The sequence below is a fragment of the Bacteroides sp. 224 genome, assembly GCF_010500995.1.
GTDB lineage: Bacteria > Bacteroidota > Bacteroidia > Bacteroidales > Bacteroidaceae > Bacteroides.
In genome coordinates this window covers 1-52992 of record NZ_QVMK01000038.1, presented here as the reverse complement: position 1 = coordinate 52992, position 52992 = coordinate 1, and the positions used below count along the sequence as shown (strand labels likewise).

At 39.5% G+C, this 52992-nt stretch carries 44 protein-coding genes and 2 pseudogenes; 28 read left to right on the top strand and 18 right to left on the bottom strand.

The window, feature by feature from the left end:
• Window positions 1-194, bottom strand: a pseudogene (locus D0T60_RS15275) (DNA-binding protein); the annotation flags it as partial.
• Window positions 195-444: 250 nt separating this feature from the next.
• On the opposite strand from D0T60_RS15275, the gene D0T60_RS15270 reads away from it, so the two are divergent.
• Window positions 445-672, top strand: coding sequence for a DUF4248 domain-containing protein (locus D0T60_RS15270; protein WP_203558278.1), 228 nt, complete (start codon window positions 445-447; stop codon window positions 670-672).
• A gap of 345 nt (window positions 673-1017) precedes the next feature.
• On the opposite strand, the gene D0T60_RS15265 is transcribed toward D0T60_RS15270, so the two are convergent.
• A complete protein-coding gene (locus D0T60_RS15265; RefSeq protein WP_163218998.1) occupies window positions 1018-2028 on the bottom strand; it encodes a site-specific integrase in 1011 nt (336 codons plus the stop codon).
• A 417-nt stretch (window positions 2029-2445) separates the two neighbouring features.
• Here D0T60_RS15265 and D0T60_RS15260 point away from each other — a divergent pair, with 417 nt between their 5' ends.
• Together D0T60_RS15260 and dnaB are read left to right on the top strand one after the other, a co-directional pair.
• Window positions 2446-3132: a hypothetical protein gene (locus D0T60_RS15260; RefSeq protein ID WP_163218997.1), complete on the top strand. Its 687-nt coding sequence runs from the start codon at window positions 2446-2448 to the stop codon at window positions 3130-3132.
• Between the two features lie 178 nt (window positions 3133-3310).
• A complete protein-coding gene (gene dnaB, locus D0T60_RS15255) occupies window positions 3311-4675 on the top strand; it encodes a replicative DNA helicase (protein ID WP_163218996.1) in 1365 nt (454 codons plus the stop codon).
• 6 nt (window positions 4676-4681) lie between these two features.
• Here dnaB and rlmH read toward each other — a convergent pair whose 3' ends face one another.
• Entirely contained in the window at window positions 4682-5155 is a 474-nt protein-coding gene (rlmH, locus tag D0T60_RS15250) for a 23S rRNA (pseudouridine(1915)-N(3))-methyltransferase RlmH (RefSeq protein ID WP_163218995.1), read from the bottom strand.
• A 151-nt stretch (window positions 5156-5306) separates the two neighbouring features.
• On the opposite strand from rlmH, the gene D0T60_RS15245 reads away from it, so the two are divergent.
• The 15 genes and pseudogenes from D0T60_RS15245 to hydF all read left to right on the top strand — a co-directional run bounded on the left by D0T60_RS15245 (window position 5307) and on the right by hydF (window position 21899).
• Window positions 5307-5699, top strand: a complete 393-nt coding sequence (locus D0T60_RS15245) for a DUF4783 domain-containing protein (RefSeq protein WP_163218994.1) — start codon at window positions 5307-5309, stop codon at window positions 5697-5699.
• On the top strand, window positions 5692-6531 hold the full coding sequence (nadC, locus tag D0T60_RS15240; RefSeq protein ID WP_163218993.1) for a carboxylating nicotinate-nucleotide diphosphorylase: 840 nt from the start codon (window positions 5692-5694) through the stop codon (window positions 6529-6531). Before D0T60_RS15245 ends, nadC begins: the two co-directional genes overlap by 8 nt.
• Window positions 6532-6696: 165 nt before the next feature.
• A complete protein-coding gene (locus tag D0T60_RS15235; protein WP_163219000.1) occupies window positions 6697-7248 on the top strand; it encodes an RNA polymerase sigma factor in 552 nt (183 codons plus the stop codon).
• The gene (locus tag D0T60_RS15230) at window positions 7232-8290 is read left to right on the top strand and encodes a porin family protein (protein WP_163218992.1); all 1059 of its coding nucleotides are present in this window, start codon (window positions 7232-7234) and stop codon (window positions 8288-8290) included. Before D0T60_RS15235 ends, D0T60_RS15230 begins: the two co-directional genes overlap by 17 nt.
• Window positions 8291-8323: 33 nt before the next feature.
• Window positions 8324-8851, top strand: coding sequence for a DUF4943 family protein (locus D0T60_RS15225; RefSeq protein ID WP_163218991.1), 528 nt, complete (start codon window positions 8324-8326; stop codon window positions 8849-8851).
• A gap of 13 nt (window positions 8852-8864) precedes the next feature.
• Window positions 8865-9497, top strand: coding sequence for a DUF4858 domain-containing protein (locus D0T60_RS15220; RefSeq protein ID WP_163218990.1), 633 nt, complete (start codon window positions 8865-8867; stop codon window positions 9495-9497).
• A gap of 117 nt (window positions 9498-9614) precedes the next feature.
• On the top strand, window positions 9615-11264 hold the full coding sequence (locus tag D0T60_RS15215) for a M23 family metallopeptidase (protein ID WP_163218989.1): 1650 nt from the start codon (window positions 9615-9617) through the stop codon (window positions 11262-11264).
• 35 nt (window positions 11265-11299) lie between these two features.
• Window positions 11300-12934 (top strand): C69 family dipeptidase, encoded by a 1635-nt coding sequence (locus D0T60_RS15210; protein WP_163218988.1) that lies wholly within the window; start codon window positions 11300-11302, stop codon window positions 12932-12934.
• Window positions 12935-12970: 36 nt separating this feature from the next.
• Window positions 12971-13648, top strand: a complete 678-nt coding sequence (locus tag D0T60_RS15205) for a GDSL-type esterase/lipase family protein (RefSeq protein ID WP_163218987.1) — start codon at window positions 12971-12973, stop codon at window positions 13646-13648.
• A 110-nt stretch (window positions 13649-13758) separates the two neighbouring features.
• On the top strand, window positions 13759-15504 hold the full coding sequence (locus D0T60_RS15200; protein ID WP_163218986.1) for a phospho-sugar mutase: 1746 nt from the start codon (window positions 13759-13761) through the stop codon (window positions 15502-15504).
• 222 nt (window positions 15505-15726) lie between these two features.
• Window positions 15727-17016: an AAA family ATPase gene (locus tag D0T60_RS15195; RefSeq protein ID WP_163218985.1), complete on the top strand. Its 1290-nt coding sequence runs from the start codon at window positions 15727-15729 to the stop codon at window positions 17014-17016.
• Window positions 17003-17632: a hypothetical protein gene (locus D0T60_RS15190; protein ID WP_163218984.1), complete on the top strand. Its 630-nt coding sequence runs from the start codon at window positions 17003-17005 to the stop codon at window positions 17630-17632. The genes D0T60_RS15195 and D0T60_RS15190 overlap by 14 nt, the downstream gene beginning before the upstream one ends.
• A gap of 696 nt (window positions 17633-18328) precedes the next feature.
• Window positions 18329-19366 carry a [FeFe] hydrogenase H-cluster radical SAM maturase HydE gene (gene hydE, locus D0T60_RS15185; RefSeq protein ID WP_163218983.1) on the top strand — a complete coding sequence of 346 codons (1038 nt, stop codon included), beginning with the start codon at window positions 18329-18331 and terminating at the stop codon, window positions 19364-19366.
• A 14-nt stretch (window positions 19367-19380) separates the two neighbouring features.
• Window positions 19381-20694, top strand: a pseudogene (gene hydG, locus D0T60_RS15180) ([FeFe] hydrogenase H-cluster radical SAM maturase HydG); the annotation flags it as partial.
• Between the two features lie 14 nt (window positions 20695-20708).
• On the top strand, window positions 20709-21899 hold the full coding sequence (gene hydF / locus D0T60_RS15175) for a [FeFe] hydrogenase H-cluster maturation GTPase HydF (RefSeq protein WP_163218981.1): 1191 nt from the start codon (window positions 20709-20711) through the stop codon (window positions 21897-21899).
• Here the strand turns inward: hydF and nudC are convergent.
• Together nudC and abc-f are read right to left on the bottom strand one after the other, a co-directional pair.
• The gene (gene nudC, locus D0T60_RS15170) at window positions 21896-22672 is read right to left on the bottom strand and encodes an NAD(+) diphosphatase (protein WP_163218980.1); all 777 of its coding nucleotides are present in this window, start codon (window positions 22670-22672) and stop codon (window positions 21896-21898) included. The two genes, hydF and nudC, sit on opposite strands and share 4 nt — an antisense overlap.
• A gap of 44 nt (window positions 22673-22716) precedes the next feature.
• A complete protein-coding gene (gene abc-f, locus D0T60_RS15165) occupies window positions 22717-24315 on the bottom strand; it encodes a ribosomal protection-like ABC-F family protein (protein ID WP_163218979.1) in 1599 nt (532 codons plus the stop codon).
• 238 nt (window positions 24316-24553) lie between these two features.
• Between abc-f and D0T60_RS15160 the strand changes: the two genes are divergently transcribed.
• Complete coding sequence (locus D0T60_RS15160) at window positions 24554-25705, top strand: iron-containing alcohol dehydrogenase (protein ID WP_163218978.1); 1152 nt, start codon at window positions 24554-24556, stop codon at window positions 25703-25705.
• A 69-nt stretch (window positions 25706-25774) separates the two neighbouring features.
• On the opposite strand, the gene cdd is transcribed toward D0T60_RS15160, so the two are convergent.
• Window positions 25775-26254, bottom strand: a complete 480-nt coding sequence (gene cdd / locus D0T60_RS15155; RefSeq protein WP_163218977.1) for a cytidine deaminase — start codon at window positions 26252-26254, stop codon at window positions 25775-25777.
• A 194-nt stretch (window positions 26255-26448) separates the two neighbouring features.
• Between cdd and D0T60_RS15150 the strand changes: the two genes are divergently transcribed.
• Window positions 26449-27345, top strand: a complete 897-nt coding sequence (locus D0T60_RS15150; protein ID WP_163218976.1) for a glucosaminidase domain-containing protein — start codon at window positions 26449-26451, stop codon at window positions 27343-27345.
• Window positions 27346-27416: 71 nt separating this feature from the next.
• Here the strand turns inward: D0T60_RS15150 and D0T60_RS15145 are convergent, their stop codons facing one another.
• The 6 genes from D0T60_RS15145 to D0T60_RS15120 all read right to left on the bottom strand — a co-directional run bounded on the left by D0T60_RS15145 (window position 27417) and on the right by D0T60_RS15120 (window position 34613).
• Window positions 27417-28004 carry an STM3941 family protein gene (locus tag D0T60_RS15145; RefSeq protein ID WP_163218975.1) on the bottom strand — a complete coding sequence of 196 codons (588 nt, stop codon included), beginning with the start codon at window positions 28002-28004 and terminating at the stop codon, window positions 27417-27419.
• A gap of 13 nt (window positions 28005-28017) precedes the next feature.
• On the bottom strand, window positions 28018-28311 hold the full coding sequence (locus D0T60_RS15140; protein ID WP_163218974.1) for a PG0541 family transporter-associated protein: 294 nt from the start codon (window positions 28309-28311) through the stop codon (window positions 28018-28020).
• Between the two features lie 56 nt (window positions 28312-28367).
• Window positions 28368-31496, bottom strand: coding sequence for an efflux RND transporter permease subunit (locus D0T60_RS15135; protein WP_163218973.1), 3129 nt, complete (start codon window positions 31494-31496; stop codon window positions 28368-28370).
• Window positions 31497-31582: 86 nt separating this feature from the next.
• Complete coding sequence (locus tag D0T60_RS15130) at window positions 31583-32605, bottom strand: efflux RND transporter periplasmic adaptor subunit (RefSeq protein ID WP_163218972.1); 1023 nt, start codon at window positions 32603-32605, stop codon at window positions 31583-31585.
• Between the two features lie 29 nt (window positions 32606-32634).
• On the bottom strand, window positions 32635-33984 hold the full coding sequence (locus D0T60_RS15125) for a TolC family protein (protein WP_239059577.1): 1350 nt from the start codon (window positions 33982-33984) through the stop codon (window positions 32635-32637).
• A gap of 41 nt (window positions 33985-34025) precedes the next feature.
• Entirely contained in the window at window positions 34026-34613 is a 588-nt protein-coding gene (locus D0T60_RS15120; RefSeq protein WP_163218971.1) for a TetR/AcrR family transcriptional regulator, read from the bottom strand.
• Window positions 34614-34827: 214 nt separating this feature from the next.
• Between D0T60_RS15120 and D0T60_RS15115 the strand changes: the two genes are divergently transcribed.
• Entirely contained in the window at window positions 34828-35727 is a 900-nt protein-coding gene (locus D0T60_RS15115; RefSeq protein WP_163218970.1) for an AraC family transcriptional regulator, read from the top strand.
• 103 nt (window positions 35728-35830) lie between these two features.
• Window positions 35831-36463, top strand: coding sequence for a hypothetical protein (locus D0T60_RS15110; RefSeq protein ID WP_163218969.1), 633 nt, complete (start codon window positions 35831-35833; stop codon window positions 36461-36463).
• A gap of 98 nt (window positions 36464-36561) precedes the next feature.
• Here the strand turns inward: D0T60_RS15110 and D0T60_RS15105 are convergent, their stop codons facing one another.
• From D0T60_RS15105 to D0T60_RS15080, 6 genes are all read right to left on the bottom strand, one after another.
• Window positions 36562-37896: an NADP-specific glutamate dehydrogenase gene (locus tag D0T60_RS15105; RefSeq protein WP_163218968.1), complete on the bottom strand. Its 1335-nt coding sequence runs from the start codon at window positions 37894-37896 to the stop codon at window positions 36562-36564.
• Window positions 37897-38704: 808 nt separating this feature from the next.
• Window positions 38705-40987: an NADP-dependent malic enzyme gene (locus D0T60_RS15100; RefSeq protein ID WP_163218967.1), complete on the bottom strand. Its 2283-nt coding sequence runs from the start codon at window positions 40985-40987 to the stop codon at window positions 38705-38707.
• A gap of 119 nt (window positions 40988-41106) precedes the next feature.
• Window positions 41107-42387 (bottom strand): O-acetylhomoserine aminocarboxypropyltransferase/cysteine synthase family protein, encoded by a 1281-nt coding sequence (locus tag D0T60_RS15095; protein ID WP_163218966.1) that lies wholly within the window; start codon window positions 42385-42387, stop codon window positions 41107-41109.
• A 66-nt stretch (window positions 42388-42453) separates the two neighbouring features.
• Window positions 42454-43647 (bottom strand): acyloxyacyl hydrolase, encoded by a 1194-nt coding sequence (locus D0T60_RS15090; RefSeq protein ID WP_163218965.1) that lies wholly within the window; start codon window positions 43645-43647, stop codon window positions 42454-42456.
• 109 nt (window positions 43648-43756) lie between these two features.
• Window positions 43757-44659: a radical SAM protein gene (locus D0T60_RS15085; protein ID WP_163218964.1), complete on the bottom strand. Its 903-nt coding sequence runs from the start codon at window positions 44657-44659 to the stop codon at window positions 43757-43759.
• Between the two features lie 26 nt (window positions 44660-44685).
• Window positions 44686-45726, bottom strand: coding sequence for a toxin-antitoxin system YwqK family antitoxin (locus D0T60_RS15080; RefSeq protein ID WP_163218963.1), 1041 nt, complete (start codon window positions 45724-45726; stop codon window positions 44686-44688).
• A gap of 301 nt (window positions 45727-46027) precedes the next feature.
• On the opposite strand from D0T60_RS15080, the gene D0T60_RS15075 reads away from it, so the two are divergent.
• The 6 genes from D0T60_RS15075 (at window position 46028) to D0T60_RS15050 (ending at window position 52843) form a co-directional block, all read left to right on the top strand.
• A complete protein-coding gene (locus D0T60_RS15075) occupies window positions 46028-49327 on the top strand; it encodes a glycoside hydrolase family 2 TIM barrel-domain containing protein (protein ID WP_163218962.1) in 3300 nt (1099 codons plus the stop codon).
• 248 nt (window positions 49328-49575) lie between these two features.
• The gene (locus tag D0T60_RS15070) at window positions 49576-50097 is read left to right on the top strand and encodes an RNA polymerase sigma factor (protein ID WP_163218961.1); all 522 of its coding nucleotides are present in this window, start codon (window positions 49576-49578) and stop codon (window positions 50095-50097) included.
• An 11-nt stretch (window positions 50098-50108) separates the two neighbouring features.
• Window positions 50109-50588 (top strand): pyruvate ferredoxin oxidoreductase, encoded by a 480-nt coding sequence (locus D0T60_RS15065; RefSeq protein ID WP_163218960.1) that lies wholly within the window; start codon window positions 50109-50111, stop codon window positions 50586-50588.
• A gap of 31 nt (window positions 50589-50619) precedes the next feature.
• Window positions 50620-51123 carry a DUF4252 domain-containing protein gene (locus D0T60_RS15060; RefSeq protein WP_163218959.1) on the top strand — a complete coding sequence of 168 codons (504 nt, stop codon included), beginning with the start codon at window positions 50620-50622 and terminating at the stop codon, window positions 51121-51123.
• A 5-nt stretch (window positions 51124-51128) separates the two neighbouring features.
• Complete coding sequence (locus D0T60_RS15055) at window positions 51129-52223, top strand: DUF4252 domain-containing protein (protein ID WP_163218958.1); 1095 nt, start codon at window positions 51129-51131, stop codon at window positions 52221-52223.
• Window positions 52220-52843, top strand: a complete 624-nt coding sequence (locus D0T60_RS15050; RefSeq protein WP_163218957.1) for a hypothetical protein — start codon at window positions 52220-52222, stop codon at window positions 52841-52843. The genes D0T60_RS15055 and D0T60_RS15050 overlap by 4 nt, the downstream gene beginning before the upstream one ends.
• Window positions 52844-52992 lie beyond the last annotated feature (149 nt).

The window sequence follows — 52992 nt, the reverse complement described above, 5'->3', positions numbered from 1 at the left end:
CTCATGGCTTCTACGAAGTTGGACAACACACTTAGTATATCCCCTTTGGATAACGAACTCTTCTCTTTGATCTCGTAAGCAATGGCATCCAGATCCGTGTTCTTCCCCATGCTTAATAACTCCGGATAGAACTTCTTTTCTGCATCCGGCTTTCCCGGTATGGCACGTAGTGCCTTCTTATACACAATAGACATAAAATAAAGAATTAGATGAATAAATATTGATTGTAGTTAATCGTAACCTACCTCCCGGTTACTAATACAAAGATACAATATGCAACCACCGGGTTGTCCATTAAGTGATATTGTAGTATATTGATATATAATCTTTTACGAAGTTTTTTAGCTAAATATTTTCACGCATTATTTGTTCTGTTTTCTTTGAATACAGCCTGCAAATGATTATATTTGTGTAGTAATAATAGTAATCAAAATGAGATGATAAATGGAAACCGAATCATGTTTTAAAATTGCCGCTTATGGCAAAGCAGAACTTGCCCGCCTCTATAATCCGGGCATGTCTTACCAATCTTCTATTAAAACGCTTAAAGTCTGGATTCGCGAAGCTAATGGCTTATATGACGCTCTTCTGGCTACAGGTATGAACCCTCGTGCCCATTATTTTACTCCCCGGCAGGTTCAACTCATAGTAGAGGCTTTGGGAGAGCCTTGATTTGCAGGCTTACACTTTACATTTTATTCTCATCCTCATTCTCATCCTTTTATCTCGGACTAAACAAAGTATTAAGTCGGACTTAACGGGACTTTAGGTCGGACTTAATCATTCATTAAGTCCGACCTTGTTTTAATCCCTCTTTTCCTTTCCATTCGTGTTAATTAGTGTTAAGTTTTGATTTTATCGAATTTCTTCTTTGTGTTTGATAATATTACCTTAAATGTATCTCCATATAATACATAATATATCCTTTTCGATTTCTTTTGTAAATCAAAATAAATTAATTCTAAGAAGAATATTCTATCTTTCTTGTTTTCTGTTCTCTCTCTCGGTTTGCGTATTTCAGTCAAATACTTTATGTTTGCATTGGATTTGTCCGTCACTCGTACAGTGACGGACAAATTCTTTCCCGTTTTCCTTTCTTTGCATTTTTCTTTTTTCCTTTCTGTTTGTGGCTTTGGGAAGAATGGTGCTCAAAACAGCCTGTTGTGCTTTGCTCATTTCTTCCATGTTGAATGAAGCTAAGTATATTCTTGTTATCTCTTCTGTCTTATGACCCATTGCCTGACTTATAATTGATACGGGTACCCCCTGATGAAATGCGGTGGTGGCCCATGTGTGTCTTGCTACATAAGTAGTTAGGTTGATGGTTATTCCAAGCATTTTTGCCAGCTCTTTTAGTTTTCTGTTGTATGTTCTTAAAGCTGTTTCGTACTGTGTTCTTTCTTTCTTTTTATTATCTATAATGAAAGGAAGTAAGTAAGAGAGAGTGGCTTCCTGGCTGTATTTTTCCAGTATGGCTCTTGCCGGTGTGCTTAAGGGTATGGATATCTGTGTGCCTGTTTTCTTTCGCTCATAAATAATGGTTCCTTCTTGTTTATCTTCCTTTTTTAGGTATACCATATCTACAAAAGAAATGCCCTGCAAGTAAAAGCTAAGCATAAATATGTCTCTCCAGAAAGCCAGTTTCGGGTTTTTAGATAAGTCCAGCTCTTTTAGCTTTCTTATCACATCCGGAGATACCGCTCTTTTTTTGGTTCGTACATATCCGGTAAATACTACAGAGAATAATCCGGGTATTCGTTGGATGGCACCTTCTTTTACTGCCTGATTGTATAGCGATCTTAATCTTCGCATATAAAAGGAAATGGTGTTTCTCGAAGTTCCCCTCCGTAGCAGGTATTGCTGGTACATTATTAAGTTGTTGCAAGTGAAAAACTTAGCCAGGGTAATTGTTTGCCCGGCAAAGGAACATGCACTTCGCATTGCGCTCATATTAGCACTTGCTGTTCTTTCCATCCCTCTTTGAGATAGCTTTTTAGAATTTTTGGAGATAAATCTGAATAATAACATGATGTATAAGTTTTTATATGGATATATAATAAATAACAAATAATGAGAATTAAGTTTGTTTATTTATAAATAATTATGATTGATTTTATTCTAAGTGATAATTATTCAATATATTTCTTTCGAATGATTTGAATGTTTGATAATAATACTTATATTTGTCGGGCAAAGCTGGAATTAAAAGATTAATAGCGGTAAAATAGTGATTTTGCAATGTTGGAAAGATATCTATTCTTTTTGGGAAATGTTACTCAATAAATAGTTTTTTAATCTTTTATTTTTTTTATAGGTGTCGGCAGTTGTGCGAAAACCATTTATTAATTTCTTGTAAAGTGCTGAAAAACAGTATATAAAATACTTTTAAGATGTGTGCAGTTTGTGCACCATCAATCAATACAGAAACAAAAAATAAATAAGAAAATGAAATCAAGCGGAAAATTATTAGAGAGTGCTTTTAGTCAGGGTTATATATTCCTTCCCCGCGAATTTGTCAGGTTGCTGTTGCGCAGTGTCCCTTGTACTTCTTCTTCGGAGGAAGCGCTGTTTTTTGCCCATCTGTTGTTGGGCGTTAACTACAAGGATTGTCCGTATCGGGTGGGTAATCGGGAGTTTATCTGTGCTCGCGGCGAATCTTACCGTAGCCTTGAAGAGTGGGCGCGGTGTATGAATTGCAGCAAGGGTCATGTTCGTACCTTAATAAAGAAACTGATAGCCAAAGGTTATATTGAACGATTGTCGGAAGAGGGGTGCCATCGTGTTACGCGTCTTCGCGTTATAGAGTATGATTGCTGGACGGGTAGGGCTTTGAAGAAAGATAAGCCGGATAATTCTCAAACTCCCGAAGAGGTTGATCGTCTTTTTGAGGAATTCTGGGAGCATTACCATTCTGTAACCCGCATGGATAAAGTCAATAAATATGAAGCACGAAAAGGGTGGGTGAGGCTTACTCCCGAAGAACGCTCTCTTGCCATAGGGCGCGCCTCTGTTTATTATGGGCATCTGAGGAATACGCGTTTCTGCCGCCAGGCTTCAGGGTATATTTCCGGTAAATGCTTTCTGAATGAGTATGAGGAAGAGTTTGGCGAAGATTTATTGGATTTTAGTTGATTTGATGGAGCTTGATATATATGATTCGAAAAGGAAAACTTTTCACCACAGATTCACGCAGATTTCCACAGATTAAATCATTTCACTATAAACAAAAGCAAAGAAGACAGAACTTTTAATTAATAATCTGTGAAAATCTGTGTGAATCTGTGGTGAATTAACTCAAAACGGACAAACAATGAAAAAACTAACCCCATCCCCACCCACCGACCTTTCCCTTCTTTTGAACCCTTTCTCTGTGGAATTGGAAGAAGTGGTTTTAGGCGCTTTGCTCATTGAAACCCATGCCATGAGCCGTATAGACAGCATGCTTCATAAAGAAGTATTCTATAAGGCAGAGCACCAACTTATTTATGAAGCATTGGAAGATATGTACTCCCGTGCTGCTCCTATTGATATAATAACCGTGGTTGAAGAGCTCCGCTCTCGCGGTACGCTCGAAGAGGTAGGCGGTGCTTACTACATCTCCCGGCTTTCCGGACAGGTGGCCAGTAGTGCCCACTTGGAAACGCATGTGCATATTCTTCGTGAAAAATATATGCGTCGTAGCCTGATGATTGGCGGACAACTGCTTCATATTCATGCTGCGGACGAAACTCTGGATATCCAGGATACCCTGATGGAAACCCACCGTATGTTGGACGGAGTAGAGGGAACTTATGTCTGGAAACAGAACCGCCGTGACTTTGCTACGCTTTTGCAGGATGCTGACGCTCAACGCAAGCAACGCATGAAGGAGAGCCGCAACGGACTGACGGGTATCCCCACCGGGCTTTCTACGTTAGATAAAATGACTTCCGGCTTTCAGCGGGGCGATCTGGTGGTGCTTGCTGCCCGTCCTTCGGTGGGTAAAACGGCTATGGGTTTGCATATAGCTCTTTCTGCTTCACGTGCCGGGCATAAGGTTGTAGTTTATAGTATTGAAATGCAGGGAGAACGCTTGGCGGACCGTATGATTACCGGGCAGGCGGATATTGACCCTTCCAAGTGGCGGAGCGGTCAGCTAACCAAAGAAGAGTTGAAAAAGGCGCGAAAGGCGATTGCTACGTTAAAGAAACTCTCTATTTTGGTAGACGATTCTCCCTCCATGAGTATAGATCATATCCGGGCAGGTGCCCGTATGCTTTGTAAGAAAAAGCAGTGCGATATGATTATTCTGGATTATCTCCAGTTGTTGGATACCCGTTCGGCTTCTTCGCGTATGAACCGCGAGCAGGTGGTGGCGCAAACTACCCGTCAGGCTAAGTTATTGGCAAAGGAGTTGAATATTCCGGTGTTACTTTTATGCCAGTTAAATCGTGAACCGGAGAATCAACCTGGCAAGATTCCTGCTTTGGAGCATTTACGTGAGAGTGGTGCTATTGAGCAGGATGCCGATGTGGTGTTATTGCTTTATCGCCCGCTATTGGCAGGGTTTAAGCAAGATAAAAATGGCAAATCTACCGAGGGGGTGGGCTATGTAATTGTGGCTAAGCACCGGAATGGAGAAACGGGAAGGGTGAAGTTTACACATAATAAGGGGATGAATGTGTTTGAGGGGTGAGATGGCTTATTCATGATGATAAGGCCCTCCGTTCAGGATAGTCATCGCCCTGTACAACTGTTCAACAAAGATAAGCCTGATCATTTGGTGGGAGAATGTCATTTTAGAAAGCGATATCTTTTCGTGGGCCTCCTGATATACTTTTTGCGAGAATCCGTAAGGTCCTCCAATTACAAAGACTAAGCGTTTATTTACGTTGGCTAGTTTTTTTTCCATCCATCCGGCAAATTCAACGGAACGAAACTCTTTTCCATGTTCGTCGAGCAGTACAATAACATCTCCGGGACGGAAGGCGTTACAAATTAATTCTCCTTCTTTCTCTTTTTGTTGTTCCGGCGAAAGGTTTTTGGTGTTTTTAAGTTCCGGAATAACTTCCATATCGAAAGAAATAAAATGCTTGGTACGCTGTGTATAATCGTCGATGGCAGTTATATAATGCTTCTCTACGGTTCGGCCTACTACCAGTAAAGTGGTTTTCATTCGGGGTTGTTTAAGTGAGTAATTGTTGCAAAAATACATCTTTTTTTCTATCGAAGTGTAACTGTTGCCGGAGTGTTTCCGTCATATTTAGGGGAAACCCTTGTTTATTAAAAGAAAATAATAGTTAACTTTGCATATATAACTTGTGGTTATGAGAAAAAAAACATTATTGTGGCTGTCAGGTATTTTGCTTTCTACATGTATGGCATTTGCGCAAGAGATACCTGTAGAGCTGATTACAGCCTTTAGAAAAGGAAGTTCCACGGAACTGAGCCGCTTTTTAAATGATAAGGTCGATTTAGTAATCCAAAATCGCAAACAAAACGCAGACAAGAAAACGGCAACAGCAACATTGGCTACTTTTTTTGAACAAAACAAAGTAAGCAATTTTAGTATAAACCATCAGGGAAAGCGCGATGAGTCGAGCTTTATCATCGGTACACTGAATACTGCCAATGGAAACTACCGGGTGAACTGCTTCTTTAAGAAGCTCCCTCAAGGAACTTTAATACATCAAATAAGAATTGATAAAACAAATGAATGAACTAATAGACAGACTCATAGATCTGGCTTTTGCTGAAGATATAGGTGATGGCGATCATACCACATTATCTTGTATCCCTGCCGATGCTATGGGAAAATCGAAACTGCTGATTAAAGAGGCAGGTGTATTGGCCGGGGTAGAGATAGCTAAAGAAATCTTTCATCGCTTCGACCCTGAAATGAAAGTTGAAGTATTTATAAATGATGGCACCGAAGTAAAACCGGGTGATGTAGCCATGCTGGTGGAAGGGAAAGTGCAATCGTTGCTCCAAACAGAACGCTTAATGCTCAACGTAATGCAGCGCATGAGTGGTATTGCTACCATGACCCGCAACTATGTGAAGCAACTGGAAGGTACTAAGACCCGTGTACTGGATACCCGCAAAACAACCCCGGGGATGCGTATGCTCGAAAAAGCAGCCGTGAAAATAGGAGGAGGAGTAAACCATCGCATCGGTCTGTTCGATATGATTCTGCTGAAAGATAATCATGTGGATTTTGCCGGAGGAATAGACAAAGCCATCCATCGTGCCAAAGAGTATCTGAAAGAGAAAGGAAAAGATCTTAAAATAGAAATAGAGGTTCGTAACTTCGATGAACTGAACCAAGTTCTTGCCATTGGCGGAGTAGACCGCATTATGCTGGATAACTTTACCCCTGCCGATACCCAAAAAGCAGTCGACCTGATTGGCGGACGCTACGAAACCGAATCCTCAGGAGGCATCACCTTTGATACCTTGAGAGAATATGCTAAAACCGGCGTTGATTTTATCTCGGTAGGCGCATTGACTCATTCCGTAAAAGGACTTGATATGAGTTTTAAGGCGGTTTAGTAGGTAGAAGTCAGTAGTTAGGAGTTAGTAGATAGAATATGGTAGCTCCTAACTCCTATCCCCTCGTTTAATATTCTTTAACTACTCCCATTGCAGCATTCCCTTAAAAGCTGCGTCTAATGAATGAACGAAGCAAACATACGTTCGAATAAAATAGCATTTCAGTTGGAAAATGAGATAGAATTAATTAGAGGCTGCCGGGAGGGAAATAATTCTGCCCGAAAGAAACTCTATACCCTCTATTCCAAACAAATGCTGGCGGTATGTTACCGTTATATCGGCGATATGGATGCTGCTCATGATGTGTTGCATGACGGGTTCATCAAGATCTTTACCAAGTTTTCGTTTCGTGGAGAGTCCTCGCTGGACACATGGATTACCCGGGTGATGGTGACTCAATCACTGGATTATCTTCGGAAACAAAAGCGGATGGATCAGCTTTTGGTAAGCGATGAACAATGGCCCGACGTTCCGGATTTATCCGATGCGGGCGAATACCGTAAAATCACCGAAGAGCAATTGTTGGCTTTTGTGGCAGAGCTTCCGGCCGGTTGTCGTACGGTTTTCAACTTATATGTGTTTGAAAACAGGTCGCACAAAGAAATCGGAGAGTTAATCGGCATCAAAGAACACTCTTCTACTTCGCAACTACATCGGGCAAAGTGTTTATTGGCAAAAAGAATTAAAGAATATATGAATCATGAAGAAGGAAAATGATGAAATTATTGACTTATTCCGTTCGCGTTTAGAATATGCAGAACTACCTGTAGAAGATGCCCTTTGGGATTCTTTGGAAAAAGAAATTCCGGTGATTATGCATCATCGTCGCAGACTAATGTTGCATCGTTTCACCGCAGCGGCATCTGTACTTCTTATTTTGGCTGTTTCTTCGGCGGCTTTTTGGTATCTTTCTCCTAAAGAAGAAATAGCAGATGCATTTACGCAAGTTACCCTTCCTACTCCTCAGGCAACTTTGGGAACTGATGGCGTGAAGATAGAGATACCTCCTATAGCAGAAGCCACATTTACGCCAAAGCCAGCTTCTAACTCTTCCGCTTTAACCCTTTATAAGGAAGAAGAGGAGGAAGAAACCATTTCTTTTTCTTTCTCCATGTCCTTTTCTTTCTCTACTTCTTCGGAGAATGTTCAGGATGATATAGTAAGTAATAGTCGAACAAATTATGACCGCGAATTAAAGAATGATGAATCTATTGCCGATAAAGAAAAAGAAATGGTAGTAGATGAAAACATACAGGTAGCTAAAAAAAGAACATGGGCTGTTGGCGTGGCAGCTTCTACCGGGTTAAGTGCCAAAGAGAACAATATTAGCCATAAAATGCCGCTTTCAATAGGTATCAATATACAAAAAGAACTTTCTCCGGTCATTGCGTTAGAGAGTGGGCTTACTTATACACAGCTGAATTCGGATATCACTGTGGGCGATATGAAAGACACGCAAAAACTCCATTATATCGGAATCCCCCTGAAGGCAAATATAACTTTGCATGATACAAAGCGGATTAAACTCTACGCCTCCGGAGGCGGTATGATTGAAAAATGTATATCAGGCCCAACAGATGCTTTCCAGGCATCGCTTTCTGCCGGGCTTGGGCTGCAATGTAAACTGAACGATCGCTTATCACTTTATGCGGAGCCGGGAATTTCTTATCATTTTGATAACGGAAGTTCGGTACCTACTCTTCGAAAAGAGAAACCTCTCAACATGAATCTACTCTGCGGAGTACGAATGACTTATTGATTTCTAATTAGAAAACTGTTGAATACTGATATTATGAAAAAAATATGTTATGTAATATGTGTTTTCTTATTATGTTTTGTAGCGATAAGTTGCAGTGAAGATACATTAGATTATCATAAGCCGGAGGTTAAACTCTTTGTCAAACAACTGAAATCCGGAAACTACAATACAACCAACGAGAATGGAGTGGTGGAAGTGCCGAAATTTACTCAGCAACATATCCCGCAACTGCTGAAGTATGTGGAAGATACCTCCGAAATTCCTTCGTTTCCATTGGCTGCTATTTCTTCGGAATTTGGAGGAAAGCCCCGTTTAGGCGAGTGCATGCTTTGGATTATTGAAAGTATTCGTTTAGGATATTCACCTTCCATGGGATGCAAACTTGTGACAAAGGATGCGGATAATTATGATGGAATGTATTTTCTTACCAATGAAGAGGTTTTGGAAGTAGCGGCTCTCTACCGTCGATGGTGGGAGGTGGTAGAAAATCCAAATCCAATATGGTCGGTAGATCTTTGGACCTTCGACCCTCTTTCCGGAAGCAACTATCGCTGGTGGTAAATTGAAAGATTAAATGAATAAACGCCTACACCTTTTCTTTTTTACAGGTACTTTGGTACTTGTAACTCATGCTCAGCAACCTCAGTGGACACCTGCCGACTCGTTGAAGCTGCAACAACTGCTTCATGGCGATGGTGAGATAAAGATTAATAAGCATGCCGTAAAGATGATTGATTTCGGATCATTTGTCGGCAAACCGGAAATAGTTGATGATAAACCCGGATTAAACTGGGATGGACAGCTGCCCGACGCGAAGCCGGAAAAGCAAAAACTTATACTGACATTAAAGCCGTATACAGCCACCACTCCTTTTAACTATGACCCCATACGCAAGGTGAAATTTAAGGTACGTGCCAACACTTGGCGCGCTACTACTACTTATCCGGATGATGTTCGTGTTTTCAAACAGAAAGAAACGATAGGCGCGCGGCAAAATCTTATGGCAGTAGGATCTAAAGAAGTATATACTCATCTAAGTGGTTGTGGGGTAGGGGGACTTGATTTTAATGCCGTGTTTACTCGCAAATTCTGGGATAAGTCCATCGAAAAGCGTCGTGCCCGTACGTTGGAAGTGCTGAGTTTGTATGGAGATTCTACCACTGTGCATATCAATCAGCCTATCCGAATAATAACGAACGGGTATTAGAACTTTTCCGGAATAAGCATTTTTTAAGTAATTAAAAACTAAAAAACACCTTGAACTTTTATTATGTAGGGATAATAATGTACATTTGCAAGTATCTCGATTGCTAACTTGAAAAAAATGAAACAATATATACTTGCTTGTTTTTTACTTATCACGATGCAGGTAAAAGCACAAGATGAGCAAAATGCAACATTTTCTCCCCCTTTTGATTTTTCCCTCACTTTAAGTGGGAACTTTGGCGAACTGCGTGCCAATCACTTTCATGGCGGGCTCGATTTTAAAACACAGGGAGTGTCCGGCAAAAAAGTTCGGGCTTTGTCCGATGGTTATATCTCTCGTATAAGAGTGACGCATGGGTCGGGTTATGTGCTTGATGTGGTTTACGATAACGGATACAGCACCATTAACCGCCATTTATCCGGATTTATGCCGCCCATCGCTCAGCGTGTGGAGGATTTGCAATACGAAACAGAAAGCTGGGAGGTGGAAATCATTCCCGAGGTAAATGAATACCGTGTCAGCGCTGGACAACAAATAGCCTGGAGCGGAAATACCGGATATTCCTTCGGACCTCACTTGCACCTCGATATGCTTGAAACTGCAACCGGAGATTATATCGACCCCCTTCCTTTTTTTAAAACCAAGATTAAAGATACACGTGCTCCTGTGGCACAAGGATTCATGCTTTTCCCCCAACCCGGGAAAGGAGTCATAAACAAAATGGCCGATCCTTATAGCTTTCAGCATACAGACAGCCGTGTGATAGAAGCCTGGGGAGAGATCGGCTCTGCCATCAAAGCGTATGATTACATGGACATAGTGAGTAACCGTTATGGAGTGCATACCGTAATTCTGTCGGTAGACGGAAAAGATGTGTTCCGCAGCACGGTAGACAGGTTTTCTTCTTACGAGAATCGGATGATTAATTCCTGGGCAGAGAATAATTACATGAAATCGTTCATTGAACCGGGAAATACGTTACGGATGTTAGAAGCCTTCAATGATAACAGAGGTATCATAACCATTGATATGGAACAAGATTATCTGTTTCAATATACACTTAAAGATGTGTATGGTAATACTTCTCGCTACCGATTTGTGGTGAGAGGAAAAAAACAACAGATTCCCCCTGTTACTCAAAGAGAGAAATATTGCTTTACATGGAACAAGGTAAACTACCTGCAAGAACCGGGACTTGATTTGTTAATCCCTCAAGGTTTATTATATAATGATGTAGCACTGAATTACAGTGTTCATAAGGCAGATTCCGCTGCTATATCTTATACCTACCAACTACATGATAAAAAAGTACCTCTGCACAGCTATTGTGATTTGCAAATCGGCTTGCTTTATATGCCCGTGGCTGATAGCACGAAGTATTATATAGCTCGTATCAATGAGAAAGGTAAGCTCATTAGTGTAGGCGGAGAGTATGAAGGAGGATTTGTTAAAGCACGTGTCCGTGAGTTGGGAACTTACACTGCGGCTGTCGATACCATTGCCCCCGAAATAATTCCGGTTAATCCGCAAAACTGGCATCGCAACGGAAAGATTGTTTATAAAATAAAAGAAGAGGAAACAGGCATCAAATCGTATAGAGGTACTATTGATGGAGCGTATGCCTTATTCGGACTTAATATAATGAATGATCAGCTCGTTTATGAAATTGATACCTCCCGGGTGGGGCAGGGCATCTCTCATGACATAGAAATAGAGGTGACAGATAACTGTGGAAATAAAACAATACTTAAAGATACATTTAAGTGATAGATGAATAAAAACAGAATTAGAAGTTTTATTGTATGATGAAAAAAATGATTTTATGCGCTCTTGTCGCATGGGCAGCCGTATCGTCCGGTTTTGCCTGTACTAACCTTATTGTTGGAAAAAACGCATCTGCCGATGGTTCTACTATTGTTTCGTATTCGGCAGACTCTTATGGTTTATTTGGGGAGCTTTACCATTATCCGGCAGCTATTCACCCCAAAGGTACTATGAGAGATATTTATGAGTGGGATACGGGTAAGTATCTGGGACAGATCGAAGAAGCCCGTCAAACTTATAATGTAATTGGTAATATCAATGAACACCAGTTAACAATAGCAGAAACTACCTTCGGAGGACGTCCGGAACTGACAGATACATTAGGCATCATTGATTATGGAAGCCTGATTTATATTACATTGCAACGTTCGACTAAAGCCCGCGAAGCTATTGAAGTAATGACAAGCCTCGTGCAGAAGTATGGCTATTACAGTGGAGGAGAATCGTTTACTATTGCCGATCCGAATGAAATATGGATTCTGGAAATGATAGGGAAAGGTCCCGGCATTCGTGGAGCCGTATGGGTAGCTGTACGTGTTCCGGATGATTGTATCTCGGCACATGCCAATCAGGCACGTATTCGTACTTTTGATATGAATGATAAAAACAATTGTTTGTATTCTTCGGATGTTATTTCTTTTGCACGCGAGAAAGGTTACTTTAATGGCGTGAATAAAGATTTCAGTTTTGCAGATGCCTACAATCCGTTAGACTTTGGCGGTCGTCGTTTTTGCGAAGCACGTGTATGGAGCTACTTTAATATGTTCACAGATAGAGGACAGGAATTCCTTCCTTATATCATGGGCGAGACTGATAAACCAATGCCACTTTACCTGAAGGCAAATAAAAAAATATCGGTGAAAGATGTGCAGAATGCCATGCGCGATCATTACGAAGGAACTCCACTGGATATCACCAACGATATGGGAGCAGGTCCTTATAAAACTCCTTATCGCTTAAGCCCTTTGTTCTTTAAGGTGAATGGAGAAGACTATTTTAACGAACGTCCGATTTCAACCCAACAGGCAGCTTTCGTTTTTGTTGCTCAGATGCGTGCTACCAAAGTGCACCCTATTGGTGGAGTGCTGTGGTTTACACTGGATGATGCCAACACCAGCGCTTATACGCCCATTTATTGTTGTACAAATAAAGTTCCGAAAAGCTTTGGGGCAACCACTGCCAATGCCTTGACATTTTCATGGGGTAATGCATTCTGGATCTTTAACTGGGTGGCCAATATGGTGTATCCTCGCTACAATTTAATGATTGATGATGTACGTGCTACACAAAATGAGTTGGAAAATTCTTATCTGGCTATGCAAGAGTCGGTTGAAGAAACAGCCGCTAAGATATATGCTTCTAATCCTGACGAAGCTAAAGCTTTCCTTACCAATTATTCCAATATGGCTGCTCAAAACACCTTCGAAACCTGGAAGAAGTTAGGAGAATTCCTGGTGGTGAAGTACAACGATGGTGTTGTGAGAAGAGTGAAGAACGGACAATTTGAACGTAATGCCATTGGGCAACCATCTACTGTTGTGCGTACAGGATATCCTAAAGAGTTCCTGGAAGAGTATGTAAAGCAAACAGGAGACAGATACAAACAAAAGTAACATCCAAACAAATACAACTAATCAAATTTTTATAGTATGAAATCACTACTCTTGCTATTTACATTTTCTTTTTTCTCATTAGGCATTTTCGGGCAAAACCTGAATTTAACCCATGCGGCTAATTATAAGAGGTATGCTGCCGATAATGCCAAAGAACATAAAAAGGTAGTCTTTATAGGAAACTCCATAACCGAGGGTTGGGTGAGGGTAAACCCCGATTTCTTTGCTGCCAATAACTACATTGGCAGAGGAATTGGCGGACAAACCAGCCCTCAACTATTATTGAGGTTCCGTCAGGATGTGCTCAACCTGCACCCTAAGGCTGTTGTTATCAATATAGGTATAAATGATATTGCTGAAAATACCGGAGAGTATAACATGCAGTACACCTTAGATTGCATTCAGTCGATGGCGGAATTAGCCGATTACAACGGAATTAAAGTAATCTTATCATCTGTGTTGCCAGCCATTGAATTTGGCTGGAGAAAAGATGTAACAGATGTGCCCCAAAAGGTAGATGCTTTAAATGCGAAAATAAAAGCATACTCCGAAGAGAAAGGCTTTGCCTACATTGATTATAATACCCCTATGAGAGATGAGAATGGAGGCTTGATTAAAGAATATGGCAGAGATACGGTTCATCCGAACAAAGAAGGTTATAATGTAATGGAGAAAATAGCCAATGAGGTTGTTCGAAAAGTAATTGCATATTAGCACTCGATGTTCCGACAATTTGTAACACTTTCTTTTGAATAATGAACTTATTCTTATAAATTTGTACTGACTTTTAGAATAATTTTTAAACCTAATCATAAAATAACGTCATGAGCAATCAAGAATTAATTTCACTGGTGACAGAAAAAGCCCAGAAATGGCTTACTCCTGCATACGATCAGGAAACACAGGCAGAAGTGAAGAAAATGTTAGAGAACGATGATAAAACCGAGCTTATCGAATCTTTCTACAAAGACTTGGAATTTGGTACAGGAGGTCTTCGCGGAATCATGGGAGTGGGAAGCAATCGAATGAATATCTATACCGTAGGTGCGGCTACTCAAGGACTTTCTAACTACCTGAATGCCAACTTTAAAGGTTTAGAGCAAATCTCTGTAGTGATTGGGCATGACTGCCGCAACAATAGCCGTAAGTTTGCCGAAATATCTGCCGATATATTCTCAGCAAACGGAATCAAAGTTTATTTGTTCGACGATCTTCGTCCAACACCGGAAGTATCTTATGCCATTCGTCATTTAGGATGCCAGAGTGGTATTATCCTGACTGCCTCTCATAACCCCAAAGAATACAATGGCTACAAAGCTTACTGGGATGATGGTGCACAAGTATTGGCTCCACACGATACCGGTATTATCGACGAGGTTAACAAGATTGCTTCTGCTTCTGATATTAAGTTTAAAGGAAATCCCGAATTGATTCAAATCATCGGAGAAGAGATTGATCAACAATATATTGATGCGGTGAAAACTGTATCTATTGCTCCGGAGGTAATTAAACGCCACCATGATACAAAGATAGTTTACACTCCTATACATGGTACAGGGGTAAAGATCGTTCCACGTGCTTTAGCAAGCTGGGGCTTTACCAATATTATACATGTACCGGAGCAGGATGTGGTGAGCGGTGACTTCCCCACTGTGAAATCTCCGAATCCGGAAGAGCCTGCTGCTCTTTCTATGGCCATCGAGAAAGCCAAAGAAGTAGATGCCGAACTGGTAATGGCAAGCGATCCGGATGCCGACCGCGTAGGTATTGCCTGCAAAGATGAAAAAGGAGAATGGGTGCTGATTAATGGAAATCAAACCTGCTTGATGTATCTATATTACATTCTTACTCAATACAAAGCTTTAGGTAAAATTCAAGGTAATGAGTTCTGCGTAAAGACTATTGTAACTACTGAACTTATTAAGAAGGTAGCCGATAAGAATAATATCGAAATGCTGGATTGCTATACCGGATTCAAATGGATTGCTCGTGAAATCCGTATACGCGAAGGCAAGAAAAAATACATTGGCGGTGGAGAAGAAAGCTATGGTTTCCTTGCCGAAGATTTTGTACGCGACAAAGATGCCGTATCTGCTTGCTGTTTGATTGCTGAAATTGCAGCTTGGGCAAAAGATAACGGAAAATCATTGTATGAATTGCTAAAAGATATCTACGTAGAATATGGCTTCTCTAAAGAAAAAGGCATCAGCGTAGTAAAACCGGGCAAGAGTGGAGCAGATGAAATTAAACAAATGATGGTTGACTTCCGTGCCAATCCACCCATTGAAATGGCCGGCTCTAAGATCATCCTCTGGAAAGACTTCCAAACATTGAAACAAACCGATTTAGCCGGACGGGTAACCGATATTGATATGCCCGACAAATCGAATGTACTTCAATACTTTACGGAAGATGGTTCGAAAGTATCCATCCGCCCCTCCGGAACAGAACCCAAAATCAAGTTCTACATTGAAGTGCAAGGAGAAATGGGCTGCCGCAACTGTTTCGATGGAGCAAATGCTGCTGCAGAAGAAAAGATTAAGGCGGTGATGAAGTCGCTGGGGGTGTAAAGACTACTTAATCATCCTGAATGTAATGAAGGATCTGTAACATAACCATTTATCGTTATGTAACAGATCCTTTATTTTTTCTTTTGGGGGATATTTGAGAGTTTAGAAATCCGGTAAATACAAGGCTGTAAAGCAACAAATTCCTATTTATATATAAAAATACCCATCCTTTATCTTATCTTTGTCTAAAGAAAAAGAATTTATTAATACAATTTTGTATTCATGGAAGAACTTCAATTAATAAATTACAGGTGTTTTACAGACCTGAAGATTTATTTCGCGCCCAACATTAATTTACTTGTAGGAGATAATGCCAGTGGGAAAACCACTATCCTGAAAGCTGCAAAATCTGTTGTAAGTTCTTTCTTTACTGGTTACAGTGACGAAAATACCCGTTTTATTGGGCTTTCGCAAAAAGACTTTACTCAATTAACTTCTGATAGTGGATTAGTAAATTACAAGCCAATTGAGCTTAAATTTAATTTGCTGAATTATCAGGCTTCTATGCGATTGGAATCTGAAAAAGGGAGACAATCTACACGTACAGGAACTCGTACGTTGGAAAGTATAAAGAAGTATGGGAAAGAACTAAAAGATACTCTGTTTGATGAAAGTCAAAAACAAATAAAAGAATTACCTCTTTTCGCAAGTTTCTCTACTGAAGACATACATAGTAGCAGAAAATTATCGACTGATAAATTTAAAGCCTATTTTCATAAACCATCCTTTGGATATTATGAGTGCCTCAATGGTGAGGGCTTGTTTCCTTATTGGATAAAGCGTATGCTTGTTCTTAAAGAAGGTAATAAAGGAGAAATAGAAGTGCAGGGAGTGCGGAAGGCGTTGCAAGATGCTCTTGGTCCTAAAGGATGCAACATTATTACCGACATACAAATCAGACCAAATCAAGGAAAGGTTTATTATATATTTACCGATGGAAGAGAAGTTGAAACAGAAAATCTTTCCGATGGATATAGAAGGTTGATAAACATTGTAACTGATATTGCTTTTCGTTGTATGCTTCTCAATCAAGGTGTTTATGGTGTAAATGCTTGTACTAAAACTAAGGGGAGCGTGCTTATTGATGAAATTGATCTTCATTTACATACAAGTCTTCAGACATCTGTTTTTAAAGGATTGCGTGTAGCATTTCCGCTATTGCAATTTATTGCGTCTACCCATGCGCCTATGGTAATGACTGGAATTGAGCCTAATGAAGATAATAAAATTTACTTGCTTTCCTATTCTAAGGAAAACGGTTATAAAGTAACAGAAACACAGCTTTATGGAATGGATGCTTCATCAATCATAGAAACAGCCTTGCATACAACGCCCCGCGTAAAAGAAGTGGATAATGAATTGAATCTGTTGTTTTCTTATATTGATGAGGGGCACTTTGAGCAAGCAAAAGAAAAGTTAATAGCTTTACAAAGTACATTTGGACATAATTTACCTGAATTAGCTAAAGCAGAAACAATGTTGAATTTCTTGGTCGAAGATGAAGAAAATTAATAAAGGAACAGAACCAAAAGCGTGGAAGCAATTCAGAGAAACACCAGGAGTAACTGAATACGTTGCTAATGATGCATTGCGCGAATCTCTATTGGAAGAACAAGGCTATATTTGTGCCTATTGTATGCGACGAATACCGGTAAGAGATAAAATAAGCAACGAAACCAGTAGAATTGATCATCTCAAATGCCGGGATAATTATCCGGATCTGCAACTGGATTATAATAATATGGTAATTTGTTGCCCGGGATGTATAAATGGAGACGATCATTGCGATAAGTTGAAAGGTAATAAGGAAATAACATTTTCTCCTTTCGAAATACATTTAGAAAATAGCATTTCGTATAGTACAAAAGATGGGCATATAAAATCATCAAATGTTCAGTGGAATAAAGAATTAGAAGAAGTTCTCAACCTAAACAACCACATGCTTAAACTAAATCGAAGACAAGCTATTGAAGGTTTACGCTCTGTTCTTGAAAAAAGTAAATGGAGCAAATCCGTCCTCCAAATGCAACTCCAAAAGTGGGAGTCTTTTGATAAAAACCATCATTTAAAACCTTACTGTGGGGTGATAATCTGGTATTTGCGTAAAAAATTACATAAGGTTCTCTGAATAAATAGAACCACTTAGCGAGCCCTATATAGTAGCGTCATTGCAATCCTCAAGTCACCCCTTTCTATTCCCTAAAGTATATAGTTACCTTTATATAAGGTAGGTAATTACAATCTTTATCATCATTATGATAAATTCTTATCACGAGCATGATAAAACTTTATCAGGCTCATGATGATATTTTATCACGTCCATGATAAGGTTTCTGTATAGCCTACTAAATGCATTGAAAGGGTATACCTTGAGGAATAAAAATAGGGGGGTAGGCATAAAGAAGGGGCTCACTTATGGAATCGTTATTTATATAAGGAGATGTTCATAATTAGTTTGTATTTGTTTTGAGGGAAATGGGTACGCGGAAAAAACGGAATGAGCGGATGAACGCGTATCTATCTTTTTTTGAGTTATATTGAACCGCAGAGTTACGCAGATTAACGCAGAGTTTTTAATACAATGCTGCATAAAACTAAAACTTAATCCTCTGCGTTAATCTGCGTAACTCTGCGGTTCAAATTCAATCCTTTCCAAACTTATATAAACTAATAACGAACATTCCCTTGTCAAATAGAAACCCTATTAGCCATTTTGTGGGCTAAACAAGCCTGTTTTACTTCCTTTTTGCAATTTTTCAAGAATATAAATGAGGTTTTGGATAAGATTGTATTATCTTTATCATACAATTGAATCTAATGATATATGAAAGAACTTGTAAAACAGTTGCTTTATGAAAGGCATTTGGAACGTGCAGAACTTGTACGCCTGCTTTCGAACTTCGACCAGGAGTTATTATCATATATCAATGATTGTGCCCGTTCTGTTACAATCACCCATTTTGGCAAGGCAATTTATTTAAGAGGACTGATAGAACTGACAAACTTCTGCCGGAATAATTGTTTCTATTGTGGTATTCGCGCAAGTAACCGCAATATAGAGCGGTACAGACTGATGAAAGAGCAAGTGCTGAATTGTTGCAGGCTGGGAGATCATCTGAAAGTCAGAACATTTGTACTGCAAGGAGGAGAAGACCTTGCCATAAAAGACTTTATTGTAGAAGACCTGATAAAGTCTATTCACCGGGAGTTTCCTTACGCAGCCATTACGCTTTCGCTTGGCGAGAGAAGTCAGGAGTCGTATCAAGCCTTTTATGAGGCAGGTGCCACTCGGTATTTATTACGGCATGAAGCTGCTAACCGGGATCTTTATAATCATTTACACCCGGATGTAATGTCTTATGATAATCGCATCGAATGCTTGCATACCCTGAAAAAGATTGGATTCCAAACGGGAGCCGGCATGATGATAGGGAGTCCCGGTCAAACCATAGAACACCTTGTAGATGATATCCTTTTCCTGGAAGAATTAAATCCGCAAATGATTGGTATGGGGCCTTATATCCCTCAACGTGATACACCTTTTGCCTCCGAAGCTCCCGGAAGTGTACTACTTACTTTGATGCTTATATCCATTGTACGGTTGATGTTTCCCAAGGCACTGATTCCTGCTACAACAGCCCTTGCCACACAGGCCGATGATGGGTACGAAAAAGGAATCCTGGCAGGTGCGAATGTAATTATGCCTAATCTGCTTCCTATAGAGTATAAAACGAAATATTCTATTTACGATAATAAGGAAGCAGTTCATCAAACAACGAAAGAACAAATTGAGAACTTAAAAAAACGAATCGACTCCATCGGATATTTCTTTTCAGAAAACCGGGGAGATTATGAACCTTAAATCTATATATAACCATGTATAATGCCCATTCTAAGATAGCGGAAGAATTTATTGCTAATGATGAAATTATTGACTCTATAGAATATGCTAAATCCAACGCTACCAACCGTACGCTTATTGAGAGCTTGTTGAAAAAAGCTGCTGATTGCCAGGGATTATCTCATCGCGAAGCTGCTGTATTACTTGAATGTAATATAGCCGATTTGAACGAACAGATGTTCGACCTGGCACGCCGGATTAAAGAGAAACTCTATGGAAATAGAATTGTAATGTTTGCTCCTTTATATCTATCAAACTATTGTGTAAATAGTTGCTTGTATTGCCCGTATCATGCCAAAAACAAAACAATGCCTCGCATTAAACTAACGCAAGAGGAGATAGCCAGAGAGGTTATTGCTTTGCAAGATATGGGGCATAAACGCTTGGCTATTGAATCGGGGGAGCATCCTCAAACCCCTATCGAATATATACTGGAAAGCATAAAAACAATCTATAGTATTAAGCATAAAAACGGAGCCATACGCAGGGTAAATGTAAATATAGCCGCTACTACTGTTGAGAACTATCAGAAATTGAAAGAAGCCGAGATAGGCACTTATATTCTTTTTCAGGAAACCTATCAGAAAGAGAACTATGAGAGATTGCATCCTCATGGACCCAAAAGTAATTATGCCTACCATACAGAAGCTATGGATCGTGCCATGGAAGGAGGAATTGACGATGTAGGTCTTGGTGTATTGTTTGGTCTTAGCGATTATCAGTATGATTTTGTTGGGTTGCTAATGCATGCAGAACATCTTGAAGCCGTGTGGGGAGTAGGTCCTCATACCATTAGTGTACCCCGCATTTGTCCGGCAGATACGATTGATACCACCCTTTTTGAGTATGGCATTCCGGATGACATCTTTCAGAAAATAGTTGCAGTTATTCGAATAGCAGTTCCTTATACCGGAATGATTGTCTCGACCAGAGAATCGCAAACGATGCGCGAGAAAGCACTTGCATTAGGAATCTCTCAAATTAGTGGAGGCTCGCATACCAGTGTGGGTGGTTACGAAGAAGAACATCAGGCAAATGAAACGGCTCAATTTGACATCAGCGATCAGCGAAGTTTAGATGAAATTGTAAACTGGTTGCTCGATTTAGGATATATACCCAGCTTTTGTACAGCTTGCTATAGCTCCGGACGCACAGGAGGACGTTTTATGTCTATGGTAAAGAATGGCTTAATAGCCAAAAACTGCACGGCCAATGCATTAATCACGCTAAAGGAATATCTGAAAGATTATGCCTCGGACGAGACGCGAATAAAGGGAGAGAAACTAATAGACGAATGTAAACGATGAATCATACACCTCAATCGGATAGATTACACATCGGGCTGTTTGGTAAATGCAATAGTGGGAAATCATCACTGATTAATGCTATAACCGGGCAATACACAGCCATTGTATCGGAAATAGCGGGTACTACTACCGACCTTGTAACTAAAAGCATGGAAATAGCTGGGTTAGGTCCGTGCCTGTTTATGGATACAGCCGGCTTTGATGATGCAAGTAATTTAGCTCCCGAACGTTTAAGTAAAACGCAATTGGCTATTGAGAAAACAGATGTCGCTCTGATTGTATGTACTGATACTAATGTTTCTGAGGAAATAGTTTGGATAAATAAGTTTATTCAAAGAGGTACTCCTGTTCTGGTTGTGGTAAATCAGCATAATGAGAAATTAAATCCACAGGAGGTTATTGATGCCATAAAACAAACAACTCATGCAGATGCAGTTGTTGTTAATGCTAAAACAGGAGAAGGGAAAGAGGAACTCATTCAGGCTATTATAAAGATACAAAGAAACCTCGAATCTGTAAATACAATAACAGGCAATCTGGTGTTGCCCGGAGATGTGGTAATGTTAGTGATGCCACAAGATGCGCAAGCACCACGCGGCAGATTGATTTTACCGCAGGTACAAACCATTCGTGAATTATTGGATAAGGATTGTGTAATAGTGAATACCACAGTTACTCAGATGTCAAGAGCCATCGACTCATTAAAGAATCCTCCGGCATTAGTTATTACAGACTCTCAGGCTTTTGAGGAAGTGAGTCGTCTAACTCCTGCAAATAGCAAATTGACATCCTTCTCTGTGTTATTTGCTCATTACAAGGGAGATATAAAGGAATTTATACGTGGAGCACATACCATAAATACATTAACCGAACAATCCCGGATTTTAATAGCCGAGGCATGTACTCATGCACCCTTAAGCGAAGATATAGGAAGGGTAAAGATTCCTGCCATGCTTCGGAAACGTTTGGGAAGCGGGTTGGGTATAGATATCGTTGGCGGCACCGATTTTCCTCAAGATCTTTCTCCGTATCATCTGATTATTCATTGCGGCGGTTGCATGTTTAATCAGCGTTATGTTAAATCCCGTATAGAAAGAGCAAAAGAACAAAAGGTGCCGATAACGAACTATGGCATCACAATTGCTTACCTAAAAGGAATACTTGATAAGGTGGTTTATCCGGATTAGCTATTCTCTAACCACCAATCAATCATTTTACGAGCCAAACTAAGCTTGCGGGGCAGTTCGGGCAGATTATCTTTGGAATAAAATGCAGCCGAGGTTAATTCTTCTTCTTGCAATTGAATTTCCCCGCTTTCGTAATCGGCAATAAAGCCTACCATTAAGCCACTGGGGAAGGGCCACGGCTGACTCCCAAAGTAGGTTACGTTTTTGATGGTTAATCCGGTTTCTTCCAGAACTTCTCGTTGCGCACATTCTTCCAGGCTTTCTCCTGTTTCCAAAAATCCGGCAACAAGACCATGAAAAGGACCTCTGAAGTTACGGGCACGAACCAATAAAACAGAATCTCCTTTCCGAACCAGTGCCAAGATGGCTGTGGAAATAGCAGGAAACATCTCAAAACTGCAAGTCGGACACTTTTTGGCGATGGGCATGAATTGCTTCGTTTGAGTTCCGCATACCGGGCAATAGGTACTTGTTTTGTCCCAATATAATATTTCGCTGGCTTTGCCCGCCATGTTGTACAGGGCTTCCGGTAGATAGTCGTAAGAACTGCGTAAGTCCACCATTAAGTATTGGTTGTTATCCTCAATAGAAGATGGAACAACCAATGCTTTGCAAGAACTGTTGTCGAGAGTAGAAATTTCATGTATAATGCTTTCAGTAGCAGTTACAGGAATTTCCTGTTGGCGGGGTATAGTGTAAGATCCGTCTTTTTTCTCAAGTAATAGCTGGTCGTTATGGAAAATAAACCACCAGGTTGATGGTAACGTATTCATCTTAGCTTGTATGTAGTTCAAATTTTGATGCAAATGTAAGGAAATTAAATATCAATCCCTCTATCAACTCCAATCTCGTTCATAAAATACTTATCATGAGATATCACAATCACTGTTCCTGTATACTGCTTAATCGTTGAAGTAATCATTTCGATGTTTTGAATATCCAGGTTATTAGTCGGTTCATCCAGAATGAAAATATCCGGGGTGTTATTGCTAATCATCAGGCAGCAGAATGCAAGTCTCATTTTCTCGCCTCCACTTAGTTTGTTGCAAGGTTTATTCCATACATCGGCAGGAAAAAGAAACCTGTTAAGTATGGTTTTTAACTCATGGTCGGGCAACGGAATGAGATTGAAAGATTCCGCCTGTTCCAGAATACTCTTTTCTGCCTGAATAATTGAATATTCCTGATCCATATATACATAACTCAACTGATCGGCTCTGGTGATTACTCCCGCGGTTGGCGTTAATTTTCCGGTAATGAGTTTCAAGAGGGTGGTTTTTCCGCTTCCATTGTTGCCGCTAATGGCAATGCGGTCGCCGCTTCTGATTTGAAAACTTAAAGGCTCTTTCCAGAGTGGCGTGTTATGGTAACCGAAATTTATTTCTTGTGCTGTAACCAATACCTTTCCGGTGTGTAAAGAAGAGGAATTGAAATCCGTCTTTAATACACTCGACATAGGTATAGAGGTACGCAGTTGCCTGACTTCTCCTTGAATGGATTCTACCTTTTCGGTATGTATTCCTTTCAGTTTGGCTGTACTGTTTTCTGCCTTGCTTTTCAGGTTTCCCATAGCAATGCGCGATACGCCTTTTTTGATGTTGTGCTTTTCGCCACGTACATCGTGCTTTTGTTGGCGCTCTGCAGCTTCTCTGGCTGTTTTCTGAGCCAGGCGGAATTGCTTTTCTTTCTCTTCTAACTTTTGCTGCAAAGCTTGTAAAGCGATGGATTTCTGCTCTTTGTAAAATTCATAGTTCCCTCCATAAACAGTAATGCCATTGGCGCTAAGTTCGCAGGTTACAGACAAAAGATTCAGTAATGTCCTATCGTGGCTCACTATCATCATAGTTGACCGACTTGACTGAATATAACTGTAAAGCTTCTGTCGATACGAGTAATCCAAATGATTGGTAGGCTCATCCAACAAAATAACAGATTCGGCATGAATCTCCATACCGGCAAGAAATACCTTTGTTTTTTCTCCGCCGCTAAGTGTTTGCATCGGATGAGAAAGATCGAAAGACGCTAACCCCCATGTAGATAGTGCTGCATGGATACGCTCTTCGATATTCCAATCATCATTCAGGATATCATAGAGTTTTTCATCGGTTTCGCCTTTTAGAATAGCTTGTAATGCTTGGAGCTTATCCTCAACCTGTAATGCCTGAGCTATAGTCATTTCGTTGTACTGACCAAAATGCTGAGGTACATAATAAAGACCTGAGGAAGGAATCATAACAGTTCCTTCGGATGCTTTTAACCGACCGGCAATGATCTTTAATAAGGTGGATTTTCCGCTACCGTTGTTGCCTACTAATGCAACCTTTTCTCCTTTATTAACTGATAAGTTGATATTGCCAAACAAAATATCTTTGTCGGCATGCATGTATGCAATACGCTGAATAGTAATGTACGACATGTTGTAAAATAAGAATTGAAAATAAATACTGAAAGCTTGAGCCTTCGGAAGAAAACACAAATGCAATTGCCAAAGATGACAATTAAAAAGAAGTGATAAGAGGAGGTGTTTTTTACATTCTCATTGGAATAGTTACATAATTAGACTGCAAATCTAACAAATAAATATAAATATTTAATAGTATTCACAGAAAATAATTTTACTTTTGTAGGGAACGACTAAACTAAAAATAATGATTATGGATAATTTTTCATATTATAACCCGGTAAAGATACTCTTTGGAAAGGGTATGATTGCCCAATTAAAGAAAGAAATTCCCCTCAAATCTCGCGTGTTGGTAATTTACGGAGGTGGAAGTATTAGAAGAAATGGAGTGTATGACCAAGTTAGAGATGCATTGACAGGATATGAATGGACGGAATTTGCCGGCATAGAAGCCAATCCTCATTATGAAACTTGTATGCGTGCGGTAGAAGAGATTAACAGAAGTAAAATCTCTTTTCTGTTGGCCGTAGGTGGAGGATCTGTGCTCGATGCAACTAAATTTATTGCTGCGGCTGCTTGCTTTAAAGGAGATGCCTGGGATATTCTGGCGAAAAGAGCTCCTGTTCGTAAAGCGTTGCCTTTGGCTTGCGTAATGACATTGCCGGCTACGGGATCTGAGATGAATAGTGGTGCTGTTATAACCAAGGCATCTACTCAGGAAAAATTGGCTTTTAATTCTCCTTTGGTTTTCCCTCAGTTTTCGGTTTTAGATCCCGAAACTACTTATTCTTTACCGGATAATCAGACGGCAAATGGTATTATAGATGCTTTTGTGCATGTGTGCGAACAGTATCTTACTTATCCGGTTAATGCTCCTATACAAGATAGATATGCTGAGGCTATTCTTTTAACGCTGGTTGAAAATGGCACTAAAGTTTTAAATGCCCCCCACGATTATGACCTGAGGGCTAATATAATGTGGACGGCTACTATGGCATTAAATGGATTGATTGCCGTGGGTGTGCCTCAAGATTGGGCTACGCACATGATTGGTCATGAAATCACAGCTTTTCATGGATTGGCGCATGCAGAAACTTTAGCCATTGTACTGCCTGCCTTAGCGCGTGTGATGAAAGAAAATAAGAAAGAAAAACTGCTTCAAATGGGTGAGCGGGTGTTCAATATCAATTCCGGAAGTACGGAAGAGAAGATTGAACAAACCATTCATGCTATGGAAACTTTCTTTCAGTCTTTAGGAGTACGCACCAAGCTATCTGAATATGGTTTGGGAGAAGATATAATAGAACCTATTGCAAAACGCTTTGAAGAAAGAGGCTGGATGCTTGGAGAAAAACAAGATATAACTCCTGATAGGGTGAGGGAGATTTTGCAGATTGCTTTGTAGAGACGCACGCCGTGCGTCTCAAAACCAACATGATATATAATGAGACGCACGCCGTGCGTCTCTACGCAATTATTCCATCGCCGATTTATCAAAAGACAAAGGCAGCAAATCTCCTACATGCCTAATCTCGTACGTTTCTTCCTTTCCATATAATAAGATACGGAATGGATGATTATATCTTTTCTCCGTTTCGAGCATTACCTGCCGACAAGCTCCGCAAGGCGGAATAGGAGAGGGGATAAAGTCTTTTTCCGTACGCGCAGCTACCGCCAGTGTTTCTACCGGCTGATCCGGATACTCGGAATTGGCATAAAACAACGTGGTTCTTTCGGCACATAGTCCGGATGGATAAGCTGCATTTTCCTGATTGCTTCCTGTAACTACTATTCCATTCTTTAAACGAGCAGCAGCGCCCACAGCAAATTTGGAATAAGGCGAATAACTTTTCTTGGTTGCTTCTTTGGCTGCAACAACCAATGCCCGATCGGATTCGCTTAGCTCATCGAATGTATAGACTTTTATAACAGCACTGATAGTTAAATTCTTCATAGCTAAAATGATTGTATAATATCACAAAGTTAAAAAAGAGTAGAACATAATCTACTGTTTTGCGGATTTCTTTTGCTTATTCAACCGCATATTCAACATTTTTACAATAATTATTCTGTGGAAAATGTAAACAGGCTCTTTGTATTCCCAATTATTTTTATGACTTTTGTAAATACACAAAAGATCATTAAAATATGTATAAGAAACCCTCAATCCTATTATCTGCATTGTTGCTTATTTTTTCGCTCCATATTCATGCTCAATATAAGAGTGCTGTGTTTGTGGCGTATGTTGAAAAGTATGGTGACATAGCCGTGGAACAAATGAAGTTACATAAAATTCCGGCCAGTATAACGCTGGCACAAGGACTGCTTGAAAGTGGTGCCGGACAGAGTGCACTGGCTAAAGAAAGTAATAACCATTTTGGTATTAAGTGCGGAAGTAGTTGGACAGGAAAAACGGTGAAGCATCATGACGATGCCCGCAATGAATGTTTCCGGGCTTATAAAAATGTAAGCGACTCTTATGAAGACCATTCCATTTTTCTTACCAGTGGTGCCCGTTATGCTTTTCTGTTTAACTTAGATGTAACAGATTATGAAGGATGGGCAAAGGGATTGAAAAAAGCAGGTTATGCAACCGACCCTTCTTATGCTAATCGTTTGATTACTATTATTGAAGATTATGAACTCTATCTGTATGATCAGAAGGGTAAGAATGGCAAGAAAGAGAAGGAAAAAATTGTAGTAAACCCACATCAGGTATATAAGGCAAATGGTATGGCTTATGTGGTAGCACGTTATGGAGATACTTTCGAAGCTCTTGAGGCTGAATTCGATATCAGCAAAAAGAAACTGATTAAATACAATGATTTGTTTAAAGAATATACTTTGGTAGCCGGCGATATCGTTTATCTTTGTCAGAAGAAGAAAAAAGCAGATAATGGATACACAGTATATGTGGTGAAAACGGGCGACTCTATGCACTCTATTTCCCAGAAGTATGGTGTACGTCTGAAATATCTGTATAAAATGAATAATAAAACCGCCGATTATCTACCTGCGGTAGGAGATTATTTGAGATTAAGATGATATGAAATGAATAAATAAAAGAGGCGGTCCTCACGGATGGCCTCTTTCGTAAAAAACACAAACAATCAAAATCAACAATCGATTTTACTATCCCTATTTTCTCGTTCTTCTTTTCTCTCTAAGTAGTTATTATAATATAGGCGTATTGTTTCTTCCAGTTCCTCAAAAGAACAATCTAACCCACGATTGGAGAAACAAATAGGCGATCCGTAATAATGAAGTTTTAATTCCAATGATCGTCTTTTATGCATTATTTGTTCCCGTGCAATGTATTCCTGCGGATTCTTTATTTTTAGGCTGATATATTTTTTCCCGGGATGATCGAGATCATCTATGATTCGTATTTTCACTACATCTTCCCATTCTACTATACCATACCTGTGTCCGGTTGAAATATCATTGAAGCCTTCGCTCGAAATAAAGAAACCAATGAAGTTTTCTTTCCGAAGATAAATGTACCCTACAACAAAGAATGCAGTTACGGCAAGTGATGCCAGGACTATTATAAAACAAAGAAATCTTCCGGCAACTTTTTCCAGCCCCATGCCGAGCCGGAAAAAGAAGAATGCAAGTACCAGATTAATGATTATGCTTAGAATCAGTCCAACTTTTTTATAAGGTCTTAACTTAAATGTTTTGACCGGTAATTTTGTTGTCATAATCATCTGTCTTCTATATTTGTTGTTCTACATTCAATACAAATGCGCGTAACCCTTGCTCTTCGGATTGCATATCGAATTTATGCAATAACTTCAGGAAGCGTTCTACTTTTGTATCTTCCACCATCGTCATAATGGCACCATTCATGGTGGGCCAGGCATGAGAGCCCAGATGAGGCTCTCCGGTGCGGCTGCCTTTTCCCGCTACATTGTCCCAGTGAGTAAATCCATGAATTTGTTCGCGCTCCATGATACTTATGATCATTTCATAAGAAGCCTGATTAAATATGATAAATATTGCTTTCATACTGTTGTTGTTTTAGTGGTTAGAATATAGTAGTTAGTATATTCTCTACTTATTAATTATTCCTCCAATCTAAGTTCTAATAAATCCGTATTAGCAAGTTCTTTTCGGCGACGTTTTACACCTCCTCCGGCAAATATGCAATACATAACAGGAACAAGTACGAGTGTAATTAATGTTGATACACTAAGTCCCCATGCTACGGTCATACCCATGGAATTCCACATTTCGGCTCCTTCGCCTGTGCCTATTGCCATTGGTATCATTCCTAAAACGGTAGTCAGAGTGGTCATTAATACAGGGCGTAGACGAGATTTACCGGCTGTTACCACTGCATTGATGATGCTCATTCCCCGTTCGCGGCATAATATGATATAGTCTACAAGTACAATACCATTTTTCACTACCACACCCAGTAAGATTAGGATACCGATCATTGCCATCACTCCTAAAGGTGTATTTGTTACGAATAACCCCAAGAATACTCCGGTAAATGCAAAAGGTATGGAGAACATAATCACAAATGGATCTGTGAGCGATTCAAACTGTGCTGCCATAACAATAAATACCAGAATAATGATAAGAACCATTAATGTAGTCAGGTCGGCAAATGTATCCTGTTGGTCTTCGTAAGTACCACCAATAGAACAAGTTACGTCCGAAGGTAATTGCATATCAGCAATGATATTCTCTGTTTTGGCAACCAAATCACTCAATGCAGCTCCTTCGGCTACTATACCGGATACGGTAATGATGCGTTCTCTGTCTTTACGCTCGATGGTTGGAGGGGTAAGTCTTTCAACTACCTGACCGATATCGCGTATACGCACTCCTTTACCGGAATTATTGTAAACGATAATGTTTTCAATATCTTCTACCGTTTCTCTATATTCGGGTGCATAGCGTACTCTGATATCATACTCCTCGCCATCTTCGCGGAAATAGGATGCAATAGAACCATTTACACGATTACGCAGGTAAGAGGATACAGTGGTTACATTCAAACCATTTAATGCCAACTTCTGACGATCGAAGTCTATCTGTATTTCAGGAATATAATCTCCCCGGCTGATGTTAACTTGCGAACATTCCTTCTGGTTTCTTAATCGTTCGGAGAGTTCGGCGGCTACAGCATCGGTTACAGCAAAGTCATATCCATATATTTCCACATCCACGCTTGACTCTCCACCCATACCGGCTCCTCCGGCTGTTACTTTGAATTCTTTTAGCTCGGTATATTCGGCAAGATCTTTTCGCATTAAGTCGGCAATTTCGGTCATGTGTCTGTCACGTTCTTCTATGCTGACAAGAGCTATGTTGTAATTCATAATGTAAGTACCGTTTTCGCTCATGTTGGCAAATGTATTGTCGGTATCTGCCTGTCCGAAAGAATAGTTCAGTACTTTAATTTCCGGATACTTTTCTTTAAACTCCTGGCTTATCCGGTAGGCTACATCGCTGGTGATTTCCTGTCTTGTACCGATAGGCATCTCGGCAGTGATGCTAATGCGTGCACTGTCCATAGCGGGGAAGAACTCCGTTTTTATATAAGGCAATAACAACATGCTTCCGGCGAAAATAGCTATTGCAAGTACAATAACACTCTTTCGGTGATGTACCGACCAGTTTAAGAGTTTGGCATATCCTTCGTCTAAAGTATTCAGTACCTTTTCGATAGGCGTAAAGAACAGCGTGTACAGTTTACCCTTTTTGGTATCGAGTTTCAACATCTTAGAACTCAACATCGGAATCAATGTAAGAGCAGCAATTGTAGAGATTATCATAATGATACTTACAATCCATCCAAGTTGCTTGAATAAAACTCCGGCCATACCTGTTATCATGGTAAGCGGTAAGAATACAGCAAGCATTGTTAGCGTTGAAGCAATTACAGATAACGAAACTTCTTTTGTTGCAAAAATGGCTGCTTGTTTAGGTTTGCTACCCCGATTGATATGGTTTGTAATGTTTTCGAGTACAACAATCGAGTCGTCTACTACCATACCTATAGCCAGCGAGAGTGCCGAAAGTGATATAATGTTCAGCGTGTTTCCACTTGCCAACAGGTAGATAAATGCTCCAATCAATGATACAGGAATAGTGATACCAATAATAAGAGTAGCACGCCAACGCCCCAGGAATACGAATACTACGATCATTACAATTATAAGTGTTGTAATAATGGTTTCTGTCAATGAATCCATGGTGTTGTTGATGTTGTCGGAGGTATCAATGATAACGCCCAGCTTCACATCTGATGGCAAAGAACGTTGCAATTCCGGCAAACGTTTATGAACTTCCTTGGCAATGTTTACAGAATTAGCTCCCGATTGCTTTTGAATGATAACCATAGCACCGCGTTGGCTGTCTGTATATGATTCTTGTGCACGTTCTTCTACTGAATCTTCCACACGTGCCACATCTTTCAGGTAGATTGCCTTTCCGTCTTTATGCCCGATAACAAGGTCTAACATTTCCTTTGCATCGTCAAACTCTCCTTGTACACGTAATGACAATGTGCTGGAACCAAAATCTACACTACCTCCGGGGGTGTTCCGGTTTTCCATTCCAATGATTTGAGATACATTCTCGATGGTAAGCCCGTATGCATCTAATTTGTATGGATCGCAATATACATTTACTTCTCGTTTGGCTGTGCCCGAAATAGATACAGTTCCCACTCCGCTGATACGTGCCAATGGGTTGGCTACTTTATCGTCCAGAATTTTATATAAAGCGTTGGTGCTTTCGTCTGCTACAACAGATAAAACAATGATAGGGATATCATCTGCACCGAATTTAAAAAGTATGGGTGTATTAGAATCATCGGGTAGGCTCGATTTAACCTGATCTAATTTATCGCGTACATCATTGGTAGCCACATTAATATCTATACCATATTCGAACTCAAGTGTGATAACGGAAATGTTTTCACGAGAACTGGAAGAGATGTGTTTCAAATCACTCACCCCGTTGAGCGCATTCTCAATGGGCTTGGATACGTTCATTTCAATATCGCTGGCACTGGCTCCCGGATAGGCAGTCATTACCATGATGGCATTTTCATCGATCTGTGGCAATAAATCTACTGCCAGTTTTTGGTACGAGAAAATCCCCAGTATGATGATAGCAACAAAGCATAAGGCTGTTGTTACCGGTTTGTTTACTGCTGAAGAATAGATACTCATTTTAATTAAGAATTAAGATTTAAGAATTAAGAATTTATGTGGATCAGAAATGAAAAGGGTTGATCCTAATTATAAATTCTTAATTCCTAATTGGATTTAACTATCTCTATCTCTGTACCATTATTAAGTCTGTTTTGTGAAGAAATAGCTACTACTTCTCCGGACTGTAACCCCTCAATAACTTCGTATTCGTTACCAATCAGTTGGCCAATAGTAACTTTCCGGTAGTTAGAAACTCCATCTTTGCAAACATATACGTAGCGATCTGATGAACCGGTTTGTTTAACGATAGCCCGGTCGGGAACCATTACCCGGTTCTCACTTCCGTAGTTGAATGTTATACGGGCAAACATACCCGGCAAGATGCGCTCATCTGCATTCTTAATCTGTATTTCTACAGGAAAGGTGCGGGTGTCGGGATCTATGGAAGGGTGAATAAGTGTAATGGTGCCCGGAAATACTTCATTGCCATAAACATCGAGTTTAACTTCTACATCCATTCCTTTTTTTACTTTAGTCAGAAGAACTTCGGAAATATTTACCATCAACTTAACCGGGCGTATTTGTTCTACTATATAAATAGGAGTGCCTCCGTTATACATATCGCCATTATCATAGTTTCGTTTGGTCACTAAACCACTGATAGGGCTTGTTAGTATTGTATTTTCCAACAAGTTCTCGTAAGTTGATTTCGATATTTCGTAGGCTAATTTCTTAGCGTCCCAGGTTGATTTGGAGATACCGCCTACCTTGTATAGCTCGTTTACCCGCTCGAACTCGGTTTTGTCGTTTTCCATTTGCAGACGGGTTTGGTTCAGATTAACGGCATCCATTTCTACCAGTTTTTGCCCGGCGTTTACATGATCGCCCACTTCTACATATACTTTCTTTATGCGCATAGGGTTTTGTGGGGCAATGTTATTAACGATTTCAGCTTCTACGGTTCCTGTAAAGGTACCCAACTGATCTACCATTCTGGATGTCACTTTCAAGGCTTCCAGTTTGACTTTCTCTTGTGGAGTTTCCACAATTTTTTCTTTGTTGTTACAGCTTGCCAATAACAAGATGATAACTAAGGGAGTAATACCCGATAATGTTTTGAAGTTCATTGTTTTTATCTTATATGTAATATATTCTTTCACTGGATGGTTGCACCCACTGTTTTCTCTAAGGAAGATTTAGCTACGAGATAATTATATATAGACTGGTTCAGGTTTAACTGCGCCTGCGTAAGAGATAATTGGGAGTCGTTGATTTCCAGCAGTGTTCCTTCACCGGTTTCATAACGTTTCATGGTGATGGCGTAACTTTTTTCTGCTTCGGTTACTCCCGCACTTGCCGCACTGTATTGTTTAATACATGTACTCATTTGGTCGGTGTACTGTTTAACGGCCAATCTAAGATTACGTTCGGTATCCAAATACTGATCGGATAATTGCTTCTGGCTGATTTGTGCCTGCTTCACATTGGAGTAACGTTTTCCTCCGGAGAAGATAGGAACTTTCAGTGTGACTCCTATTGTGGTGTAGGGATCCCATTTATAGTGATTTATTTTGAAATCATTATTAGAGGATACCCAATCATATTTAAAATTCAAATTAAGTGATGGATAGTATTGAGCAATCTGTATTTGCTTATTCTTTTCGAGCTGTTCGTGCTGAAGATTCAATTGTTTTAATGTACTATTATTGGCAAGGCTTGTGTCCATTCCTATAAAATCGGGAATAAGATTCTCTTCGTAGTCAGACAAAGAACCTATGCATTCAATATCTTCTTCCAAATCAAGTCCCATTAAAGCCTTGAGTTGCCAACGTGCAAGGATTAATGAATTTTCGGCATCGTACATGTTTGGCTCTGCATTTTTAACGTTTACATTGGCGCGAATCAGATCATATTCAGCAAGTAGCCCTTGCTCATACTTTTGTTTAATTTCATTGTAATTATACACAGCATTATCATAAGCTTGTTTGTATACACCATGAGCATCTCTTGCTAATAATACTTGATAGAAAGAACGTTTAACCTGATCAATCAGATCAATTCTTGAAGATCGAGCTTTCTCAATAGCTAATTCCACATCGTATCCCGAAATCTTTAAGCTTTTCCAAAGCGGAATAGAGATTAGGGGCATACTGGCACTTACTCCTGCTCGCCAATCATTATCTCTTCCCGATTTAAGTCCACCACTCATGCCTTCAACGTTATCTATATACATTACTTGTTTATCGATGGTTCGTAGATAACTTGAGTTAAAATCTATTTGTGGAAATAAGTCGGCGTAAACACCCTTCTTTGCATATTGTTGTTTGCTGATTTCACGATCGGCAATATGTATGGTTGGGTTTTCGCTTAAAGCTATTTCCAGGGCCTGATCGAGTGTGATGTTCAGAGGCTCTTGAGTAGACTGAGCAAATGCCGGATAGGTGGTGAGAATACCTGCTATCCCCATTAGTGTCAGTATACATTTCTTTGTTTTCACGAGTTTCATTTTTTTTAATTGATTATATGGTTTACTAATACCTGTTTTACTTAATTACTGAATTTTCTATTGGTTATAGCAGTGAATTGGTTTAATTCTTCCATTCCTTTTTTGGTGCAAATGCCCCGAAGAAAGGCGAGCATAATGTAAGGTTGTTGCATGTTTTTCCAGTTGTTTACCTGGTCAACCAGAAGAGCAGCTATGCTTTCGTACTCAAAATCCGGTAAGAAATAACCTTCTTCTATTCCTTTGTGAAAGTAGCTCATATAGAGCTGATGCAGTTCAATGCGGAAAGAAACCAATTTATCGTATGCTTCTTGAAATCGTTGTACATCTTTGAAGAATGCCGGGCAGAAATTGGCGTTGTAATGAAACATATCTGTCAGGGTAAGCATTAATAACTCTATGGGGCTATTTGCTTCTTTTTCCGTCTTTCTTAATATTTTGGTTACCCGGTCTTTCTCATAGTCAAGGCATACGGATAAAAGTTCTTCTTTATTCTCAAATACATTGTATAATGTTTTTTTAGAAATTTGCAAAGCACCTGCAATTTGACTCATACTTACCCCCTTTATACCAAAATGAGAGAAAAGATTGATGGCTACTTTTGAAATTTTATCTTTTGACATACTATCCATATCATTACTTCCTTTTATCTTTGTTTTTATCTTGATTACTTTGCAAAGATCGGGAGAATACGAAGAAAACTTTTAGGTATAATTTGAGTTTTATTGGTTCGAAATTGACTGTCCGTTCTTAAAAAGTGTTCATCTTAGTTCGAATTTAACAATAGTTGTTCCATTTTGTATTCTTAGCATCTTGCTCTTATAGAAGAAAATGTAATTTTGCAGTATGGAAGAGATTAGATATGTAGCTTTACAGGAATTGGTAAAGGTTTTGAGGGTTGGAGATATTTATAATGACGAAGTAATTGTAATTGATGCCGCCGATCCTGAAATGAAGAAAAATTCTCCTAAAGAACTGCCGGTTCGGCTGGAGGCTTATTCGGCTATTTTTGTTTGTAAGGGCGAAGTAACCCTCACAATGGATTATCTTCCTTACCGGGTGACGCAGAATATGGTATTGGAATTATCTGATAAACACATGCTGAATGCTATCAGTGTATCTCATGATGCTAAGGGCTATTATGTTGTACTGTCTAAATCTTTATTTAGAGAATTGTTTACCCAGGTGTTTACGTTGCCCAAAGATTATATTGTGTATAGGCGTTTCACTCCGTTGCAAAAGTTCGATCCTAAAGATTTTCAGATGCTTGTTGATATCATCATTCGCCTGCAACAAAATATCCGGCGGAAAGATCATATCTTTTATCGAGGGATGATAATGAATGAAGTTGGGAACTTTGTTATGGAGCTTGCCGATATTAGTATGAAGAAGATGTCGCTATCAAAAACAGTGCATCGCCTGGGGCATAACGAAGAACTTGCCATGAAGTTTATGCAATTAATTGTTAAGCATGGTAAGGAGTGGAATGAGGTAAGCCAATATTCTACCGAACTTTGTGTGACTCCTGTATACTTGTCGAGAGCCATAAAAGCGGTAAGTGGCAGAACTGTGATGGATTGGATAAATGAAGCCCGCGTTTCCGAAGCAAAAATCTTACTTCGTTGCAGAGAAAACTCCATTCAGGATGTGTCGGAAGAGTTGCATTTCTCCGATCAGTCTGCTTTTGGGAAGTTCTTTAAGAAACATACGGGGATGTCTCCTTTGGAGTATCGGAGGAATTTCTAAAAACTTGATTTTAGTTACAAACCGGTTGTTACTTTACGAAAAAAGAGTTATTATTGCAGAATAAATAAGAAAATAGGGATTAATAAGAAAAGACAAAACAAAAATGAAAAGGATTCAAACATTTGCGTTGATTGGAGCTATAGTTGCTCCTATGATTTTTACTTCTTGTGAAGGTTGTGTACAGAAAACGGCAAAAAAAGTCACAGATATCGGATTTAGTGTAGCTGATGGTATTAGCGAATCATTGAACGAACATGGCGAGAAAACCAGCAAACAAATGACCGACGGATTGGGGTCTATCCTGAAAGGAGCCGGAAAAAGTGTTGACGAGCATTTAAATGCTCATGCTGCTCATGTAGCTTCTATAGGTAGCCGCACGTTTGTACAAATGCTTGATGGAACCATCGAAGGTTTTGGAGAAGGCTTTGCCGATCATTATGATGTAGTAGAGTTCGAAGGAGAATATCCACGAGGTGTGGCTCTTAAAAACTTTGGAAGAATAAAAGGCAAGCCCGTACTGGATGCTTACTTCTATGTATTAGAAAAGGGAGCTTATGACTGTACTTTTAACTTTGTAGATGCAGACGGAAAAGTACTACTGACTCGCGAAAGCTCGATGGAAAAAAATGATGAAACAAAGAATAATGTGGTAGTAAGTTTAGCTCTCGATACCAATGAAGAGAAACTGATTAAAGAAACAGTAAAAGCTCAGGTAAAAGTAGTTGTTAAGAAATAAACGCCCTATAAATAGTAAAATAGATCCTTGCAAGGGTATAAAAAACGGTCACTTCTCTCAAATAAAGTGACCGTTTTTCTATGGGTTCGTTTACCCGATTATATAATGCCTTGTGCCATCATTGCCTTGGCCACTTTCATGAATCCGGCCACATTAGCACCTTTTACATAGTTTATGTAACCATCTTCTTCGGTACCATACTTCACGCAAGCTTCGTGAATATCTTTCATTATGGTTTTCAGTTTTTCGTCTACTTCTTCTTTGCTCCAGCTTAGCTTAATTGAGTTTTGAGTCATTTCCAAACCCGATACCGATACACCGCCGGCATTGGCAGCTTTACCCGGGGCATAAAGAATTTTGGCATCTTGAAATACTTTGATTGCTTCGGGAGTAGAAGGCATATTTGCTCCTTCGGCAACAGCCATACAGCCGTTTGCTACAAGTGCTTTGGCATGGTCGCCATTCAATTCGTTTTGAGTAGCACATGGAAGGGCAATATCGCATTTTTCTCCCCATGGTTTAGCTCCTTCTACATATTTGCAACCATATTTATCGGCATATTCGCGGATACGACCACGGTAAAGGTTCTTCAATTCCATTACATAATCGAGTTTTTCGCGATCGATTCCTTCCGGATCATAGATATAACCATCAGAGTCGGACAGGGTAACCACTTTACCGCCCAGTTCCAATACTTTTTCGGCAGCATATTGAGCCACATTACCCGAACCTGAGATAGTACAAACTTTACCTTTAAGATCGGTTCCTTTAGTTTGAAGCATTTCCATCAGAAAGTAAAGAGTACCATAACCTGTAGCTTCCGGACGAATCAGTGAACCACCAAACTCACGACCTTTACCGGTGAAGGTGCCTGTAAATTCGTGTGTGAGTTTTTTGTACATACCATACATATAACCAACCTCACGACCGCCTACACCAATATCGCCGGCAGGAACATCTGTTTCAGGACCAATATGTCTCCACAGTTCCATCATAAATGCTTGGGTAAAACGCATAACTTCGGCTGCGCTTTTACCACGTGGAGAGAAGTCCGATCCACCTTTACCTCCACCCATAGGGAGGGTAGTTAATGAGTTCTTAAATGTTTGCTCGAATGCAAGGAATTTCAGGATCGAAAGATTTACCGATGAGTGAAAACGAAGACCGCCTTTGTAAGGGCCAATGGCGTTGTTGTGCTGCACACGGTATCCCATATTTGTTTGCACATTTCCTTTATCGTCTACCCATGTAACACGGAATTGATAGATTCTTTCCGGAATGCAAAGACGCTCAATGAGGTTCGCTTTGTCAAACTCAGGATGTTTGTTGTATTCTTCTTCGATGGTTGCCAGTACTTCTTCTACTGCTTGATGATACTCCGGTTCGTTGGGGAACCTTCTTTTCAAATCGTCTAATACCTTAACTGCATTCATAATGAGAATTCTTTTTGGGTTGATTGTTTTAAATAAAGTTATCCTTTTTTTGATTTAATCTTTGGCAAAAGTAAATAAAATAATTGAGTTTTCAATCATAATACATAAAAAATGATTGTATTTGCGTCTTTTTGCTTGTTTTCTTTCAGTTTATGAACTTTGTGTTTTTAAGAATTGCTTTGTTGGAAGCTATGTGGTAATATTCTCAACACATATAAAAGAACTTTTGAAGAAGGATTGAGAACCGGAATTTCTGATATACATATCATTCTTAAATGACGGCTTTGCCTATTTTTCCCCATCCGGGTGGAGAGAATTTCCACACCCGGATGGAGGAGCTTTCTACATCCGGATGGAGAAACTGCCTCCACCCGGGTGGAGGAAAAAGTCTAAAATTGGCAGTCAAAATCAGGGAAAGTCGCTCAAGAAGGCTCACAGCGTGACACTTGTGACACTTCTGTGATACTTTTCTGAAAAGTGTCACAGGTTATTTTATCCTGTAAATCAACTTGTTAGTGTGTCTGGTGACACTTGTGACACTTTTTGGCTGGAAAAATTGATCTGATAACTATTGGTTTTGTGAATCTTGCACGATGTACGCACCATTTTATCGCAGAACCATTAGAGTTATCTTCTCTTTCTCAACGACTTATATACCGGAATAAAAACAAAAGCACCGGACATTAAAATAGTTACAATAACAGGTCCGTCGATACGTTTTACAGATACAAGAACAATGTAGCATAGTGCTACCCAGAGTAGCACTATGCAAACTATTTGTGATTTTGAGAGGGGACGTTTCATTTAATTATTGTTTCTTCTTCTTCTCCACAATTGCATCAATGGCAGCCACTGCAGTAATATTCACAATATCGCGTACAGAGCTTTCTATATCTGTAAAGTGGATGGGTTTGTTCAATCCCATTTGTATAGGGCCGATTAGCTCTCCGCTTGTCATGGTTTGTAATAGCTGATAGCTTGAGTTGGCCGAACTTAAATTAGGGAATACCAGTGTATTAACATCTTTTTCTGCTAATTTACTGAAAGGATACTTAACATCGCGCAGCTCCTTGTTCATAGCGAAGTTTACCTGCATTTCACCATCAATAATCATATTAGGATAGTTTTTATGCATATACTCTACCGCTTTGTGAACTTTGGATGGGCTTCCTACCTGATCGGCACCAAAGTTAGAGTAAGATAACATGGCCAGCACCGGTTTGTGGTTGAAGAAGCGCACTGTTTGTTCTGTTAAACGAGCAATGTCTACCAAAGTATCTGTATCGGGATGGCGGTTGATTAATGTATCTGCCAGAAAATAAGTTCCCTTCTTACTGTTCAAAATATGCATGGTAGCAAAGTGATTGTACTCCGAACGAATACCTATTACCTCTTTAGCTACTTTGATGGTGTTGCTGTACTTAGTGTATAATCCGGTGATGAATGCATCTGCCTCTCCGGTTTCTACCATCATCATACCAAAGTAGTTGCGCTCGAACATTTTGTCGTTAGCCTCTTCGTAGGTAGCTCCTTCGCGAGCACGTTTTTCTGCAAGGATATGTGCATATCTCTCCCTACGTTCCGCTTCGCGGTCGTGGCGAAGATTGACTACCTCAATGCCATCCAAACTTAAATCGAGTTCTTTGGCCAGTTTCTCAATACGTTCGTCGTTGCCTAATAAGATAGGTTTGCAAATACCTTCGGCCTTAGCCTCAACAGCGGCTTTTAGCATGTTGGGGTGCCCACCTTCGGCAAATACTACACGTTGAGGGTCGGTACGGGCGGTATCATATAATTGACGTGTCAGTTTAGATTCATATCCCATCAGTTCGCGCAGGCGTACCTGATAAGCATCCCAGTCGGTGATGGTAGTGCGTGCTACTCCCGAAGTAATGGCTGCTTTGGCCACTGCCATAGATACCTCTGTAATCAGGCGTGGGTCGACAGGTTTCGGTATAATATAGAATTTGCCAAAGCTTAGGTTATTTACCTTATAAGCTTCGTTCACTATATCGGGCACGGCTTGCTTGGCCAGTCCGGCAATGGCGTGAACGGCTGCAATCTTCATTTCCTCATTGATGGCAGTGGCATGAGTATCTAATGCACCGCGGAAAATATAAGGAAAGCCAATTACGTTATTAATCTGGTTAGGATAGTCGGAACGTCCTGTTGCCATAATTACATCCGGACGCGATGCCATGGCATCTTCGTAAGAAATCTCCGGGGTTGGGTTGGCCAATGCAAATACGATGGGAGAAGGAGCCATGCTGCGAATCATATCCTGACTTACCACATTTCCTTTAGATAGTCCTAAGAACATATCTGCGCCTTTGATGGCTTCTTCCAATGTACGAATATCGGTACGGGCAGTAGCGAAGTATTTCTTTTGCTCGTTCAGGTCGGTACGATCCTGACTGATAACCCCCTTACTGTCAACCATTACTATATTCTCAAGTTTGGCCCCCAAGGATATGTATAATTTAGTACACGATACGGCCGATGCTCCGGCACCGTTTACAACGATCTTGATGTCTTCAATCTTTTTTCCGGCTACTTCCAGCGCATTCAGTAATCCGGCGCTGGAGATGATAGCTGTTCCGTGTTGGTCGTCATGCATCACCGGGATGTCGAGTTCTTCTTTCAGGCGGCGTTCTATTTCAAAACATTCCGGTGCTTTAATATCTTCGAGGTTGATTCCTCCGAAAGTAGGAGCAATGGCTTTTACTGCCTGAATAAACTTCTCCGGATCTTTTTCATCAAGTTCGATGTCGAATACATCAATCCCGGCATATATTTTGAATAGTAAACCTTTACCTTCCATTACAGGTTTTCCGCTTAATGCGCCAATGTCTCCTAAGCCAAGCACAGCAGTACCATTGGAGATTACAGCCACCAGATTTCCTTTAGCTGTATATTTATATGCATCCTGCGGATTCTTTTCTATTTCCAGACAAGGCTCGGCTACGCCCGGTGAATATGCTAATGATAAGTCGGTTTGGGTACTGTATGGTTTGGTCGGAATCACTTCTATCTTCCCGGGTTTACCTTGAGAGTGATAGAGTAATGCTGCTTCCTTTGTTATTTTAGCCATAGTTATTGAATGAATTTATTGAAATTAGACACAAACTTAAACAAAAATACTCGAACACAAAGGCACCGAGGCACAAAGAATAGATTAAAAAACTCTGTGTCTCCGTGCCTTTGTGTTTATTAAGCCTCTAATGCTTGCTTTATATCATTAATCAGATCTTCTACATTTTCTATTCCTACCGACAAACGGATTAAGTCGGGGCGTACTCCTGCTTCCATCAATTGCTCGTCGGAAAGTTGGCGATGGGTATGGCTTGCCGGGTGGAGCACACAAGTACGTGCATCGGCTACATGTGTAACAATTGCAATAAGGTTGAGATTATCCATAAATTTAATAGATGTGTCTCGTCCTCCTTTTAAGCCAAATGAAATAACTCCGCACGAACCGTTCGGCATATATTTTTGCGCCAAATCATAATATTTGTTGCCGGGCAGGTCGCAGTAGTTTACCCAAGCTACGCGTTCATCTTTTTCGAGGAACTCGGCTATGGCTTTGGCATTTGCGCAGTGTTGCTTCATGCGTAAATGTAAAGTCTCCAAACCAATGTTTAGTAAGAAAGCATTTTGCGGACTTTGAATACTTCCGAGGTCGCGCATCAACTGTGCAGTAGCTTTGGTGATATAAGCACCTTTACCAAAGGCTTTGGTATAAGTTAATCCATGATAAGATTCATCCGGAGTACATAAACCGGGGAATTTATCGGCATAAGCATCCCAATCGAAGTTTCCGCTGTCAACAATACATCCTCCTACGGCAGTGGCGTGCCCATCCATATACTTGGTGGTAGAATGAACAATAATATCTGCACCCCATTCAAAAGGACGACAATTGATAGGAGTAGGGAAGGTGTTATCAATAACTAAGGGTACTCCTTGTTTATGAGCAATACGGGCAAACTTCTCAATGTCCAGCACCTCTAATGATGGATTCGATACGGTTTCTCCGAATAATAGTTTGGTGTTGGGACGAAAAACAGCACCAATTTCCTCTTCCGAAGCATCCGGAGAAACAAATGTCACTTCGATACCCAGCTTTTTCATAGTAACAGCAAAGAGATTGAATGTTCCTCCGTAGATGGCACTGGAACATACAAAATGATCTCCTGCCTGGCATATATTGAAGATGGCATAAAAGTTGGCAGCTTGTCCGCTGGATGTAAGCATGGCAGCTACTCCACCTTCCAATGCCGCAATCTTAGCAGCTACTGCATCGTTTGTAGGGTTTTGCAGGCGAGTATAGAAATAGCCGCTTTCTTCCAAATCGAAGAGGCGCGCCATTTGCTCGCTTGTATCATACTTGAATGTTGTACTCTGATAGATGGGTAACACGCGTGGTTCCCCTTTTTTAGGTTGCCAACCTGCTTGTACACACAGGGTTTCCGGCTTTAACTTTTCCGACATAGCGAGTGTAATAATTAGTTTGATTGCAAAGATACTAATTCTCTTAAATTCTAATCAAAATGTAACCTATTTCTTGCGATATTGGTTGATTGTGTAACCAATATTTAGGTATAGATATTGCGAACGTGTTAAATTTGTAGATCGAACTCCAAAGGTGGCGAATAAATTATCGACAAGATATACTTTAAGACCATAAATCTGGTAAAGGCGCTGATCTCTTTTGTTGGGATGGAGCACATCGTAGCCTAAGTTTGCAAAAATAGAATAGCCCGGCATGGTTACTTCTCCTTTCAGAGATAAGCCCACAGAGAAACGGTCTTCCGGTTTTCCGAGTTTACAATATTCGGAATATTTTCCTGTGTGAGCATCTGTTTCTCCCCAAAAGGAGGCATTTGCGCTTTCATCATAAACACTCTCTATGCTTGGTCCCCACATAAAACGGCGAGTGTTGTGCAGCATATAGCTGTAACTTATGCCTGCAACTTTAAACCTTTTTCTGGGATACTTGCTCATTAAATCATTTTCCAATTCATCGAGTTTGATTGTACGGGTAGTGAACATAACAGCAAAATCATGAGCAGTACGTTTATTAAACTTAGGGGGTAGAAAGGTTGCCTTATCCATTAATTTAGTTTCTTCCTTTGCATGTAAATTATAGGCTAATTCCACAAAGGCAGATAGAGAGTTTAAACCATTATTGGGGGTACGCAGCGCACCATTAGAATAATGATTAATGCTAAGGCCGGTATGTAAATCAAACTTTTGCGATAACTTCCATTTAAAGTACCAACTTCCGGCAAGATGAACATTGACCGAAGACCCTAAAGCTATAAACGCCGGATTGTCGAAGGTATCATAGTGTTTCCAGTTGAAAGAAGCTCCTAAGTTGATTTCGTAATGTAGAGATGTTCTGGTATTCAACTCTTTAAGTCTTCCTCCCTGAAAAAGGAAAACAGAAAAAGGATCTCCCATCTCTTTTCTCGAAAAATGGGGGAGATAAACTCCAATACCTTTATAGGGTAAGCCAAATTCATAGTCTTGCCAACTGTTTCCCTTTGCCTTAAAGCCATATTTCAATGTCAGAGCGGTGAGATGAGGCGCTATATGTTTTCCGGAAACAACTTTTCGAGTAGGCAATATAATACCATCACTCAGATTAACAGCGATGAATTGCGGACATTTGGATTTTATGGAGTCATCGGCCAAAGCTGTCAAGCCTATACAAGCAATAAGCAGGCTGATGAAGAATTTTTTCTTCATTGGAATGATATTTCTCGGCAAATGTACATAAAAAGAATGATTCATAAACGAGTTGAATAAGAAACAATTATTCTATTTATAGAGGAAATAGAGTAAGAAAAAAGAGACATTAAAACAAAGACAACTGTTGTTCTGTCTTCTTTAATTTTTCTTTGATTGGTTTAGTGTAACTGCTTGATAAACCATAGCGGTTTCTTAATTCATTTACCATTTCGTATAATCCGCTTTTGTATTCTTTTCCGGCTCCTCCTTTTTTGTATAGTTCTGCTAAAGATTCGTATAAGTCGGGATACTGCTCATTTATGAATTTAAGAAAGTTTCCTTTGGTGTTTCCCCGGAGATAAAGCGTGCCCGGCAAGAAATAATCTGCTCCGCAATCTTTGGCATTACTGCACAGTGCTTCCATATTCTCACGACTATCTGTAAGATAAGGTATAATTGGCATAACATGTACTCCGATAGATGCATTTGTTTTTCTGAACTCTTTCAGCATAGCGAAGCGACGAGCAGAGCTGACACCGCCCGGCTCCAGCTTTTCCCTCACCGATTCGTTCACCGTAGTAATGGTGGCAGCTACATTAATATAGGTGATTTGTGACAGTTGATCTATTAAATCATAATCGCGAAGAATCAGATCGGATTTGGTAGAGATAATGGCTGGGGTTCTATATTTAATCAGCAATTTAAGGATATCCGGCATAAAGCGGAATTCTTCTTCAATAGGTTGATAGCTATCGGTTACGCCTCCTATATTTACAATTTCTCTTTTCCATTGAGGGCTTCTCAGTTGCTCTTCCAGCTTTTCTACGATATTTGTTTTCACCACAATATCATTATAGAAGTCTTTCTTTTCTAAATATTTGTGAGAATATTGTGCGAAACAATATTGGCAACCATGTTGGCATCCTCTGTATATATTTAAGTCCCACCCGTATGGTATTTTACGCTTGAGTTTATTGATAGCCGTTTCACAGGTTACTAATTCAATATTGGGTGTTGAAGTAGGTTTCATCTTTTTTGTTTAGCCATTATAATCATTTACTTACATTTGGTTGCCCGTAAATATAAATATTCTCCATCGTAGAACATGACATCTATGATATTGCTGGCATCATTTATCGGATCCTGATCTTTATACATAAAATCATATTCTCTTTGGCGAATATCTGAATCTTGATTAGGGGTAAGAGAATTCGAACCTACACCTATAAAAGTCCATATCCCAACACGCTGTCCATTTATCATTTGTCCTCTCTCTTTCAGGATTTCATTTCTATAATGCCTGTATTTTCCTGTGCCATTTTTGAAGTTTGTTTCAAAAATGAGATTTCCTGAATTATCATATATTGTCAAATCACCATGAAAGAGTCCATGTTTATATTGTTCTTTTCTGATAACATTCCCCATTTTGTTATAGTATATCCATTCTCCATGTGGTTTTCCATATACCAAATGTCCCAAAACAGCACGCTTACCTGTATCGTAATAGTAATCATTATAACAACCTGTACCATTGACAAATATTGTTTTATCTAATTGCTCTCCGTTTAACTCATAAACTTTTCTCACCCCGTGAAGTACCCCATCTTTATAACTTTCCTCTATAACTTTTCTCGTATCGTACTTCCCTTCAAAATAATCACTGATATACTTTGTCCATAAACCTTCTTTTTTTCCATTAATGAATACTCCTTTTATATATCCAGCGCACTTATGAACATCTGTGTGTACATCGCTAATATGGGTAGTATCCTGATGTTTATAAACTTCTTCTTCGAAATAGAAAGTGAGGTTCTCTCGATTGGAAAGGTAAAGACTGTCCCATGCTTCCAAGGTTTTGTTCAAAAGAGGAAACTCAACACTCTTATTAAATGAATGGAAAATTCCATCGTCGTCAATTGCTACCCACTTTATGTAGGTACTGTTGCCTATCTTTGTGTTTTCATTTAGCATGCCCTGTAGCTGTACTCCTTCCTGATAAAAATGGCTCATTTGTATTATAATCTCTTCCACATCATTTTGTGCAGATAAGGAAGCGGATATTAGCAAAAAAGTGATTAATAAGATTATTTTTTCCATTTTATGAATGATAAGTTTTAATTTCATATTGCATCCGGTCCCATTGCCATCTGAAAAAAGAAATAAGTTTAGGCCCATGTGTTTTATTATACTCTATAATATTATCGATGGACTAAATAAGGCAGATGAGGGACAAAATTAGTAAAATAATTATTAGAAATAAAGACTTATTTTTAATAGCTTTGTATCGTTTTACTAATAATTTGATACGATGGATAAATTATTTCTACTATTACCAACCTTGATAGCCTTACTATCTGCTATTTCGAGATTATAACTAAATAACTAAAATACGATCTCTATGAGAATTACATTACTTAAACTTGTATCTGTTCTGATTTTTATATCAGCAACGCAGGTGATTACCGCACAGAATAGTTCTATGCCTTACTGGAAAGACCTGAATGTGCTTAGTGTGAATAAAGAACTTCCGCGTACTGCTTTTATGAGCTACCAGGATGCTGAGAGTGCTTCACAAATGAACTATGCCTTAAGTAATAACCATCTATCGCTGAATGGAGTTTGGAAATTCTATTTCGTAGATGATTATAGAAAACTGCCGGATAACGTTGCAGCACCGGGACTTAATTTGAGTGACTGGCACGAGATTAAAGTACCCGGCAACTGGGAACTGCAAGGTTTTGGCGAAGCTTTCTATGTAAACACATATTATGAATTTGCTACTCACAATCCGGTTCCTCCATTATTACCGGAAAATAACCCGGTAGGTGTATACCGTACCGACTTTTTGTATCAGGAAGAGCAATGGAAAGATAAGGATGTATATTTGCATATTGCCGGAGCAAAATCGGGTGTATATGTATATGTAAATGGTAAAGAAGTGGGCTATAGCGAGGATTCTAAGGATCCGGCAGAGTTTAATATTACTTCTTACCTGAATCCCGGAAAGAACGAACTGACCATAAAGATATTCCGTTGGAGTACCGGATCGTGGTTGGAGTGTCAAGACTTCCTAAGGGTGAGTGGTATAGAACGTGATGTGTTTATCTGGGCACAACCCAAAACGGCTATCCGGGATTTTGTAATAAAACCAACTTTGGATGATACATACACAAATGGTCTTTTTACCTTGAATATGCTATTAAAGAACGGAAGCGAAGCTAAACACAAGCTAACCGTAAAATACGAACTGCAAGATAAGAGCGGAAAAGCCGTATTGTCCGGTTCGAAAGAAATAGATATGATAAACGGGGAAAATCAGACAGTAACCTTTGATGGCACCATTCCCGCAGTAGCTACCTGGACTGCCGAACACCCCAACCTCTACCAATTGCTGATGACAGTAGAAGAAGGTGGTAAAGTGCTGGAAGTTGTTCCTTTCAGAGTAGGTTTCCGTAAAATAGAACTCAAAACAACCGATATTATTGTAAACAAGAAACCGCTGAAACTTTTCTATATAAACGGGCAACCCATTAAGTTTAAAGGAGTGAACATTCACGAAACAACGGAAGATGGACACTACATTACCCCGGAACAAATGCGACGCAACTTTGAGTTGATGAAGCTGAATAATATCAATGCGGTTCGTCTTAGCCACTATCCACAAGATCGTAAGTTCTACGAAATGTGCGATGAGTTTGGTTTGTATGTTTATGATGAAGCCAATATAGAATCGCACGGAATGGGTTATACCATTCATCAAGACGATATGCGCAAAGGTGCCGCAGGGCATATTGATGGCAGAAAGAGAGGTACACTCGGACATAACCCAGACTTTAAAGCAAGCCATCTTTCTCGTATTCAGAATATGTTTCAACGGAATAAGAACCATGCCAGTGTAACAATATGGTCTTTAGGAAATGAAGGAGGAAACGGTTTTAACTTCTATGAAGCCTACACTATGCTGAAAGATGCCGACCGGGATCTAATGAACCGTCCGGTATGTTATGAAAGAGCGTTGGAAGAGTGGAATACAGATATGATTGTGCCTCAATACCCATCTGCCGGTGCTTTTGAATATTATGGTAAAAACGGAAGAAGAGTGAATGGAACAGATAACCGTCCGTTTATTCCTTCAGAATATGCACACGCAATGGGTAATTCAACCGGAAGCTTATACGAGCAATGGGAACAAGTATATAAATACCCTAACCTACAAGGAGGATTTATCTGGGAATGGATTGATCATGCTGTGAAAATCGAAGATGCAGAAGGAAGACCTTTCTGGGCGTATGGAGGAGATTTCGGCGTAAATCAGGCATCCGATGGAAACTTTGTGGCAGATGGTATCATAAATCCCGATCAGAATCCTCATCCGGCAATGGCAGAGGTGAAGTATGTATATCAAAATGTAGGCTTCGAGGCTGTTGACCTAAGTAAAGGAGAAATTAAAATAAAGAATAGATTCTACTTTACCAATCTTTCCGATTATCGGGTGAAGTATAAACTGTTGGAGAATGGAAAGAAAATCAGCGAAGGTTTATTAGCTTTGAATGTAGAACCTCAAGATTCTGTAAACGTTAATATCCCGGTAGCTAAACTGAAAGCCAAACCGGGCATAGAGTATTTCCTGAACTTTGAAGTTACTTCCAAGAAAGCAGAGCAGCTTGTTCCTGCCGGACATTTAGTAGCTTACGATCAATTTGAGTTACCTATAAAGGCAGAGAAGCCTGCACTTAAAAACACAAATGGTCCGGCACTTTATCTAATAGAGTCAAATGATATTCTTTCTGTAACATCATCCAAAGTTTCTTTTGTTTTTGATAAGAAACAAGGTATCGTATCTTCTTATAAAGTAGGATCTCAAGAATACTTTGCCGAAGGATTTGGTATTCAACCTAACTTCTGGAGAGGACCAAATGACAATGATTACGGTCATGGTATGCCTAAACGTACGCAAGTATGGAAACAGTCGAGCAAGAACTTTAAGATAGCCGATTGTTCTGTGAAGATGGAAGGTAAGTCGGCCGTTCTAACTGTAAATTATGCTTTGGCAGCAGGAAACAACTACATCGTAAAATACACTGTATATCCTTCGGGAGTAGTTCATGCTTCTTTAATATTAACTCCTGTAGAAGCTGCCGAGATACCACGTATTGGAGTACGATTCCGTTTACCTGCCACCATGAATCAGGTGCAGTACCTGGGACGCGGACCGGAAGAAAATTACGCAGATCGTTATAAAGGTACTTTAGTAGGATTATATAAAACTACAGCAGAAGAAATGTACTACCCTTATGTTCGCCCTCAGGAAAACGGACATCATACAGACACCCGTTGGTTATCATTGAATACTCCACAAGGCAAAGGTCTATTAATTGAAGGAGATACCCCTATAGGCTTCAACGCTTTACATAATTCCGTAGAAGACTTCGACTGTGAAGAATCGGACGCAGATTATCAGTGGACAAATATGTCTGAAGAGCAAAAAGCCAACCATGATGTAGAGAAAGCCAGAAATGTGCTTAGAAAACAAACTCATGAGTATGACATCGTTCCAAGAGACTTTGTAGAAGTATGCCTCGACTTGAAACAATATGGAGTTGGAGGCTATGATAGCTGGGGAGCTAAACCCGAACCTGCTTATACGATTTATCCGAATAAAGAGTATAGCTGGGGATTTACGCTGAAACCATTATAAATTCTTTCTTCTGTAGATTGGATTGATACGCGGAAAAAGCGGAATGAGCAGATGAACACGGAAAAGAAATAAAAAATCCGCGTTCATCCGCTCATTCCGCTTTTTCCGTGTACCCATTTAGTGTCTTTATAGATATTCAAATGCTTTATTAATAACCAACAAATCGCTATCTTTCAAAAAAAACAATTCAAATTGTAACTTTTACCTTTCTTATCTCTCTTATATATAAATGCCCATTTAACTAAAGAATGAAACTGAAAGAATTCAAGAGAGACATTTTGCCTTTAAGAGATAAGCTCTTTCGCATTGCCCTACGCATTACCTGTAATCAGGAGGAAGCCGAGGATATTGTGCAAGATGTAATGTTGAAGATGTGGCAGATTAGAGATGAATGGGATACTATTGAAAGTAAGGATGCTTATTGCTGTATAATGTCTCGCAACTTCGCTTTCGGTCGCTTAAAGTTAAAAGATAATCAAACAGAGCAAATAGATGTAGGTTTACTACAGATAAAAGAAGAAAGCATACCATCTACTTTCTTAGAGCAACAAGAAGAATCGCTGGTGCTTAAACACCTGATTGGACAACTGCCCGGAAAAGAAAAAGCCATAGTAGAATTAAGGGAGTTCGAAGAAATGAGCTATAAAGAAATTGCACAAACTTTAGAACTTACCGAAAGCCAGGTTAAGATTAATCTTTTCAGAGCACGGCAGAAGATAAAGGAACTTTTTATGAAGTTTGATAAGAACAATTATTTCCACAACTCATAATTCAAGTGAATATGAAAAAAGAGAATATTGAAGAATTGTTAGATAAGTATTGGTTGTGCGAAACAACAATGGAAGAGGAAAAAGAACTATATCAGTTCTTTATGGAAGAAGATGTGCCAGAACACTTGACTAAATATAAGGAGCTGTTTCGTCTAAAGACAGAAGAAAGGGAACCTGCATTGGATGAACAATTTGATACTAAAATATTGAGTTTAATCGCTGAAAAAGAAAAAACAATTAAACGATATAAGGTTTCTTTATTTTTTAAGGTAGCTGCGGCTGCTGTTATCTTCCTTGTGGTTTGTTTGAACATTCAACCGCCGGCATCTAAGGAGAATCCCTGGGAACAGGATACATACGAAACTCCAGAGGAAGCACTGGCAGAAGTACAAAGGGTATTTAATTTTGTATCAGATCAATTTGAAAGAGGACAAGATATTGTAGATAAAAATATGAAAAACGTGGAACCGGTGACCAAACTGTTTAGATAGTTTTAATGATGTAATAAATGAAAAGAAAGATATGAAGAAGATTTTATTATTGTTAGGAGGACTTGCGTTGTGGACTTCTGTCTGCGCACAGGATATTGTGGCAGACTTTCAACAAAAGTATGAGAAGGATGCTTCGTTTTCATGTGTGAATATCACCAAGAAAATGTTTCAACTGATTGGAGCTATGGCGAATACAGATGAACAAGGTATCATAAATGATTTGGATGGTTTGAGGGTACTTAATTCCAGTCAGAATAGTCAGTCGCATTATAAAAACGCACTTGCTATGATGAATAAATCCGGCTTTGAAGAGCTGGTAAGCATTGAGGAAGCTAAAGAAAAAACTCAAATGTTTACGAAAGAATCAAAAGGAGTTATTTCTTCCTTAGTGATTATAACAGAGAATGAGGGTGAATTTTCGATGATCGGAATCTTTGGGAAGGTTGATTTAAAAAAGATATCTTCCTTAGCCAACTCAATGAATGTAGAAGGACTAAAAGCTTTAGAAAATATACCAGATAAAAAGAAAAAATAGAAAATATGAGAAAGATAATCGTAGCATTAATTTTAGTATCCTTTGCTGCCAATATTGCACAGGCACAGGTGAGTTTCGATGATATTTATAGAAAATATAAAGAAAAGGAACGAGTGTTTGTTAGTACAGAGGAGGAAGTGAAAAGTTTAATCGAGGGAACCTCATCTTGTTGGGTGTTGGAGTCCAGAGAAAAGGATAAATCTGCGTTGAAGGAAGATATCCGAATATTTATAGAGAGTAATAAGTTGGAGACATATATAGAAGGAATAGAAGGAAACAAACAGTATGGCATATATGCTTTAGGGGAAGGCTGGTATTTTAATCAGATGTTAATTATTGAGGAAGGTGAAAAGGTATATAAAGTAATGTATTTGCAAGGAAAATATCTGAAAGATACCATTAAGGCCTTCTCTTTTAAAACAGATACTAAGAGCGTTTTCTCTATAAATGGTAATATGCTTCAGTATCAACAAAATCGTCCGAATGAATCCGGGCGTGGTGGTACTATCGGTATGCAGAGAAGCACCAAACTAAGTAAGCGAGAGCAATGGGAAAAATTATCTGCCTGGAGAACGAAGAATATAGATAAATATCAGATAGAAAAAGTAAGGGAAGATGAAAAAAACGGGATATTGGATATCTTGATAAAAAAAAGACTTTCTTTAGAACTGGAAGCAGTTGAAGATGAATTTGTTAGATTTGATCTTGCGTTATTTGTGCAAATTGATTGTAAGGAAGGAAGCTATAAAGTCTATTTGACAAATAAACACATACAATATGCTTTTCTGAAATCTTCATCAGAAATGGATGCTGTTTTACCTACCGGATTAAAGAATAGAATTTCACAACAATTGGAAGAAATCAATCTGTTTAATTCTGAATACTTTCAGAGCAAGTATGATCGTCCCAACTGCTGGTTATTAAACTCCAATGTTTGGGATGATAAGAATGTTGGCGAAAAGTATAAATCTGTAGGAAGTAATTTCAATACTTTGTATATAATGGCCGAAGAAGAATGGTCGGAAATAATTGATGATTTAGTGCAAGCTTTTGGGGATAGATATAAGATGGAACATGTTAATAAATTAAGAAAGAAATGATGAAAGCAATATTGATATTTACCGGGTTAATTGTTGGGGTGTGTATGAATGCGGTGCAGGCACAACAAAAAATTACGCAACGACAGGTTATTCATAACTATGTAATATCCGAAGTACTGGATGAATGGAGTAGAAGCAAAGGAGATATTAAGGTTCATGGACATTATGCAAGCAATAGATGGGAAGGTGATAATAAATGCATCATTAAACGGGGAAAAGCATTTGCCCTAAGTACTGATGCAGCTTCAAGGGATTGTGTAGATCTACAATTTACCGGGGAATTGGAAATTACTTACGAAAATGGTAAAGTTTCTGTTGAGAAAAATAGTGATAGCTATGTAGAAATTGAAATAAGGGAATGTTCTTTGAAAGGTCTTCCGGAAGAGACGCAAAGAACGATTCAGAAGCAAGTAGAACAAATAAAAGAAATCTCAAATAAATATTTTAATGGTTCTTATCAATGGCCCATTGATTTTCAATTCGATTCTTCTTTAAAGAAGAGCATAAAGAAAGGAGATTTTGATCCGTTCGAATTAATGAAAACTTGTAAGAAACAGGAAAAAGAGATGATAGGTGTTGTTCGCGAAGCACTAAAGAAGAGGGGATTGCTTAATAAGTAGTGGCTTGTTTGTGCCCATTGCCACAGTTGTGTCACAACAGTGCCAAGCTCATTGTCTTTTTGTAGATATGGTTGACTCTTTAACGACTCAACCAATGAAAGAAAAGAAGTCCAACGATGCTCACGCTTTTCATTTTCGGATTCGTGAGA

Excerpts from the sequence above, each read along its gene's own strand:
- cdd (WP_163218977.1), bottom strand. The coding sequence starts at position 26,254 with ATGAAGAATTTAACTATCAGTGCTGTTATAAAAGTCTATACATTCGAT.
- D0T60_RS15245 (WP_163218994.1), top strand. The coding sequence starts at position 5,307 with ATGAGAAAAAAAACATTATTGTGGCTGTCAGGTATTTTGCTTTCTACA.
- D0T60_RS15090 (WP_163218965.1), bottom strand. The coding sequence starts at position 43,647 with ATGAAGAAAAAATTCTTCATCAGCCTGCTTATTGCTTGTATAGGCTTG.
- D0T60_RS15050 (WP_163218957.1), top strand. The coding sequence starts at position 52,220 with ATGATGAAAGCAATATTGATATTTACCGGGTTAATTGTTGGGGTGTGT.
- D0T60_RS15105 (WP_163218968.1), bottom strand. The coding sequence starts at position 37,896 with ATGAATGCAGTTAAGGTATTAGACGATTTGAAAAGAAGGTTCCCCAAC.
- D0T60_RS15065 (WP_163218960.1), top strand. The coding sequence starts at position 50,109 with ATGAAAAAAGAGAATATTGAAGAATTGTTAGATAAGTATTGGTTGTGC.
- D0T60_RS15220 (WP_163218990.1), top strand. The coding sequence starts at position 8,865 with ATGAATAAACGCCTACACCTTTTCTTTTTTACAGGTACTTTGGTACTT.
- D0T60_RS15270 (WP_203558278.1), top strand. The coding sequence starts at position 445 with ATGGAAACCGAATCATGTTTTAAAATTGCCGCTTATGGCAAAGCAGAA.
- D0T60_RS15060 (WP_163218959.1), top strand. The coding sequence starts at position 50,620 with ATGAAGAAGATTTTATTATTGTTAGGAGGACTTGCGTTGTGGACTTCT.
- D0T60_RS15265 (WP_163218998.1), bottom strand. The coding sequence starts at position 2,028 with ATGTTATTATTCAGATTTATCTCCAAAAATTCTAAAAAGCTATCTCAA.
- D0T60_RS15140 (WP_163218974.1), bottom strand. The coding sequence starts at position 28,311 with ATGAAAGCAATATTTATCATATTTAATCAGGCTTCTTATGAAATGATC.
- D0T60_RS15150 (WP_163218976.1), top strand. The coding sequence starts at position 26,449 with ATGTATAAGAAACCCTCAATCCTATTATCTGCATTGTTGCTTATTTTT.
- D0T60_RS15075 (WP_163218962.1), top strand. The coding sequence starts at position 46,028 with ATGAGAATTACATTACTTAAACTTGTATCTGTTCTGATTTTTATATCA.
- D0T60_RS15100 (WP_163218967.1), bottom strand. The coding sequence starts at position 40,987 with ATGGCTAAAATAACAAAGGAAGCAGCATTACTCTATCACTCTCAAGGT.
- D0T60_RS15190 (WP_163218984.1), top strand. The coding sequence starts at position 17,003 with ATGAAGAAAATTAATAAAGGAACAGAACCAAAAGCGTGGAAGCAATTC.
- D0T60_RS15260 (WP_163218997.1), top strand. The coding sequence starts at position 2,446 with ATGAAATCAAGCGGAAAATTATTAGAGAGTGCTTTTAGTCAGGGTTAT.
- dnaB (WP_163218996.1), top strand. The coding sequence starts at position 3,311 with ATGAAAAAACTAACCCCATCCCCACCCACCGACCTTTCCCTTCTTTTG.
- abc-f (WP_163218979.1), bottom strand. The coding sequence starts at position 24,315 with ATGTCGTACATTACTATTCAGCGTATTGCATACATGCATGCCGACAAA.
- D0T60_RS15095 (WP_163218966.1), bottom strand. The coding sequence starts at position 42,387 with ATGTCGGAAAAGTTAAAGCCGGAAACCCTGTGTGTACAAGCAGGTTGG.
- nudC (WP_163218980.1), bottom strand. The coding sequence starts at position 22,672 with ATGAATACGTTACCATCAACCTGGTGGTTTATTTTCCATAACGACCAG.
- D0T60_RS15130 (WP_163218972.1), bottom strand. The coding sequence starts at position 32,605 with ATGAACTTCAAAACATTATCGGGTATTACTCCCTTAGTTATCATCTTG.
- D0T60_RS15055 (WP_163218958.1), top strand. The coding sequence starts at position 51,129 with ATGAGAAAGATAATCGTAGCATTAATTTTAGTATCCTTTGCTGCCAAT.
- D0T60_RS15215 (WP_163218989.1), top strand. The coding sequence starts at position 9,615 with ATGAAACAATATATACTTGCTTGTTTTTTACTTATCACGATGCAGGTA.
- nadC (WP_163218993.1), top strand. The coding sequence starts at position 5,692 with ATGAATGAACTAATAGACAGACTCATAGATCTGGCTTTTGCTGAAGAT.
- hydE (WP_163218983.1), top strand. The coding sequence starts at position 18,329 with ATGAAAGAACTTGTAAAACAGTTGCTTTATGAAAGGCATTTGGAACGT.
- hydF (WP_163218981.1), top strand. The coding sequence starts at position 20,709 with ATGAATCATACACCTCAATCGGATAGATTACACATCGGGCTGTTTGGT.
- D0T60_RS15135 (WP_163218973.1), bottom strand. The coding sequence starts at position 31,496 with ATGAGTATCTATTCTTCAGCAGTAAACAAACCGGTAACAACAGCCTTA.
- D0T60_RS15205 (WP_163218987.1), top strand. The coding sequence starts at position 12,971 with ATGAAATCACTACTCTTGCTATTTACATTTTCTTTTTTCTCATTAGGC.
- D0T60_RS15080 (WP_163218963.1), bottom strand. The coding sequence starts at position 45,726 with ATGGAAAAAATAATCTTATTAATCACTTTTTTGCTAATATCCGCTTCC.
- D0T60_RS15085 (WP_163218964.1), bottom strand. The coding sequence starts at position 44,659 with ATGAAACCTACTTCAACACCCAATATTGAATTAGTAACCTGTGAAACG.
- D0T60_RS15120 (WP_163218971.1), bottom strand. The coding sequence starts at position 34,613 with ATGGATAGTATGTCAAAAGATAAAATTTCAAAAGTAGCCATCAATCTT.
- D0T60_RS15160 (WP_163218978.1), top strand. The coding sequence starts at position 24,554 with ATGGATAATTTTTCATATTATAACCCGGTAAAGATACTCTTTGGAAAG.
- D0T60_RS15195 (WP_163218985.1), top strand. The coding sequence starts at position 15,727 with ATGGAAGAACTTCAATTAATAAATTACAGGTGTTTTACAGACCTGAAG.
- D0T60_RS15200 (WP_163218986.1), top strand. The coding sequence starts at position 13,759 with ATGAGCAATCAAGAATTAATTTCACTGGTGACAGAAAAAGCCCAGAAA.
- D0T60_RS15145 (WP_163218975.1), bottom strand. The coding sequence starts at position 28,004 with ATGACAACAAAATTACCGGTCAAAACATTTAAGTTAAGACCTTATAAA.
- D0T60_RS15230 (WP_163218992.1), top strand. The coding sequence starts at position 7,232 with ATGAAGAAGGAAAATGATGAAATTATTGACTTATTCCGTTCGCGTTTA.
- D0T60_RS15225 (WP_163218991.1), top strand. The coding sequence starts at position 8,324 with ATGAAAAAAATATGTTATGTAATATGTGTTTTCTTATTATGTTTTGTA.
- D0T60_RS15115 (WP_163218970.1), top strand. The coding sequence starts at position 34,828 with ATGGAAGAGATTAGATATGTAGCTTTACAGGAATTGGTAAAGGTTTTG.
- D0T60_RS15110 (WP_163218969.1), top strand. The coding sequence starts at position 35,831 with ATGAAAAGGATTCAAACATTTGCGTTGATTGGAGCTATAGTTGCTCCT.
- D0T60_RS15070 (WP_163218961.1), top strand. The coding sequence starts at position 49,576 with ATGAAACTGAAAGAATTCAAGAGAGACATTTTGCCTTTAAGAGATAAG.
- D0T60_RS15125 (WP_239059577.1), bottom strand. The coding sequence starts at position 33,984 with ATGAAACTCGTGAAAACAAAGAAATGTATACTGACACTAATGGGGATA.
- rlmH (WP_163218995.1), bottom strand. The coding sequence starts at position 5,155 with ATGAAAACCACTTTACTGGTAGTAGGCCGAACCGTAGAGAAGCATTAT.
- D0T60_RS15210 (WP_163218988.1), top strand. The coding sequence starts at position 11,300 with ATGATGAAAAAAATGATTTTATGCGCTCTTGTCGCATGGGCAGCCGTA.